This window comes from Brachybacterium atlanticum (assembly GCF_025669985.1).
Lineage (GTDB): Bacteria > Actinomycetota > Actinomycetes > Actinomycetales > Dermabacteraceae > Brachybacterium > Brachybacterium conglomeratum.
In genome coordinates this window covers 1-47,647 of record NZ_JAKJJW010000027.1, presented here as the reverse complement: position 1 = coordinate 47,647, position 47,647 = coordinate 1, and the positions used below count along the sequence as shown (strand labels likewise).

Here is a 47,647-nt window from a genome sequence, read left to right as displayed (position 1 = left end):
GGGCCGCCGGCACCGCACCCCTCGAGGGCACGGTCCATGCCCCGCGCTCCCGCTCGGTCTCGCTGCCCCGCAGGCGCGGGCGCTGGCTGACCGTCGGCGTGCCGGTGGTGCTCGCGGGAGTGCTCGGGATCAGCAGCTTCATGCTCCTCGGCGTGAGCGCCCTGGTGGGCGGGGCCGGTCTGCTCACCCCGTTCCTGGCGAGCCTCGGCATCGCCGCGGTCGCGGGCGGCGGCAGCGCCTTCCTGCTGCGCAATCGTCGACCGAGGCCGACGCGCCTGGGCCGCTCCGCGGAGGAGATCTCCTCCGGCACCCGGGCGATGCTGGAGAAGATCGTCAAGGACTCCACCCAGCAGCGCCGGCGCATCCATCGGATGCGGCGCCGGATCCAGGGGCCGACGGAGAAGCGCCTGCTGGACCGCGCCGAGACCCTCCTGCTGCGGGTCGACGCGCTGCTGGGCTCGGCGGCGCTGCAGTCCCGTCGCGCCTCGGACCCCGACGTGATGCTGCTGGAGGGCATGACCGAGCGCTACGTCCCCGAGCTGGTGGGCGCGCTCGAGGACACGGTCGGCTTCCTGACCCCCGGATCCACGGAGGACACCCGCGCCCGCGCGGCGGGGAACCTGCAGCGCATCGACGAGCAGCTCGCTGTGCTGGACGGGCGCCTGGACCGGCTCGAGCACGAGGTCGTCTCCGGCGTCTCGCGCACCCTCGACGTGCACTCGGAGTTCCTGCGCGCCCGCTTCTCGGAGCCGTCGGCGGATCCGGCCGCCGACCGCTGAGATCGCGGCCCGTTAGCCCTTCGCGGTGCCGCCGGACTCCTCGGCCTCGGCGACGGCGTGGGAGCGCTCGAGAACGGCGGCGAGGTGCTCATCCAGGGCATGCAGGGCCCCGTCGTGGTGGTGGCGGCGCACCTTCTCGAGGATCCTTCCGTGCTCCGTGTAGGCCTCGTGGACGTCGAGCGCGGCGGGGCCGCCCACCCAGGTCTGCCGCATGCGGTGGGTGTGGGCGCGGACCGTCTCGACCATCGTGGAGAGGTAGCGGTTCCCGGAGTGGTCGAAGAGGGCCTGGTGGAAGGACCAGTCGGCGTGGAAGTGCTCCTGGAGCAGCTCGATGCTCACCTCGCCGGCAGCCTCGATCCGGGCGATGACGGCGCCGTGGGCGGCGTGCGCCTCCTCGAGGGCGGCGAGCAGCGCCTCCACGTCCTCGAAGGCCCGGCCGAGCGCGGCGGTCTCGACGACGCGTCGGGCATCGAGCAGCTCTGTCATCTGCTCGGCGTCGAGCATCGGCGCGACGACGTACCCGCGCAGCGCCACGTACTCCACCAGCCCGGAGCGCTCTAGGGACACCATCGCCTCCCGCACCGGGGTCGGGGAGACCTCCAGGTCGCGGGCCAGCCCGTCGATGCTCAGCCGCGCCCCCGGGGGCCAGCGGGCCTCCAGCAGCCGCTGCAGGATCAGCTCCTCGACCTCGGCGCGCAGCACCTGCCGTCGCACAGCCATCACAGCACTCCCCTCTCTTCCCGGGCCCTGCGTCATCGCCTGTCCCGGCGGCGTCGATCGTCGCACGGGCGGGACGCTCCCGGCGACGCACCCGCTCGACCGGCACCCTATAGGAAGTGTGGCTGAGGGGCCGACGGATCGCTGCGGCCCGGCACCTCACGCCCCGGCCCCGTGCGGCCCTCAGCACCGCTGGTCTCGCAGCACCGCACGATCCCCGGCGTCGCTCCCCTCATCCCGCGAGCGCCACCGGCCGCCCGGTGCGCACCGACTCCTGCGCGGCGGCGACGACGCGGACGGTCCGCAGCCCCACCTCGCCCGTCGGCGCGGCGGCCTCGCCGCCGCGGACCGCGTCGAGGAACGCGTCCAGCAGCAGGGCGTCGAGGTCGGTGCCGTAGGGCAGCCACTGGCCGGGCCCGCCCACGTGCTGGGCGAAGGCGTCGATCTGGAGCTGGCCCCCCGTGCCGAGGGCCTGGAGGGTGAGCCCGCCCCAGGTCGGCGCATCGGCCGGCATCGACCAGGAGCAGTCGATCGTGGCGACGACGCCGGAGGCATAGGTCAGGGTGACGAGCCCGCCGGTCTCGGCGCCCTCCCCCGCACGGTCCGCGTACAGGATCCGGTTGGAGACGGCGTGGACGCTCTCGGGCTCCCCGAGCACGGAGTCGAGGATCTCGGCGAGGTGCACGGTGTGGTCCACGAGCGAGCCGCCGCCGGCGAGCTCGACGTCGGTGAACCAGTCGCGGCCCGCGGGGAGCTTGCCGTTGTTCGTGCCGGTGAGGCCGACGATCTCGCCGAGGGCGCCGTCGGCGACCGCGGCGCGCAGCGCCTGGACGGCGGGCGAGAAGTGGACGGGGAAGGCGGTCATCAGCACCACGCCCGCCTCACGGCATTCTGCGAGCATCTCCTCGGCGTCCGCCACGGTGGTCGCGAGCGGCTTCTCGCACAGCACGTGCACGCCGCGGCGAGCGGCCTCGAGCACGAGCTCGCGGTGGTGGGCGTTCGCACTGGTGACGACGATGGCGTCGGGGCCTTCCGGCCAGGCCTCCCAGGCGTCCTGGTAGCTGCCGACGACCCGCACCCCGCGCACGTCCCCGTAGCCGTCGGGGTCGGCGACGACGAGGTCCACGTCGGCTCGGGCCTCGAGCAGCGCCGCGTAGGAGAAGGCGTGGGTGTGGGCGCAGCTCATCAGCGCCACGCGCAGCGGTGCGTCGGCCGATGCGTTCGCGGGGTCCTGACCTGGGGCGTTCAGCATGGGATGCTCCGTCCGGTGCGCAGGGAGTCGAGGGCGGCGCGGGAGACCTCCACGGCGCGGGCGCCGTCGGCCGCCTCGACGCGGGTGGTGCCGCCGACGGTGACCGCGCGGGCGAACTCGGCGATCTCGGCGGCGTAGGGGTCCTCCATGGTGGAGACGTCGGGCAGGAAGCCGTCGCCGCTCGCCTGCCGGGCGGAGGCGACGTCGTCGAAGGTGATGCCGGCGTCGGCGGCGCTGTCGTACCGGAGGCGGCCGCGGTCGCCGGCGAGGTCGAAGGTAAAGCGGAACCGGGTGCCGCCCGGGCCCCAGAAGCCGCGGCAGTGGCTGAGCGCGCCGGAGCGGTGGGTGAGGACCACGTGGGCGGTGCGCACAGTCGGGTCGGAGGCGGCGACCTGCTGGCGGGCGTGGACCGACTCCGCGTCGCCGGCGAGCCAGAGCGCCTGGTCGATGTCGTGGATCATCTGGTCCATCACGATGCCGCCGGAGCGCTCCTCGTCGGCGTACCAGTCCCGGTCCGGCAGGGCGCCGGTGCGCTCGAAGCGCAGCACGGCGGGGGTGCCGATCGCGCCCGTGTCGACGGCGCGCTTCGCGGCGGCGTACTGCGGGAACCAGCGCACGACGTGCGCGGGGAACAGCCGGCGGCCGACGTTCTCGGCGTGCGCGACGAGCTCTCGCGCTTCCTCGCCGGTCAGCGCGAGCGGCTTCTCGCAGAGCACGTCCTTCCCTGCGTCGAGCGCGGCGCGGACGATGCCGGGGTGCGAGGGGGTGGGGGTGCAGACGTCCACCACGTCCACCGCCGCGAGCAGCGCATCGAGGTCCGGCTGCACGCGCGCACCGGCCTCGGCGGCGAACGCCTCGGCGCCCTCGGGGCTGGTGCAGTGCAACTCGGCGCCGAGCGCCTGCCAGCCGGGCAGATGGGCACGGGAGATCCCCCCGGTGCCGACGATGCCGACGCGCAGCGCGGTCGACGGGTCCTGCAGGGACATGGGTGCTCTCCGTCGTCGGAGCGGTCACGGTCGCCGTCGATCCTAGTCACGCGGCCGCGGCGGCGGCCAATGCTCGCCCCGGGGCCCGTAGGATCTGACGGATGACCACCGACCAGGACCCGCGCTGGCTGACGCCCGAGGAGCAGGCCACCTGGCGGGCTCTCACGAGCCTCCTGGTGCGGCTGCCCGCGGCGCTCGACGCCCAGCTGCGTCGCGATGCCGGGATCACCCACTTCGACTACCAGGTGCTCTCGCAGCTCTCCGAGCAGCCGGAGCGCCGTCTGCGCCTCCGCGAGCTCGCGGTGCGCGCGGACTCGAGCCTCCAGCGCCTCTCCCAGGTGGTCACCCGCCTGGAGGCGAAGGGCTGGGTGGAGCGCCTGCCCGACCCGGCCGACGGACGCACCACCCTCGCCGTGCTCACCGACGCGGGCTTCGAGAAGGTCGTGGCGACCGCGCCGGGGCACGCCGCCGAGGTGCTCGACCTCGCGATCGATCCGCTCGATCCCGAGCAGCTCCGCCGACTGCGGGAGATCAGCGAGACGATCGTCGGCACGATCGAGCGGACGCGCTGAGCGTGTCCTGTCGGGCGCTCGGCCGCTCGGCCTACGCTCTGCCGGCCCCCTCGCGCAGCACGTCGGCCGCAGCAGGCCCCGCCCCGGCCGCGTCGGCCAGATCAGTCGCGAACCGCTGCGCCTCGGCGTCGGTGAGGTCGTGGACGGTCAGGCGCAGGTGCCGGGAGGCCTCGACGCCGTGCCCGCCCGGGGCGAGGCGGAACTCGCCCCCGGTGCGCACCCGCCATCCTCGGCGGGCGAGCTCCGCCGCGATCTCTCGGTCGGGGGGCGGGACGGGGAGCCACAGGCTCATCCCGTCGGCCGCCTCGACGGGCAGTCCCTGCGCCGTGAGCAGCGCGGCGACCTGCGCGTTCCGGGCTGCGTAGTGCTCGCCGGCCCGCTCGATCAGGGCGCGGGCGGCGTCGTCGGCGAGCACCCCGTGGGCGAGTCGCTGCAGGAGGTGGCTGACCCAGGTGGTGCCGGGGCTGAGCCGCAGAGCGAGCCTGCCGGCGGTCTGGGGGTCGGTCGCGGTGACCGCGAGGCACAGGTCGGGGCCGAGGAACTTCGAGACCGAGCGCACCAGCGCCCAGCGGCGGTGCCCGGCCGGCAGCGGCGAACGGAAGGGCCGCCGGGACAGGAACGAGAAGTAGTCGTCGACGACGACGAGCACGTACGGGTGGTCGACGAGCACGGCGCGCAGCTCCTCGGCCCGGCGTGGGCTGAGCGAGGCGCCCGTGGGGTTCTGGGCTCGAGGAGTGAGGACCACGGCGCGGGCTCCGACCTCGAGCGCGGCGCGCAGCCCGTCCGGCGTCATGCCCTCGTCGTCGACGGGGACGGACACCGCGCGGTAGCCCGCGTGGCGGACGGTCTGGATGCTCGCCAGGAAGCACGGGTCCTCCAGCGCCACGGCGTCGCCGCGCACGAGCGCCTGGGCCAGAAGACGCTCGATCGCGTCGACGGCACCGCTGGTCAGCGTCAGATCGACATCGGCGCCGCCGGGCACGTCGGGCGCGACCCAGTCCCGCGCCCAGGCCTCGAAGCCTGGATCGATCACCGGCTCGCCGTAGAGCACCGGGCGGCCGACGGCGCCGGCGAGCGCGGGCGCGAGGTCCGGGATGAGGGCGGGGTCGGGGTTGCCGCTGCCCAGGTCGCGGAGCGTTCCCGCAAGAACGCCTCCTGTGCCGCGGCCTGCTCTCGCGGCGTCGCCGGGAGCTTCGAGTCCCCCGGGAGCGTCGGGCCCGCCGAGTCCGCCGGGAGCGTCGGGCCCGCCGAGTCCGCCGGGAACTGCGGAGCCTGCGCGACCGGTGAGGTCCCTGAGCGCATCCGGGGCGGCGAAGCCCTCCTGCGCCACGGCCTGCGGTCCGGCGATGCGGGTCCCGGCCCGGCCCTGTGCGACGACGGCGCCGTCGCGGGCGAGCTTCCGGTACGCGGCGACGGCGGTGTTGCGGTTGACGCCCAGCTGCTCGGCGAGGGCGCGCACCGGCGGGAGCAGGTCGCCGGGGACCAGCTCGCCGCGGTCGACCAGGTCGCGCACGCTGCCGGCGATCTCTGCGGCGGTGGTACCGGTGATCTGCGCGGTCGAGGGGGTCTCCACGCGCCTGAGTCTAGGGCGAGCGTCGGACGGCGGCCGGGGTGGAGACGGGTCCTCTCAGAAGGGCGACTGCGAAGAGTTGCGCTCAGCCCGGTTCCCTCCGCGTAGACGAGCTCCCTCCGCGCTGGGCGCCACTCTTCGCATTGCCAGCCCCGGCCCGAGCCCCGCCCGCCCTGTGGACCCCCGAAGACACCCGCGCGACGCCGTGCTACGTTTTGGCCTAGATCAAAGTGGTGCAGGGAGGGTCGCGGTGTCAGGAGCCGTCGGCCCGCGCCGCGCGAGCTGCGAAGGAGCTCCCATGAGCGCCCCTGCCCCCACTCCGTCCACCAGCGCCGCCCCCTCCACCGGCACCGGCACCGTCAAGCGCGGCCTCGCCGAGATGCTCAAGGGCGGCGTGATCATGGACGTCGTCACCCCCGAGCAGGCAAGGATCGCCGAGGACGCCGGCGCCGTCGCCGTCATGGCGCTCGAGCGGGTCCCCGCCGACATCCGCGCCCAGGGCGGCGTCTCGCGCATGTCCGACCCCGACATGATCGACGGGATCATCGAGGCGGTCTCGATCCCGGTGATGGCCAAGGCCCGGATCGGCCACTTCGTCGAGGCGCAGGTGCTGCAGGAGCTCGGCGTGGACTTCATCGATGAGTCCGAGGTGCTCTCCCCCGCCGACTACGTCCACCACATCGACAAGCACCGCTTCACCGTGCCCTTCGTGTGTGGGGCGACGAACCTCGGGGAGGCGCTGCGTCGCATCACAGAGGGCGCGGCGATGATCCGCTCCAAGGGGGAGGCCGGCACCGGCGACGTCTCCGAGGCGACGAAGCACATCCGCACCATCAACGCCGAGATCCGGGCCCTGTCCGCCCGCTCGGAGGACGAGCTCTACCTCGCCGCGAAGGAGCTCCAGGCTCCGTACGCGCTGGTCAAGGAGGTCGCGGAGGCGGGGGCGCTGCCCGTGCCGATGTTCACCGCGGGTGGGGTCGCGACCCCGGCGGACGCCGCGATGATGATGCAGCTCGGGGCCGACGGGGTGTTCGTCGGCTCCGGGATCTTCAAGTCCGGCGAGCCGGCGAAGCGCGCGGCCGCCGTCGTGCGCGCGACGGTCTCCTACGACGACGCCGCCGTGATCGCGGAGGTCTCGCGGGGCCTCGGCGAGGCGATGGTCGGCATCAACGTCGCCGACCTCCCCGCCCCGCACCGCCTCGCCGAGCGCGGGTGGTGAGCGGGGGCGCGACCTCCGGCCCGCGCATCGGGGTGCTCGCCCTGCAGGGCGACGTGCGCGAGCACGCTCGTATGCTCGAGCAGCTCGGTGCGCACGTCACCGCGGTGCGGCGACCCGCCGAGCTCGCAGTGGTCGACGGCCTGGTGATCCCCGGCGGGGAGTCGACGGTCATCGATCGCCTCGCCCGGATCACCGGGCTGCGCGAGCCGCTGCGGGAGGTGATCGCGGAGGGCCTGCCGGTGCTCGGCACCTGCGCGGGGCTGATCCTGCTGGCCGCGCGGCTGCGGGACGGCGGCCCCGGTCAGGAGACCTTCGGCGGGCTGGACGTGACCGTGCGCCGCAACGCCTTCGGCCGGCAGACGGAGTCCTTCGAGACGGATCTCGTGATCCCCGCGCTCGAGGGGCCGCGGGCCGACGGGGCGCCGGTGCGGGCCGCGTTCATCCGCGCCCCGCTGATCGAGGAGATCGGCCCGGCCGCGGAGCTGCTCGCCGCGCTGCCGGACGGCCGCGCGGTCGCGGCGCGGCAGGGCCGGGTCATGGGTCTCGCCTTCCACCCCGAGTCCACCGGCGAGACACGCTTCCATGAGCTGTTCCTGCGGGTCGTGCGGAAAGGATGAGTAAGACGGAACGGTCGATTCGGCATCATCCGACGCGATCGACAGGGTCCAGGACCTCCAGCCCGAGATGCGCCGCGACGTCTTTCATCGTCCTGTCATGAGTGGCGACGACGACCGGCTCGCCCAGGAGCAGCGCAGTGGCGAGGTGCAGCGCACCGAGAGTCTTCACGTGGCGCTCGATGGACTCGGCCACGGCATGCGTGTCGCGCCCGATCTCGAGCAGTCCCACCCGATCCAGGAGTGGCGTCCCGTCGACGAGGGACCGTCCCTCACGGCGGAGGACGCGCACCACCTCGGTGCGGAGCAGGCGGGAGGAGACGAGAGTCCCGGCCCGGTCCATCCAGGACTGGACGTGCGTGCGCTCCGGAACATCGAGGATCGTGCGGAGGGCGACAGAGGAGTCGAGATAGACGAGGTCACTGCTCATGACTCAGTGATCGCCGCGCATCTCGGCGAGGAACGCATCCGCCTCACTCGTGGTGTACACGGGCCCGCCGACCCGCGACGGCCACGGGGACGGCGTCGACCGCGCAGGGGTGAATCTCCCCTGCCGCTCGAGCCTCGCCAGCACGCCTTCGGGTTCTCGGGCGCTGCTGACTCTCCACCGCGGCACGCCCCGCTCCGTCACGACCACGTCCTCTGTGTCGGTGACACGAGCGAGCACCGCGGCGGTCTGCTGGTTGAGCTCGCGCTTGCTGATCGTCGTCATGACCGCATTGTACTACCGGCGTAGGACATCGTCACTGCAGGTCAGCCCTGCAGCAGCGGCGCTATCTCCCTCCCCCACGCCGCGACGGCGGGCAGGTCGCGGAAGTCCCCGGTGGGGGTGCGCATGGACTTCAGCAGCACGCGCTCGTGCAGCGGGATGCGGTCCATGAGCACCCAGCCGGGGAAGTTCGCGGTCGCGACGGGGGCGTGGTCGAGGGTCGCAAGGAAGGCGTCGGTCGCCTTCTGCTTGCCGCCCTTGGCGGGGTCGGCGGCGGAGCCGGAGCAGGAGAAGAAGGCGAAGGGCCTGGTCGCGAGGGCCGCGGCGTGCTGCTTCGCCCAGTTCGCGGCGCTCTTCTCGATGGACTCGACGCGCACGCCCGAGCCGAGCACCACGGCGTCGTAGCCGGCCGGGTCCGGCGCGTCCTCGATGTCGACGAGCTCGCAGTCGAGACCTGCCCCGCGCAGGGCGTCGGCGAGGGTCTCGGCGAGGGTGCGGGTGGCTCCGGAATGGGTCGCATAGGCGACGAGGGCTGTCATACGGGGCATCGTGCCAGCCCCTCGGCCCCGACATGCGGGACCGAAGTCCGCCGCCTGCAGCCGCTCGTGCCGTCCATCGGGCATCAGGTGTCGATCACCCTCGGCACCGGCCGACGCGATGGCTGCGGATAGTTCCGCTCCCGCAGGTCATCCCTAGATCACGATTCGGTCGTCATGACCTGCCGGTCACTGGAACGCGTCCCCGCGGGAGCGGAGAATCCCGTCATACGGCCCTGGCCGCCGTGGCCTTCGCCGTCGCCTGGAGGAGGCAGCCGTGAAGAAGAGAATCCTGTCCGTCCTCGCCTCGGGCGCGCTGCTGGTGGGACTGGGCGCCGTCGCCCCGGCCACCGCGTCGGCCGCGCCGTACTGCGGGATCCGCTGGGGGTCGCTCCCCGAATCGGTCACCGCCACCACCTCGGCCCAGGTCGAGAACCTCCGCTCCGGCCGCCACGACTGCTTCGACCGGCTCGTCGTGGACCTGGACGGCACCGCCACCGGGTACTCCGTCTCCTACGTGAGCCGTGTGGAGCAGCTCGGCTCCGGGCAGGTCGTCCAGCTCTCGGGCGCGGCGGACCTGCAGGTCCTCGTCGAGGCCGCGGCCTACGACGACCGCGGCGAAGCGACCTACTCGCCGCGCACCCCGTCGCGCGCGGTGGACGTGACCGGCTATCGCACCTTCCGCCAGGTCGCCTTCACCGGCAGCTTCGAGGGGCAGACCCTGATCGGGCTCGGCGTCCGCGCCCGGCTCCCGATGCGGGCCTTCGTGCTCGACGGACCCGGTGACGGCTCGCGCCTGGTCATCGACGTCGCCCATCGGTGGTGAGCCCCGGGTCCTCGTCCGCGCCGCCCACCGGCGCCTCGTCGTCGACAGTCGTCTCGCCGACGGTCATCTCCGCACCGGCGTCCCCGTCCTCGGGGGCGCCGGTGCTGCGCGTCGGGCCGGCGACAGCACCGAGCACGAAGGCGCCGACGAGGAGCGCGGCGCACACGATCGCCGCGACGGTCCCGCCCACCATCAGCGGGAAGTTCGCCAGCGAGATGCCGAGCACGACGAACAGGCCCAGCCCGCCGAGCCCGGTCGCGACGAGGGTGATCGCGCCTGCCCGTCGGCCGCCGAAGCGGAGCACCGCGAGAGCGGTCAGCGCCATCATCGCGATCACCCCGATCGCGCCGAGGCCCGAGTACCAGGTGTAGATCTCGACCACGGGGTCCAGCTGCGCGAGCGCCGAGACCAGCACGATCGCGGCGGTGATGCCGGTGACGGTGAGCGAGGCGCGGGAGGGGGCGCGGTGCACCGGGTGCACCTGCCCGAGCGCGGAGGGCAGCACCCCGCGCCGACCGAGGGTGAACAGGTAGCGGGCGACGATGTTGTGGAACCCCAGCATGCACGCGAACATGCTGGTCACGACCAGGACCTGGGTCACGTCGCGCATGATCGGCGCGACCACGTCACCGGCGAGCGCGACCACGACCGAGTCGGGGCTCGCCGCGGCGGCGGCGAGGGCGTCCTCGGCGCCGAGCCCGGAGATCACCAGCCACGAGGAGACGGTGTAGAGCACGCCGATCAGCAGCACCGCGACGTAGGTGGCGCGCGGGATGGTGCGCAGCGGGTCGCGGGCCTCGTGGCGGAACACGGCGGTCGCCTCGAAGCCGAAGAAGCCCAGGAACGCGAAGAGGAGGCCCAGCCCCGGCGCGCCCGAGAGCGCCTCGGCGGGGCTGAACGGGACCGGGGTGAGCTCGCGGCCGGAGGCGAGCACGCCGAGGTCGATCGCGAGCACCGCGAGGATCTCGAGCACCAGCACCACGCCGAGCACCGCGGCGGAGAGGTCGATGCGGCGATGCGCGAGCACGCCCACCACCGCGATCATCACCGCGGAGATCAGCCACCACGGCAGCTCGATCCCGGTCCACAGGGTGAGCAGGTTCCCGGCCTGCACGCCGAGATAGCAGGTCATCGACACGGTCAGCAGCACGTAGCTGAGCAGGGCGACCGCCGCGGTGCCGAGGCCGGCCCGGCGGCCGAGGCCCTGGTGGACGTAGGCGTAGAAGGCGCCGGCGTCGGGGACGTGCGGGGTCATCCAGGTGAAGCCGACGGCGAAGAGCAGCAGGATGAGCGTGGCCGCGAGGATCATCAGCGGCGCGCCGATGCTCCCGGACTCCAGCAGGATCAGCGGGAAGTTCGCGACCACCACGGTGATCGGGGCCGCGGCGGCGACCACCATCAGCACGATGCCGGCCACTCCCAGCGATCGCGTCATCTCGGTGCGCACGGGGCCACCTCTTTCCGTCCACGGGCGCCCCGGGGCGGGCGCAGCTGCTCAGGATAGGGCGCAGCCCCTGGGGCCGACCCGGGCGTCCACGGCTGCGACCTGCGCAGACGCCACCTCCGACGGTCAGGAGCCGCCGGCACTCCCTGCTTCCGGCGCCCTGCTTCCGGCGTGACCCGCCGTCGTCCGCCCCTCAGCGGATCAGCCGACGCTCCCGCGCCACCCGCAGCGCCGCAGTGCGGCTCTCGACGCCGAGCTTCTCGTAGAGGTGGACGAGGTGGGTCTTCACGGTCGACTCGGAGATGAACAGGCGCTTGGCCGCCTCGCGGTTCGTCGCACCGGTCGCGAGCACCTCGAGGATCTCGGTCTCGCGCGGTGACAGGGCGGTGCGGGGCTCGGCCATGCGCCGCACCAGCAGCTGCTGCACCTCGGGGGAGAGCACGGAGCGTCCGGCAGCGGCCTCGCGCACAGCGTCCAGCAGCGCCTCGGTGGGCGCGTCCTTGAGCACATAGCCGGTCGCGCCGGCCTCGAGCGCACCGACCACGTCGGCCTCCGCGTCGAAGGTGGTCACGGCGAGGACCTGCACGCCCGGGTGCTGCGCACGGAGTCTCCGCGTGGTCTCGATCCCGCCGATCCCGTCGCCGAGGTTCAGGTCCATCAGCACCAGGTCGGGGACGCCCTCGCCGGTGGTCACCAGCCGGTCCAGCGCCTGCAGCGCCTCGTCGCCCGAGCCGACGTCGGCGACGACCTCGACCTCCGCATCGGCCTCGAGCAGGGCGCGCAGCCCGGTGCGGACGACGGGGTGGTCGTCGACCATCATCAGGCGGATGCTCACGGTCGGGCCTCCTGGTCGCGCAGCGGAAGGGTCAGGCCGACGGAGGTGCCCTCCCCCGGGGTCGAGTCGATCGTCACGGTACCCCCGGCCCGGTCCATCCGCGCCCGCAGCAGGCGCAGCCCGTCGCCGCCCTCGGTGCGATCGGGGGCAGGGGTGGCGGAGGCCGGCCCGGCGGCGGGGGCGTCCGCCGAGCGGGCGGCGGGGGCGGTGCGCGCGGCGTCGCCGGTGGCAGCGCCGCCGGCCGCCCGACCCACGGCCGACGGGTCGAAGCCGCGCCCGTCGTCGACCACGTCGAGGCTCACCCGGTCCGGCCACCAGGCCAGCGTGAGCACGCAGCGCTGCGCCTGGGCATGCCGCTGCACGTTCGCGACCAGGGACTGCGCGGCCCGGTGCAGGGTCTCGACCTGCTCGGGCGCGAGCTCCATCGGGGTCCCGTCGATCCGCAGCTCCCAGCGGGTGGGCCCGCCGAGCGCCTCGACACGGGCGATCACCTCGCGCAGCGCCTGCTCGAGGGTGGTGCGCGGGGCGCGGTCCGCGAGATCGCGGACCAGGCCGCGTGCGTCGGCGAGGTTCTCGCGGGCGGTGCCCTCGATGCGGGAGAACTCCTCGGCGGCCGACGGGTGAGCGGCGCCCGCGGCGCGGGAGAGCATCACGATCGAGTTCAGGCCCTGGGCGAGGGAGTCGTGGATGTCGCTGGCCAGGCGCTGCCGCTCCTCGGCCACGCCCTTCCTCCGCTCGGAGTCGGCGAGCTCGGCCTGGGCGGCGCGGAGATGCGCGACCAGCACCCGGCTGCGATCCGTCTCGCGCAGCAGGCGCCGGTAGACGGCGTGCGCGACCAGGGAGAACACGGCGCCGATGAGCGGTCCGAGGATCTCGCCGACGCCCAGCAGGTCCTCGTCCCGCCCGAGCACCGGGGAGACGATCGCCCACAGGGTCACCAGCGCGAGCGCGAGGGGCCCGCCGACGGGTCCCAGCGCGAACAGGACCAGGAAGAACAGCGTGAACGCGATCCACACGAACGACGGGGAGACGAAGGTGGTCGCCATCCAGGCGGCGGTCAGCGCGAGCACCCACGGCGCCGACGGGAGCAGCAGGTCGGTGGTGTCCGCGCGTCCGGCGTCGCCGCGGCGCAGGGCCCGCTGCGAGCCGAGCAGGTAGATCCCGGCGAGCACGGCGGCGCACAGGATCGCGAGCGGCGCGGGGACGCCGTCGGCCGTGATCGCGCGGACCGCGCCCACCACCGGCAGCACCAGGAACGCGATGTGCATCGCGCCGCGCAGGGTGGCGGCGAGGGCGGTGGAGGTGTCGCCCGTCGGCGCGGGATCGTCCGCCGGCCGGTGCGAGGCCCCCGGTGCGGGCTCGACCGCAGGCGCGGACCGGGCCGACGACACGGGCGTGCCGGTCGGCGCCCGGTCCTCCCCGATCCGGGGACGGTCCGACTCCTGCTCCGGGACTGGCTCTGCGTTCACCCTCGACACTCTATGGGCAGGCCCGCCGCGCACCCCCGCTCACGGCATCGTCCGAAAGGACGACTCGGCGCTCGTCCTTCGGGTCAGCGGGGACCATCCCGCACAGGCGATGTCGCGGGGCGGGATCCGCGATGGCATGGAGCCATGTTCGTCGCACTCAAGGACATCGTCCACGCCAAGGGTCGATTCACCCTCATGATCGGGGTGATCGCCCTGCTCACCCTGCTGCTGGTGCTGCTGACCGGCCTCACCCGCGGTCTCGCCCACCAGAACATCTCCGCCATCGAGGACCTGCCGGCCGACGCGGTCGTGCTCACCCCCACCCTCGGCGACGAGATCTCCTGGTCCGACTCGCAGGTCTCGACCGAGCAGGCCTCGACCTGGGAGGCGGCCGACGGGATCACCGCCGAGCCGCTGTCCGTCGGCCAGATGCGCATCGAGGCCGGCGAGGCGGTGACCTCGCTGGCCCTGTTCGGCATCGCCCCCGACGGCGAGGCCGCGCAGGCGCTGCCCTCGGCGCCCGCCCCGGGTGAGGCGCTGCTGCCCGAGGACGTCGCCGCCGACCTCGGCGTCACGGCCGGGGACACCGTGCAGGTCAACGGCCAGGACCTCACCGTCACCGGAACCGCCCCGACCTCCTGGTACTCCCACTCCCCCGTCGGCTACGTCGACGTCACCACCTTCCAGGACCTCGCCCACCAGGCCGAGGACACCGCGGGCTCCGCCCTGCTGGTCCACGGCGCCGGTCCGGACGACGCCGTCGTCGAGCAGGCCGCCTGGGACTCCGGCACCCGCGCCGTGAGCGTCTCCGACTCACTCGCCGCGCTGCCCTCCTACTCCTCGGAGAACGGCTCGCTGACCCTCATCCAGGCCTTCCTCTACGGCATCTCCGCCCTGGTCACGATCGCCTTCCTGTCCGTCTGGACGATCCAGCGCACCCGCGACATCGCCGTGCTGCGCGCCCTCGGCGCGACCGCCCGCTACGTCCTGCGCGACACCGTCGGCCAGGCCGCGATCCTGCTCGCCGTCGGCGCGGCGGTGGGAGGCATCGTCGGCGGGGCCGGCGGTGCGGCGCTCGCGGCCGTCGCCCCGTTCGAGTCCTCGGCGGTGACCGTGCTGCTGCCCGTCGCCGGGGTGCTCGTGATCGGCCTGCTCGGCTCCGTCCTCGCCACCCGGCGCGTCACCCGCGTCGATCCGCTGCTCGCCCTCGGAGGGAACTGAACCCCATGACCACCACCGCCAGGAACGTCGCCCCCGACACCACGACGACCGCCCCCGCGCTCTCGGCCCGGGACGTCACCGTCACCTACCCCGACGGCCGGAACCCCGACGGCAGCGAGCGCCTGAACACCGTGCTGCACCAGGCGAGCCTCGACGTGGCCCGCGGCGAGTTCGCGGTGATCCTCGGCCCCTCCGGCTCGGGAAAGTCCACCCTGCTCAGCGTCGCCGCGGGGCTCGTCGTCCCGGGCTCCGGCAGCGTCCTGATCGAGGGCAGGGACCTCACCGCGCTGGACGAGAAGCGCCGCACCGCGATGCGCCGCGACCGGATCAGCGTGGTCTTCCAGCAGCCGAACCTGCTGCCCGCCCTCACCGTGCGCGACCAGCTGCTGGTCACGAAGCACCTCGCCGGAGTGCGCGGCCGGCGCCTCCGCGCCGAACGAGACCGGGCCGAGGCGATGCTCGAGCGCGTCGGGATGGGCCAGTACGCGGACCGTCGACCGCACGAGCTCTCCGGCGGTCAGCGCCAGCGGGTCAACATCGCCCGCGCTCTGTTCACCGATCCGGCGGTGCTGCTGGTGGACGAGCCGACCAGCGCCCTGGACCACGAGCGCTCCCGCGAGGTCGTGGACCTGCTGGTGGGGATCACCCGCGAGCTGAAGGTCGCGACCGTGATGGTCACCCACGACCGAGAGTTCGCCGAGGACGCGGACCGGGTGATCACCCTGCGCGACGGCCGGGTGGAGGACCCGGCCGCCTGAGCCACGGCGCCGCGCGGGTCCCGCCGCCCCCGGACATGCCGACGCCGCCGCACGACGGGTCCGGGCCGCCGTGCGTCGGCGAGGTGCCGGTGACCCTACTCCAGCGCGTCCCCGACATCAGGAGGGTCCTCGGACGGGTTGCAGGAGGCCTGGTCCGGACGGGGTGTCGGCGGCCTGCCGGATCGGCGCGAGCGAGTTCGCGCGACGCAGGACGCGGCTGTGCGGGGATCCCCGGCATGACGCCGGCCCGCGTCCCCTGCGTCAGGGGACACGGGCCGGAGCCAGCAGTGTTCAGGGCACGACGCCCGAAGGATCAGGCCTGCGGCACGACGAGACCGGACGCCGAGGAGCGCGCGGCCTCGAAGCGGGCCTGGACGTCGGCCCAGTTCACGATGTTCCAGATCGCCTTGACGTAGTCCGCCTTCACGTTCTGGTAATCGAGATAGAAGGCGTGCTCCCACATGTCCAGCTGGAACAGCGGGATCGTCGCCACCGGCACACCGTTCTGCTGATCGTAGAACTGCTCGATCACGAGGTTCCCGCCGATCGGCTCGTAGGCGAGCACCGCCCAGCCCGAGCCCTGGATGCCCAGCGCCGCCGCCGTGAAGTGCGCACGGAAGGAGTCGAACGAGCCGAAGTACTCATCGATCGCCTGCGCGAGCTCGCCGGTCGGCTTGTCGCCGCCCTCCGGCGAGAGGTTCTTCCAGAAGATCGAGTGGTTCGTGTGACCACCGAGGTTGAACGCGAGGTCCTTCGAGAACTGGTTGATCGACCCGAAGTCCCCGGCCTCGCGGGCCGCGGCGAGCTTCTCCAGCGCCGTGTTCGCACCCTTGACGTAGGTCGCGTGGTGCTTGGAGTGGTGCAGCTCCATGATCTTCCCCGAGATCGAGGGATCCAGCGCGCCGTAGTCGTAATCGAGATCGGGAAGCGTGTACTCAGCCATGATCAGTCCTTCCTTTCGTCGAACCCCACCGGTCCGCCCGACGAGCAACAGCTCGACCATAGAACCTCAAGCCCGCTTGAGGGCAAACCGGGGCGTCATACGTCGCCATCAGCGGACGGCTGTGGACCGGCGCGCGGCGGCCCGGCGGCCGACGCCCCGCACTCGGCGGCCGTCTCGCGCGACTGCGCGGCGTCGGCCGCCCGCCCCGCACTCACGTCCGCTCGTCGCCGCCGTCGTCTCCTTCGTCGTCCTCGATGGCGTCCTCGAGCCGGCGGGGCCCGGCGCCGGTCGCGGCGAGCGCGTCGTCGGGGTTCAGCAGCGCGCAGGCCTTCAGCGAGAGGCAGCCGCAGCCGATGCAGCCGGTGAGCTCATGCTCGAGCCGCTCGATCGCACGTCGGCGCTCCTCGAGGGTGCGGCGCCAGCGGCGGGAGGCCCGCTGCCAGTCGGCGTGGGAGGGTGTGCGGTCCATGGGGACGTCGCCGAAGGCGGCGCCGACGTCGGCCAGCGGGATCCCGAGGCGCTTGGCGACCGAGACCAGGGAGACGCGGCGCAGCATGTGCCGGGCGTAGCGTCGCTGGTTCCCGGCGGTGCGCACGGAGGCGATGAGCCCCAGGTCCTCGTAGTAGCGCAGGGCGCTCGCGGCGACGCCGGTGCGTCGGCCCATCTCACCGATGGTCATGAGCTGCTCGGGCTCGTGGGGCGCATTCACGAGCATCCCCCTCCCTCCGCCTTGACCTCAAGTGCACTTGAGATCCTACGGTGCTCGCAGCACCGCGGGAAGAGCCCGCACCGCCCCACCGCTCCTGGGAGGACCGTCTCCGATGACCTACGTGATCGCCCTGCCCTGCGTCGACGTGAAGGACCGCGCCTGCGTCGACGAGTGTCCCGTCGACTGCATCTATGAAGGCAGCCGGATGCTCTACATCCAACCGGACGAGTGCGTGGACTGCGGCGCCTGCGAACCGGTCTGCCCGGTCGAGGCGATCTTCTACGAGGACGACACCCCGGACGAGTGGGCGGAGTACTACAACGCCAACGTCGAGTTCTTCGACGAGCTCGGAGCACCCGGTGGCGCGGCGAAGATGGGCGTCATCGAGAAGGACCACCCGCTGGTCGCGGCGCTGCCTCCGCAGGAGAACCCGCTGGAGTGAGGTCAGGGGGTGCCCGGCGCGGTGCCGCGGAAGCGGTTCGACAGCTGCACGTCGAACGGCCAGCGATCAGCTTCTCGATCGAGCTCGAACCCGAGCCCGCGGATCTCGCGACGGAACCCTCGGTATTCGGACTCCAGCCGCGCCGCGAGCTCCGACGCGACCGGCGGAGGATCCTCGAGGTACAGCTCCCCGTACGCCCCCTCCATCTCCTCGCCCCACGCGTGGATCCGTGAGATGAGGTCGATGGGGAGCACCTCTTCGAGGTCTGGCAGGTCGTCCAGCTCGACATCCGCCCACTCGAAGATCAGGGCGTAGTCCCACATGAGACGGATGCGGTGCGGCTCGTCTCCTTCGACCCTTCGCAGTGCGTTCATCCCGTGCCCCCTCGCCGTCGGCCCTTCCCGCGTCCGGCATGCCGCGGCGTACCTGTTCGTCCCCGCGGAGCGCACTGCTCTCCCCAGGTGCCGCGAGCACGGCCCGCCAGCGCGAGCACCGTCTGACGCACGTCCGGTGGGCCGAGCAACCGCGCAGTGCCCAGCAGGACCGCGAGCAGGTGCGGCACCCGGAGGAGATCGCGCACTCCCCTCTACGATGCAAGCATGGACGATGCCCGTCCGCCCCGACGCGGGCGGCGCTCCCCCGGGGACCTCTCCCTCGCCTTCGGCCTGATCGCGCTGCTCTGCGCCCTGATCCCGATCTTCGGCGACGTGCTCGCCGTGCCGCCGGGCCTCGCCGCCGTCGCCCTCGGATATGTCGGGGTCAGCCGCCACGACCGCGGTCTGGAGCACCGCGCGCTGCCCGCCTGTGCCGGCGCGGGATTCGGCGCGATCGCCCTGTTCCTCGTGGCGGTCTCGCTCATCGCCACGCACGACACCGCCTGAGGTCGACGGGACGGCCTCGACCTGCGGCCATCCCGCGAGTCGCCGGGGCGGGCGGGGTGCGCTCGCGCGGACCGGTTCGGCATGCTCGCGCAGCACTCACCGTCGCCTCGTACGTCTGTGCGATTGGGGGACCCCGGAGACTCGACAGTTTCTCGGGTGACACCATCGTCGATACACGAAAAGCAACCTCCGGGCGCGTGTTCCGGATTCTCTCCGAGCCGACGGCGGTGACCGTTCCTGCTTCGTGAGCAGTGCGACCTCCCTGAACCCCGTTTCTCTCTGCCTCTCGCGGGACGACTCCCCCGCAGCTCAGGCATTCGACATCGGCCCGGGCGAACCGGACGATATGTCCGAAGCATCGCACGTCGCAGCAGCTCGCCGGCCGCGCTCTCCTGACGCGCATCCCGCCGCTGCCGCCACATCCGGACAGGACCACCCTCCCCACTGTTCCTCCACACGCCCCACCTTTTCCACATTCTGTGCACAGCTGTGGAGGGGTTTCCGCCGGCCCCTTCCCTCTATCCAACTGACATGCGATACTGGTCACATGGCAGAGGATCCGCAGCGACACGACGACACTGGGGAGGCCGACGGCGGCCACCGTCCGGTGAACGACGTCCCGCCAGCGGACGGTGCCGCTGAGGGCGCGCCGGTGCCGGTGGACGTACCCGTGCGTGTGGAGGAGAGAGCGGTCCTCGTCGGAGAGGTCGACGTCGCGGCGGCCCGGTCAGCCCTCACGACGCTCGGCGTGCAGGGCTCCCCGTCGCTCGACCGTCTGTCCGTGGCCGAGACCAAGGCGCTGCTGTCGAGCATCGTCGGGATCGAAGCTGCTCTGGATGCGGTACGAGCCCGTGCGCTGGTGCGCCTCGAGGCCGCGGTGAAGGAGGACTGCCTGCAGCGCGAGGAGAGCCCGCGACAGGCGATGCAGGTCGCCCGCTCCGAGGCCTCGCGGATGCTCAAGGAGTCGCGGTCCGTGGCCGGTCGGAGCCTGGCGACCTGCCGGCGACTGGTCCAGAGCATGCCGGGAATGCTCACCGTCCTGGCCGAGGGCACGCTGAACCCCCGCTCGGTGCACACCGTCGGCTCGGCGATGGGGCCGGTCCCGCCGCATGTGCGGGAACTGGTCGACACGATGCTCACCGCACAGCTCCCCGACCTGCAGTACTGCGGCACCCGGGAGATCTCCGACCACGTCGCACGTTTGCTCCATGCGCTGGATCCGGAGGGTGCGGCGGAGCGCCATCGTCGGGCGATGAAGGACCGGCACGTCACGATCACCCGCGAGGACCACGGCATGGCCTCGGTGCGGGCGCTGATCCCGGCGATCGACGCCGCCCGGATCCGGAAGGGACTGTCCGTCGCGGCGGAGGGAGCCCGCGCCGCCGGCGACCGGCGCGGCCACCAGCAGATCATGGCGGACATGTTCGCCGACGCCCTGGTCGGCCGGGGCGACGGCATCGATCCGACCACCCTGGACATCGGGATCATCATCACCGACCGGTCCCTGCTCGCCCCGGCGCACGCCGATGCGGCGACGATCGAGGGATTCGGGCCGGTCCCCTACGACCACGTCCGCGAGGCGATGCTGCGGGCCCTGGACTCCGGGGGCGAGGACACCGACCTCGCGCTGACGATCCGGAACCTCTACGCCGACCTCGACGTGGGCCAGCTCGTCGGTGTCGAGGCGAGGTCCAGAGCCTTCCCCGCCTCCCTGAGGCGCTTCCTCACGCTCGCCCATCAGACCTGTCGGGCACCGTTCTGCAATGCCCCGATCCGCCAGATGGACCACATCGTGCCCTGGTCGCAGGGCGGTGCGACCAGCCTCGACAACGGGAACGGCACCTGCGGCGGGGACAACCAGAAGGAGGAGTCCGGGGAGAGCGTCCGCGTCATCCACGACGAGGACGGGACGCGGCGCACGGTCGAGTGGACCACCCGCTACGGCCAGAAGGCACGGCGGGCCGGCATCAACTTCGACCCGGTCGGCACCTACCGACGGCAGCGCCGTCGTCAGCTGGCGGAGTCCGGCATCGCAGGCCTGCCGGTGCCTCACACCGCAGGATCGCCCATCCTTGCCCCTTCTGCTCTCCCCGCAGCCACCGCCGTCGACGGCGTCCCGCTGTCCGCTGCCGAGACTCCTCCCGTCGTCGAGGGCTTCCTCGAGGCGGCGACCCCGCCCGTCGCATCGGCCCACGGCACCGGAGCGACCGGAGAGGAACCAGCGTTGGACGAGGGCTCGTCGGCGAAGGGATGGTCGACGATCTACCGCGCCTTCGACCGCCTGCAGCTGCGGATCACGGACCTGCCGATCATCCGGCCCCGCCCTGTCAACGACGGCGTCCTCGTCCTGCTGGACGACATGGCCAGGGGCAGTTCTCCGAGACCGTCGCAGCCACCTGGACCGACGGACGTCCCCGAACCCCCAGCGCACTGATCCGGAGACCGCACAGATCAGGCGAGGACGAGTTCGATCCGGGGATGGTCCGCGAACACCTCGAGCACCGTGTCGAAGTACGTCGGCCCGCCCTCCGCCTCCAGCCGATCCAGCTTCCGACGCGCGATCGCCTGATCGAAGCGGGGATCCTCGAGCTTCGCCAGCAGCTGCGCACGCGTGACCTCCACGCCGAGCGCCTCCGCGGACGCGGCGTGCTCCGCCCAGATCACCCGCGCCTCCTCCGTGTCATGCAGGGCGCCGTAGCCGCCGCGGAGCATGTCGTCCAGCGCATCGAGGCTCGGCCCGAGCCGCCAGTCCTCACCGGCCATGAACACCCTGTTGAGCTCGTCGTAGAACGAGGGGATGTCGCGGATGCGGCGGCCGTCGAGGCGCAGGGTCAGCATGGGGACAGTCTCTCCCGACGGCGTCGATGCACCATGCAGCGGAGCAGGGCACCACATCGATGTCATGTATTGCGACACGCCCCTGACCTGCACGATCTGACGGCGACTCGGACATACTGTGGCGCCATGACCGCTGTTGACACCCGTGTGAACCCTGCTGCGAGCACCGGTGCTCCCGCACGCTTCGGCATCGGCGAGCTGTCCGCGCGCACCGGCGTGAGCGCCCGCTCACTGCGCTACTACGAGGAGCAGGGCCTGCTGACCCCGGCCCGCACCGCCGCCGGCCATCGACGCTTCGACGCCGAGGCGGTGGACCGCGTGCTGCTCGTGCAGCGGCTCTTCGCCGCCGGCCTCACGAGCACCGAGATCGCACCGCTGCTGCCGCCGCTGCTGGGGAGGTCCGACGGCGCGGCCGACGGGATCAACTCGCTGCGCGTCCACCGCCGCGAGCTCGAGGGACGGATCGCCCGCCTCCGCGACACGGCGGAGATCCTCGACGAGGTGCTCGAGGAGTTCCCCGGCGCCCGCTGAGCGCGCCCGCCTCCGCCGTCACCCCCGTCGGGCGAGGCCGTACTCCCGGCTGAACCCGCTGTCCAGGTCCGTGATCCGCAGCGTCACCGCTCCGGAGGGGTGCAGCTCGTAGCGCTCCTCGATGCGGGGCCCGCCCTCGCGGCGCGTCACCTCCACCTCGGCGAGCGCCGCCTCGTCGAGCGAACGCAGCGCCGGGGCGAAGGGGAAGAGCACGTCCGCGAACGGGACCAGGTCCCCGCGCGGCTCGCCGCTCGCATCCAGCGCCGCATGCTCCACGACGCGGAACCAGCCCAGGTCGTGCGCGGCGGTGCAGCTCCGGGTCACGGTGGTGGCGCCGCTGGTGGGCAAGGGCGCGTCAGGGGTGAGGACCTGATCGAAGGAGACCCCCTCCCCCGCTCTGACCTCGCGGAACACGCCGATGCCGCGGGAGAGGCGGTCGGCGAGGGTGACGCCGGAGTCCGGGTCCGCGGCGATCGCCAGTCCGATAGCGGTCGAGGCCGCCGGGTACGGGGACCGGTGCACGCGCCTGCCGAAGCGCTCGCGCAGCATCCGCCCCACCAGCGGCAGACCGGACCCGCCGCCGACGAGGTAGATCCCGGCGATGCCGGACTCGGCGTCGAGCTCGCCCACCAGGGGGGCCATGACCTCGAGGGTCCGCTCGATCAGCGGCGCGGCCGCGGCGTAGAAGTCCTCGACCGGGAGGATCACCGGGTCGTGCTCCTCGCCGAGGTCGATCATCATCCGACGGGTCTGCGGCAGCAGGCGCTCCTTCGCGGCCCGGCACTCCTCGCGCAGCGCATCCACGGCAGGCGCCCCGAGCTCCGCCACGGTCAGCCCTGCCCGCTCCAGCACCAGCTCGAGCAGCACCTGGTCCACGTCGTCGCCGCCGAGACGGCTGACGCCGTAGCTGCCGAGCACGGCGTGCCCGCCGCCGTCGGCCTCCACCAGCGAGCTGTCGAAGGTGCCGCCGCCGAGGTCGTAGACCGCGATGCGGGTGCGGCGAGCGGTGAGGCTGCGCGACTGGTGGTGGGTGTACTCGAAGCCGGCCGCGGAGGGCTCGTTGAGCAGGGCGACCACATCGATGCCGGCGCGTCGGAAGGCCTCGAGCGTCATGATCCGCTGGGCGGAGTGGGCGTGGGCGGGGACGGAGGCGGCGACCTGGCCGACCGGGACCGACAGCGCCTCCCGCACCGCGGTGAGAAAGGCGGTCACGAGGTCCAGCAGCAGGTGCTCGTGCCCGCCGAGCCGGACCGTCGTGCCCGGGTGCGTGTCCGGGTCGCCGAGCAGCCGCTTGAAGGAGCGCAGGTGCGGGGCGCCGGCGCGGGCGGCACGCTCCGCCTCGAAGCCGTGGACGAGCCGCCCGTCGACCTCGGCGATCACGGAGGGGAAGTGGGCGTGCTCGTCCCCGTCGGGGTCCGTGAACGGGAGGACGGGATAGTTGCCGCGGTCCACGCCCGCCGCGATGGTGCGGGTGGTGCCCATGTCGATGCCGATGCGCATGCCCTGAACATAGCCGGGTCGGCGCACGGGTGTCCGATCTGTCCGGAACGCTCGACCGAGCGCCCTCCGGACCTCACCCGTGCGCCGACCCGGCGCACCGTCACCTGCCCAACATCACCCCAGGTGGCGCTCGTACGCGCCGTTCGTGAGGAAGGCCGGGAACTCGTCGCCGAGGACGGCCTCCTTGAGCAGCTCGGCCGCCTCGGGGATGCGGCTGCCCTGCTCGGTGTCGAGCTCGAGCACGGCCCGGTCGATGAAGTACTCGACCCGCTCCCGCGTCACCGGCATGCCCTCGTCGGTGAGCATCCCCTGGGTGATCCACTGCCACAGCTGCGAGCGGGAGATCTCCACGGTAGCCGCGTCCTCCATCAGGTGGTCGATCGCGACGGCGCCCGAGCCGCGCAGCCACGCGTCCAGGTAGCGGAGGGACACGCGGATGTTCTGCCGGATCCCCTGGGCGGTGATGGCCCCACCCTCGACCTCGAGGTCGAGCAGGTCCTCGGCGGTCACGTGCACGTCCTCGCGCAGCCGGTCCACCTGGTGCGGGCGCTCGCCCAGGACCGCGTCGAACTCGGCCTGCGCGGCCGGCACCAGGTCCGGATGCGCCACCCAGGTGCCGTCGAAGCCGTCGCTCGCCTCGCGCTGCTTGTCCTCCGCCACCATGACCAGCGCCTGCCGCGTCACCTCCGGGTCCCGGCGGTCGGGGATGAAGGCGCTCATCCCGCCGATCGCATGCGCGCCGCGGCGGTGGCAGGTCGCGACCAGCAGCTCGGTGTACGCCCGCATGAACGGCACCGTCATCGTCAGCTGCGAGCGGTCAGGGAGCACGCGGCGTCGGCCCCGGTCGCGGAACATCTTGATGATCGAGAAGAGATAGTCCCAGCGTCCCGCGTTCAGCCCCGCGCAGTGATCGCGCAGCTCGTAGAGGATCTCCTCCATCTCGAAGGCCGCGGGCAGGGTCTCGATGAGCACGGTCGCGCGGATCGTGCCGTGCTCGATCCCGAGCCGGCGCTCGGCGGTGGCGAACACCTCGTCCCACAGCCGCGCCTCGAGATGGGACTCGAGCTTGGGCAGGTAGAGGTAGGGGCCGGAGCCGCGCTCGATCAGCTCGCGCGCGTTGTGGAAGAGATACAGCCCTGCGTCGACCAGCGAGGCGGAGGCCCGCATCGAGCGGCCGTCGGCCCGCACCCAGCGCAGATGCTGCTCGGGCAGGTGCCAGCCGCGCGGCCGGAACACGATCGTCGCGGTCTCCTCGGCCAGGCGGTACTCCTTGCCGTTCTCGCCGGTGAAGTCGATCTGCCGACGGATCGCGTCGTGCAGGTTCAGCTGACCGTCGATGACCGCGTCCCAGGTGGGGCTCAGCGCGTCCTCGTGGTCGGCGAGCCACACCCTCGCCCCCGAGTTCAGGGCGTTGATCGTCATCTTCCGGTCGGTGGGGCCGGTGATCTCGACGCGCCGGTCCTCGAGGCCCGGCCCGGGGCCGGCGACGCGCCAGCTGCGGTCCTCGCGGATCGCACGGGTGGCGGGGAGGAAGTCGAACATGGCCCCGCCCGCGATGGACTCCCGGCGCAGGGTGCGGGCGGTGAGCAGCTCGGTGCGTCGGCTCGCGAAGCGGTCGTGCAGCAGGGCGAGGAAGTCGAGCGCCTCGGGGGTGAGGATCTCCTCGAAGCGGGGCCCCAGGGGGCCGACGACCTCGAGGCGTCCGCGCGGGGTGCTGCGGTCAGGGGCCGACGGGTCGGTCGAGGTGCCGGCGGCGGGGCGCTGCTCGGAGAGGGGACGGCGGTAGTCGATGAGGGTCATGGCGAGGTCCTTCCGGGACACGTGGCTGGTCAGGAGGGTCGAAGGGGTCCGGCGCGGGGTGGCGGGCCGAGGGGACGGGTCAGGTGGACGCTGGTTCTTCGCCCGGGGGCGGCGGGGTCTCCGCTCGCGGCCCCGGGGACGGGGCCGACGGCGCTCAGTGGAACTGGGCCGTCTCGGTGGAGCCCGCGAGGGCGAGCGTGGAAGAGGTGGGATTCAGGGCGGTGGCGACCCGGTCGAAGTAGCCGGTCCCCACCTCGGCCTGGTGGCGATGGGCGGTGAAGCCGTGCTCGGCGGAGGCGAACTCCGCCTCCTGCAGCTCGACGAAGGCGCTCATCTGCCGGTCGCGGTAGCCGCTGGCCAGCTCGAACATGGCGTGGTTCAGGGAGTGGAAGCCGGCGAGGGTGATGAACTGGAAGGCGTAGCCCATCGCGGCGAGCTCGCGCTGGAAGCGGGCGATCTGTGCATCGTCCAGGTGCCGCTTCCAGTTGAAGCTCGGCGAGCAGTTGTAGGCCAGCTTCTGGTCCGGGAACCGCGCGTGGATCGCCTCGGCGAAGCGGCGGGCGAGCTCGAGGTCCGGGGTGGAGGACTCGACCCACAGCAGATCCGCGTACTCCGCATACGCCAGACCTCGCGCGATGACGGGCTCGATCCCGGGGGTGACCTCGTAGAAGCCCTCCGCGGTGCGCTCCCCGGTGAGGAAGGGGCGGTCGCGCTCGTCGACGTCGCTGGTCAGCAGGGTCGCGGCGAGCGCGTCGGTGCGCGCGATGATCACCGTCGGGGTGCCGGAGACGTCCGCGGCAAGGCGGGCGGCGTTCAGGGTGCGCACGTGCTGGGAGGTCGGGATGAGCACCTTCCCGCCCAGGTGGCCGCACTTCTTCTCGCTCGCCAGCTGGTCCTCCCAGTGCACGCCCGCGGCGCCCGCCTCGATCATCGAGCGCATCAGCTCGTAGGCGTTCAGGGCGCCTCCGAAGCCGGCCTCGGCGTCGGCGACGATCGGCGCCTGCCAGTCGCGGCTGGTGGTGCCGGTCTCGGCGAACTCGATCTGTCCGGCGCGCAGCAGCGCGTTGTTGATCCGGCGCACGACGGAGGGGACGGAGTTGGCGGGGTAGAGCGACTGGTCGGGGTAGGTCTGGCCGGAGAGGTTGGCGTCGGCGGCGACCTGCCAGCCGGAGAGGTAGATCGCCTTCAGCCCGGCGCGGACCTGCTGGACGGCCTGGTTGCCGGTGAGCGCGCCGAGGGCGGAGATCCAGGAGCCGGGGTCCTCGTCGTTCTCGCGGATCAACTCCCAGAGGCGCTCGGCGCCGCGGCGTGCGAGGGTGTGCTCCTCGCGGACGGGGCCGGTGAGGGAGAGGACGTCCTCGGCGCTGTGGTCGCGGCGGACCCCCGCCCAGCGCGGGTCGATCTCCCAGTCGCGGGCGAGCTCCTCGGCGGTCATGGTCGGGTCCCCGGGGCGGGTGGTGCTGCGCGGGGCGGAGGGGGTCGGGGTGGTCATCATCGGCTCCTCGGGCTCGTCCGGCGGCCGGTGGGGCTGCCGTCCTCGACGAACTTCGTCGAGTGGTCACACTCTTGCCGCTCCGCAACCCCCTCAGAAGGTCCGATAGCGAAGAACTTCCGCGATATTTCTGTTCTTCAGAAGTAATCTGTGTCACTGTGGCCCGCATGACCGCTCAGCCCCGCACCTCCGGCCGACGTCCCGACGACGCCGCACGACGGCCCGCTGCCAGCGCCGGCTCCAGCACCGGCGCCCCCGGCGCACCTGCTCCCGGAGCGCTCGCGCCCGATCCCGACGACGAGGTCGACCCGCTGCTCATCGGCCGACGGATCCGTGCCGCGCGCACCGCACGCGGCCTCTCCCTCGCCGAGCTCGCCACGGCCCTGGACCGCGCACCCTCGCAGCTGTCCGTGATCGAGAACGGCAAGCGCGAGCTGCGCCTCGGGGAGCTGCGCCGGATCGCGCGCGTGCTCGAGGTGGGGGTCGAGGACCTGCTGGACCCCGAGCCCCCGTCGCGCCGGGCGGCGCTCGAGATCGCGCTCGAGAAGGCGCAGGCCGGAGCCCTCTACCAGGGGCTCGGCCTACCGGACCTGCCCGTGCGCAAGACCCTCTCCGACGCGGCGATCGAGACGATCCTGACCCTGCACGAGGAGCTGCGGCGCCTGCACGAGCAGCGGGCCGCGACCCCGGAGGAGGCACGGCGCGTCAACGGACAGCTGCGCCAGGAGCAGTCCGAGGCCGGCAACTACTACCCCGCCCTCGAGGAGACGGCGCGGGAGCTGCTGGCCCGGATCGGGCACAGCGGCGGCCCGCTCTCGCACCGCAAGGTCTCGCTGCTGGCCGAGGAGCTCGGCTTCTCCCTCCACTCGGTGCCGGACCTCCCCCACTCGGCCCGCTCGATCACCGATGCGTCCTCGATGCGGATCTACCTGCCGCTCGGGCGCGATGCCGCCGACCCCCGCACCACGGTGCTGCAGGCCCTGGCCGCGCACGTGCTGGGGATGGGCGAGCCGGCCGACTACGGGGAGCTGCTGCGCCAGCGGGTGGAGGTGAACTATCTGGCCGCGGCGATGCTGGTGCCGGAGGCGGGGGCGAGCGAGCTCCTGCAGCGGGCGAAGGCGCAGCGGGAGCTGTCGGTCGAGGATCTGCGCGACGAGTTCGCCGTCACCTACGAGCTGGCCGCGCACCGCTTCACGAACCTCGCCACCCATCACCTCGACATCCCGGTGCACTTCCTCAAGGTGCACTCCTCGGGCGCGATCGTGAAGGCCTACCAGAACGACCACGTCCGCTTCCCCACCGATGCGCTCGGCGCGGTGGAGGGGCAGCTGGTGTGCCGCTGGTGGAGCGCGAGGCGGGTGTTCCGCTCCGAGGACCGGATGCGGCAGTACAGCCAGTACACCGACAAGCCCGGCGGCACCTACTGGTGCACCTCCCGCATCGAGTCCGGCTCCGGCGGGGAGTTCTCCATCTCGGTGGGCACCGACTTCGCGCACACGAAGTGGTTCCGGGGCCGAGAGACGAGCGTGCGCCACTCCTCGAGCTGCCCCGACCCGGACTGCTGCCGGCGCCCCGCGCCCGAGCTGGTCGAGCGCTGGCACGGCTCGGTGTGGCCGGTCGCGCGACTGCACGCCTCGCTGCTCGCCGCGATGCCGACGGGCACCTTCACCGGAGTGGACCGGGTGGCGATGCTCGAGTTCCTCGAGCGGCACGCACCCTCGGAGCCGCAGGGGCCGGCGCAGCCGCAGGCGCAGTCGGCCGACGGGAGCTGAGCAGACGGGGACTGGGCGCAGGGACCGGCTCGGAGACGTCGCCGGACCGGGTCGATCGAACGCGCCGGTCAGGGCGGTCCCGGGATCCCTCGGAGCTCGTCGGGCGCCCAGGCCGGCCAGTCCGGATCCCCGATCCGCACCCCATTCTCGAACCTCGCGCACAGCCGGAACGGCGCCGAGGCCCGGGAGTTGTCACGCACCTCCGCCACGACGCACGACAACCCCGGGACCGCGCGGAGCGCACCGGCCCCGGGGCCGTCGGCCTGCTCACCAGGTCAGCTCGCGGCGGGGTCGGACGTGGATGTCCGTGAGCTGCACGTCCTCGCTCGCGGTGATGGCCATGACCACCGCTCTCGCGACGGAGGAGGGGCGGATCAGCTCGCCCCGGTCGACGTCCCCTCCGAACATCGGGGTGTCCGTGGGGCCGGGGTACACGGTCGAGACCCGCACTCCGTTCCCCTCCTCCTCGGCGCGCAGGCCGTTCGCGAGCGCCCGGAGCGCGTGCTTGCTCGCGGCGTACGGGGCATTGCGGGGACGGGCGGCGGTGCCGGCGCCCGAGTTCACGAGCACCACGGTGCCGCGCGCGTCGCGCAGGGCCGGCAGGGCGTGCCGGACGAGCGCCGCACCGGCGGTGACGTTGAGGGCGAAGACCCGTTCCCAGTCCGCATCGGCCGTGTCCTCGACCCGGGTCGACGGGGAGATCCCGGCGGCGTGGACCAGGGCGTCCACGCGGTCGGGCATGAGCGCGGCGAGGTCGCCCGTGAGCAGGTCCGCGGCGCGCGGGGTGATCAGCGCGGAGGCCTCCTCGAGCTGCCCGAGGGCCTCGCGGTCGCGGCCGACGGCGATCACCCTCCAGCCGAGCTCGGCGAGCTGCAGGGCGACCTCGCGGCCGATCCCGCTGGTCGCGCCGGTGACGAGAGCCGTGCGAGGGGTGGTGCTGTGCTGTTCGGCGGTGGTCATGCGTCCAGTCTGCTGCCGACCGGCGGCGCGGGTCTAGCCGTGCACGACCCCGAGCACGAGCATCACCGCGAGGGCGCCGTAGACGGTGCCGGCCGCGCCGTCGAGCAGGTAGCGCACGCGCGGCCGGCTGAGCACGGCGTCGCGGAAGAGCCCCGCGGCGCTGCCGATCGCGAGATCGGTGAGCAGGCCGGTCAGCTGCAGCAGCAGGCCCAGCATGAGGATCTGCGCGAAGGGGTTCTCCCCGGAGCCGCCCGTCGTGCCCAGGAACTGGGGCAGGAAGGCGACGAAGAACAGCGCGATCTTGGGGTTGGTGATGTTGACGACGAAGCCGCGGCGGAAGACGTTCGGCACGACCGAGGCCTCCGCGAGCGGGGCGCCGGCCCGGCGCCAGGTCGTGACCGCGAGGAAGGCCAGATAGCCGGCGCCGGCTAGCCGGATCGCGTCCAGCGCAGCCGGCAGCTGGGTCAGGGCGACGCCGAGACCCGTCGCCGCGACGAGCACCCAGATCGTCATCGCCGAGGTGACCCCGAAGGCGCCCTGGACGGCGGCGCGCCTGCCCTGGTTGATGCCGGTGGCGACCATGAACGCCATGTCCGGTCCGGGAGTCACGAGGATGACCGTGACGGCCAGCAGGAAAGCGGGCAGGACGGACACGTCGAGCACTTCTCACCACCTTGATCTCACTGCGGGAGGAGCTCCCGGAATCACGCCCTCACCTGGGCCGACAGAGACTCTAGGAGGCGGCGATGCGGCGTCGCAATGATCGAGATGCCGGGCAGAACGGCATCATGAGGAGCAATCTGCTGGGCGGTATTAGGCTGTCTGCGTGCTCGACGATCTCGACTACCGCCTCATCGCCCTCCTCCGCGCGAACAGCCGCACCCCGGTGGCCGTCCTCGCCCGCGAGCTCGGGGTGAACCGCTCCACCGTCACCTCGCGGATCGACCGCCTCGTGGACAACGGCGTGATCGAGGGGTTCACGATCCGGGTCAGCGGCGACATCGAGCACGACTCGGTCCAGGGCGTGATGCTGGTCGCGACCGAGAACAGCCGCAGCCCCGAGATCGTGCGGGAGCTGCGCGGCTATCCCGAGCTCGAGCAGTTACACTCCACCACCGGCACCTGGGACCTGGTGCTGCAGATCCGGGCTCGGAACCTCGCCGAGTTCGACCTCGTGCTGGAGCGGGTCCGGGCGATCCCAGGCGTCCGCACCACGCAGACCAACCTGCTGTTCAGCTCGCTGCGGACGGTGTAGGAAGGGGATCGTGCAGGGCGGCCCTCAGGCCCCCTGCGGCACCTCCGCCGCCTCGACCGTCTCCCGCTCCCGGAAGAGCGCGGCGAAGAACAGCGCGACGCCGACGGCGAGCGCCGCCGGGATGAGCCAGATGGTGCGCCAGTCGTGGGCGCCGTCGGCCGCGAGGAAGGCGTCGACGATGGGGCCGGAGATCAGGGAGCCGATCAGCAGGCCGACGCCGTAGGTCGCGAGCGAGATCAACCCCTGGGCGGCGCTGCGCACGTGCTTCGGGGCGAAGCGGTCGGTAAAGATCTGCCCGGCGACGAAGAAGAAGTCGTAGCAGACCCCGTGCAGCACGAGGCCGATGATCACCAGCCACAGCAGGGAGCCGGCGTCCCCGAACGCGAACAGGGCGTAGCGCAGCGCCCAGGCGAGCATGCCGATCAGCAGCGTCCACTTCACGCCGAGCTTCCTCAGCATCAGCGGCATGACCAGCAGGAACAGCGCCTCGGAGACCTGGCCGAGGGACTGCACGGCCGCGGCTGACTGCACCCCGATCTCGTTGAGGTAGAGGTTGGTGAAGTTGTAGTAGAACGCCAGCGGGATGCAGATCAGGATCGAGGCGAGGAAGAAGACGAGGTAGGAGCGGGACTTCAGCAGCGCGAGGGCGTCGAGACCGAGCACGTCGCGGACGGTGACGCGCTCTCCCGTCGTCTCCGGCGGGGTGTGCGGGAGGGTGAAGGCGTAGACGCCCAGCAGCGCCGAGCCGATCGCGGCCATGACGAAGGTGTTCTCGAGCGCTCCCCCGGCCTCCCAGCCGAGCCAGCCGATGAGGAGTCCCGCCACGATCCAGCCGATGGTGCCGAACACGCGGATCGCCGGGAACTGCCGCTCCGGGCTGGTCAGGCGGCGGAAGGAGATCGAGTTCGCGAGCGCGAGCGTCGGCATGAACGAGATCATCGCCAGCAGCGCGAACACGAAGAACGCCCCGAACTCGCCTTGCCGGCCGGCGAGGAAGAGCATCACGGCGCTGAACAGGTGCAGGACACCGAGGATGCGCTGCGCGGCGAACCAGCGGTCCGCGATCAGGCCCACGATGAAGGGGGCGAGGATCGCGCCGAGGGACTGGGTGAGGAAGGCCAGGGCGATCTGGCTGCCGCTCGCCCCGAGATCCGCGGCGAGGTACGTGCCGAGCGTGACGAACCAGGCGCCCCACACGAAGAACTCCAGGAACATCATCGTCGAGAGTCGCAGGCGGATGACGGGGTCAAGTGTCATGAACGGAGAATCTAGCCGACCGTCCACCGGAACGGGAGTGGGCGCGGCCACGAACTCCGCACGACCGGATCGCGGTCCGGCGGCGTCTCGGCGGGGCAGCCGACGGGCCGGGCCCGCCGGTCGGTCCACTCCCCCCTCGCGCGTCGCGCCCGTACCCTGGCCCGTATGCGCATCCCCCGCACCCTCGCGATCGTGCTCGCCGGCGGACAGGGCTCCCGGATGGGAGCGCTCACCGACGAGCAGGCCAAGCCCGCCCTCCGCGTGGGCGGCTCCTACCGGCTGATCGACATCGCCCTGTCCAATCTCGCCAACAGCCACCTCAGGGCGGTCTGGGTGGTCGAGCAGTATCTCCCGCACTCGTTGAACGAGCACCTGTCGGCCGGCCGGCCCTGGGACCTCGACCGCACCCACGACGGGCTGCGCACCCTCACCCCCTTCGAGGGCGCCGAGGGCGAAGGCTTCGCCACCGGCAACAGCGACACCCTGTGGAGGCAGAAGGAGCTCATCGCCGAGTTCGCCCCGGAGATCGTGCTGGTGCTCAGCGCCGATCACCTCTACACGATCGATCTGCTGGACGTGCTGGACACGCACGCGGCCGCCGACGCCGAGCTCACCATGGTCACCACCCGCCTGCCGCAGGACGCCTCCCGCCACGGCGTGGTGCGCACCGGGGAGGGCGGCATCGTCGAGGAGTTCTGGTACAAGCCGGAGGACCCGCCCACAGATCTCGTCGCCACCGAGATCTTCTGCTTCGACGCCCCCGCACTGCTCGAGGCCCTGCAGACCCTGCCGGAGCAGGTCGGCGAGCTGCAGGACTGGGGCGACGACCTCATCCCCCACTTCGTCGGGCGGCAACGGACCGTCGAGCACCGCCTCGAGGGGTACTGGAGGGACATCGGCACCCTCGCCTCGTACTGGGCGGCGCACATGCACCTGCTCGACGGCGACGGCGTGACCCTCGACGATCCCGACTGGCCGATCTTCTCCGCCCAGCCTCAGCTGCTGCCCGCCCGCGTCCGGGACGGCGCCGCGGTGAGCACCTCCCTGCTCGCCCAGGGCAGCGACGTGGCCGGCAGCGTGACCCGCAGCGTGATCAGTCCCGGCGCGGTCGTCGAGGCCGGTGCCGAGCTGGTGGAGTGCGTCGTCCTCGACGGTGCGCACGTGGGCGCCGGAGCCCGTCTGCGCGGCTGTCTCGTGCAGGACGACGCGCAGGTCCCGCCCGGGGCCCGTCTCGGCGCCGACGACGTCGTCACGCTCGTGGGCGTCGACGGTACGGTCGCGGAGACGACGGCGCGGGAGTGAGGCCGGCCCGAGTCGACGGCGGTGCGCACACGACCGGACACGCAGAAGGCCCCTCCCGAGGGAGGGGCCTTCGTCTGTCCTGCCTGGTGGAGACTAGGGGGGTCGAACCCCTGACCTGAAGCTTGCAAAGCTACCGCTCTACCAACTGAGCTAAGTCCCCGTGGCTGGTGCCGATCGTACTCGCTGCGGCACCGGTGCGGATCAGGAGTGCTGCGCCTGCTTCTGCGCCGCTATGTCCTGCTCGACGGAGACGCGCTCCGCCTCGTTCCACAGATCGTTGCGGATCCGGTCGGACTCGACCTTCCGCCAGGTGAGGATCCCCGCGACTGCCGTGGTGAGCACGACAGCGGTGGTCGTGATGAACTTCTTCATGAGTTCCTCCGATCCTCGAAGTGGGCCTAGCTGGACTTGAACCAGCGACCTCTGTCTTATCAGGACAGCGCTCTAACCGACTGAGCTATAGGCCCGTGCAGGGTGATCTCGGGACGAATCCCGGGGATCTCCGCCGACGCATAACGCTACCCCGAACAGCCCCACCCCGTCCAACCGACCCGGACCGCTGTTCGCGAGGTCACACCCCGTCCGGCGAGCCCCTGACCTCCTCGTAGGCGGCCAGTGCGTCTCGCCGCGAGGCGCGCAGGTCCACGATCGGGTCGTCCCGACGCTCGGTGCCGATCTCGGGCACCCACCGTCGCACGTAGTCGCCGTCGGGGTCGAAGCGCTCCTGCTGCCGGGCGGGGTTGAACACGCGGAAGTACGGCGCGGCGTCGTCCCCGCTCCCCGCCACCAACTGCCAGTTGAACGGGTTCGAGGCCTCGTCGGCGTCCACCAGCGTGTCCCAGAACCACTCCTCGCCGCGCCGCCAGTGCTGCCGGAGATTCTTGGTGAGGAAGGAGCCGGTCACGAGCCGCACCCGGTTGTGCATCCACCCGGTCTCCCAGAGCTGTCGCATCCCGGCGTCGACGAGGTCGATGCCGGTGCGTCCCCGCTGCCAGGCGCCAAGATCCTTCGAGTCCTCCCGCCAGTCGAAGCGGTCGAACTGAGGGCGGACGTTGCGGGTCGCGAGGTCCGGCAGGTGGAACAGCCGGTGCCAGGCGAACTCTCGCCACAGCAGCTCCCTGCGGAAGGACTCCGGGCCCGTGCCGCGGCCGCACTCCACGCTCCGATGCCACACCTCGTGGGGCGAGACCTCGCCGAAGCGCAGATGCGGGGACAGGCGGGTGGTCCCCTCCGTGGCGGGCCGTTCCCGGTCCTCCGCGTACGCGCCCAGCACCCCGTCGAGGTCCTCGAGGCGCTGCCGGGCGCCCTGCTCCCCCGGGGACCAGGCCTCGCGCAGCCCGCCCGCCCAGTCCGGTGACGTCGGGATCCAGCCCCGACGGTCGAGGACCCGCTCGAGGTGCTCCTCGCGGAGCCAGGTGCGCATCTCGTGCCCGCCGGCGCGCACTCCGTCGGGCGGTCCGCCCAGACGCGGCGGGAGGCCGGCGGCGGCGCGGGGCGGGCCCGCTTCACCGCAGGCGCGGGCGAAGGCCGAGTACACCTTGTACGGATCACCGGACTGCGTGGTGATCGTCCAGGGCTCGTGCAGCAGATAGCCGTCGAAGCTCTCCGCCCGCAGGCCCTGCTCGCGCAGCGCGCTCTTCAGCCGAGCATCCACAGCCCTGCGGGGGGCGTGGTACCGGCGGTTCCACAGCACGGAATCGGCGCCGCTGTCGCGCACCAGCTGGCGGATCAGCTCCTCGGGGTCCCCGCTGACGAGCACCAGCGGGACGCCCCGTGCGCGCAGCGCGGCGCCGAGGCGCGCCAGCGAGTGGTGCAGCCACCACAGGGTCGCCCCGCCCAGTTCCCGCACGCCCTCGATGCGCTCGTCGACGTGCACGGCGATGAGGTCGCCGTCCTCCGCGGCGGCGGCGAGCGCGGGATTGTCGTGCAGGCGCAGGTCGTCGCGCACCCACCAGAGAGCGGTCATCGGAGGTGCTCCTGTCCTCGACGGATCACGGGTGGGCGAGGGGCCCGTCATTGCGTAGCCTAGCTAGCGAATGATCGCCGTGATGCATCCCCCGCCCCCTGTCTCCTGACTGCCCGGGCTCGTGCGGAGCTCAGGGCCTCGGCAGCCCGTCGGCGACCACGAGGCGGTGCTCGCGGGCGAGGTCGTGCACCAGGTCGGGCTGCGCGGCGAGCCGGCCGCAGACCTCCGCCGCGTCGCCGATCAGCCGGGTCTCGCCGGTGAGCCCCTGGAGCTCGTCGAACAGCTCCTGCTGCCGGTGCCGCAGTGGGATCGGCACCCCGTCGCGGGCCAGCACGCCCCATCGCGAGGCGTAGACGTCCACGTGCTCCGGCCGCTCTCCCGTCGCGAGCACGAGGGGGACGTCCGCCGCGCCGAGCCGCAGCCGGTCGTAGTTCGGCTCGGTCGCATCGACCACCGCCAGCTGCTCCTCGTCGAACCAGGTCGCGACCAGCTCCATCCGCTCCCCCTCGGCGCGGTACGGGGCGGCCGGCACATAGCCGGGGGCGGCGGCCCGGGACACGTGCCCGACGGCGAGGCCGTGCACGGTGCAGCGCACGAAGGGCGTGGTCACGTCGAGCTCGCGCACCGCACGTCGGTACTTCCGCGCGATGGTCCGGGGAGTCTGGTTGGAGCCGACGGCGAGGACCAGGGTCCGTTCGGCCAGCGGCGCGGCGCCCGCGGCGGCGAGGGCCCGCTCGATCTCCCGGCGGTCCACGAACGGGCGGTCCTGGTCCTCGGCCGGACGCGCCCGGGCGACGCGGTCGGCCTCCCGACCGGCGTGGTGCAGGCCGTCCCCGGCCGATCCGCCGTCGTACGCAGCGTCGTCGTGCCGCCCGCCGCCGTCCGCGCCCGGTTCGAGACCCACCACCCCGTCGGCCAGCAGGAGAGCGGAGGTCGCCGACGGCCCGAGCCACGGGTACTCCTCGGGGGCGACAGCGGCAGGCAGGGAATCGGGACACGCGACGGACATCCCTCGACCGTAGCGCGGCGCCCGCAAGCTCCCCAGGTCAGCGCGACCGCGCTCACGTCCGCCGCCGACGGCGTCACTTTGGCCCGGCTCGCCGAGTCGATCGTGGCTCCCGCGCACAGGGGACGACGACTGGGTGTCGCTCTGGTCGACCACGTCCGGGAGGACCTGGAGCCGATGAGGCCGAAGCGGATCGTGCTGCAGGCGTGTCCGAGGCGGTCCGGCCGCTGTACGAGAGGGCGGGCTGGACGCCGCTCGAGGGTCCCGACGGCCGGATGGAGCTGCGCTCCCGGAGACTGCGTGCCCGGTCACTGCACTCCCGGGGTCGGGGCCTACGCTGGCTTCATGAGCGAGCAGCGCGCGACCGACGCCCTGGAGGCCCTGGGCCTGCCCCACGAGATCACCCGGCACGGGAGGGTCGGCTCCCTCGCCGAGGCGGCCGCGGCCCGTGGCGTCGAACCCCGCGACATCGTCAAGACCCTCGTGGTGCGACGTGGCGAGGGCGACTTCCTCTTCGTGCTGGTGCCCGGCGACCGGGAGATCTCCTGGCCGAAGCTGCGCGCGCTGCTGGGCGTGAACCGCCTGTCGATGCCGGACAAGGAGGTCGCCAAGGAGGTCACCGGCTACGAGCGCGGCACGATCACGCCCTTCGGCGCGACCACGGCCTGGCCCGTGGTGGCCGACGCGTCCCTGGCCGGAGATCCCGAGCGGCGGATCTCGATGGGCGCCGGCGCGCACGGCGTCGCCGCGACCGTCCCCGCCGAGGAGACTCTCGCCCGCCTCGACGCCCTGGTCGCCGACGTCACCGAGCTCCAGCAGCCCTGACCCCGGGCTGACGGCAGGTATCCGGCACCCCGCCCTGGACCACCGACACCCGACACTCGACGCTCGACACTGGCCGGCGGATCCCCCGTCCCTAGCGAACCAGGGCCTTTGGGACCGCCATTCGCCAATGTTTGCTGCGCTGGCGACTCATGGCGACCCCCGCATGAGTCCTCCGGGCCACAAAATGTGCTCACCAGGAGGCCGCGCCGACCCGAGGCGTGGCTCTGTGCCGGAATGAGGGGGCGGTTTCAAGGGGCTATTCCGCCACAAAGCCACGTCTCGCCGGCCGGCCCCTCGGGGCACGGGGCGAGGGCCGGATGGTCCCGGACACGACGACGCCGCCGGCCTCGGGGAGGCGCGGCGGCGTCGATGGAGTCGTCGGTGCCCTGCGGGCGAGCCAGTCACCTGCGGCCGGGCGGGTCAGTGCCCGGCAGGGCGAGCAGGGCGGGCGGGCATCGCGGAGGACGTGCCCGCCGGCCCGGGGCTCACTCGTCGGTGAAGGTCATCTTCAGCCCGCCCAGCAGCGCGGCGACGAGGTTGTAGAGGAAGGCGCCCAGCGTGCCGAGCGCGGTGATGATCACGACGTTCACCACCGCGACGATGGTGCCGTAGCTGGTCATCTTCGAGAAGCTGAAGAACTCCATGAAGGGCAGCGGGTTGCCGCCGTTCAGGTCGCGGCCCAGCTGGTCGATCTTTCCCCACAGGCCGATCGCCTCGACGAGGTTCCACAGCAGCACGACCGCGATCACGGTCGCGATGCCGACGGCGATCGCGACGAGGAAGGACAGCTTCATCACCGAGAACGGGTCCAGGCGGGCCAGGGTCAGGCGCACCCGGCGCGGGCCGCGGCGCTCCTTCTCCGCCCCTCCGGCCGGTGCCGACTTCTTCGGGCTGCGGCTCGCGCCGCGGGCCGCGGAGCCCTTGCCGGAGCCGAGCCCCTGCTCCGACGGCGAGGAGGCGCTGTCGAAGGCCGGGAGCTTCGAGGTGGACTCGGCGGCGTCGGTCTTCCCGGTGCCGGTCCTGGAGTCACTGGTGCTCACGGGTCACTCCTCGTTCTGGTCTGCGTCGTCGGGCGAGGTCTCGGACTCGTCAGAGCCTAGAGCATCGCCCTGCCCGTCCTCGGTCGCGGAGGCGGCGGTGTCGGAGATCTCCGCATCCTCCTCGCCTCCGGCCTCGTCGGCCGAGGCGGGGCTCGCCGCGCTGTCCGCGGAGCCCTCACCGTCGTCGCCGGCGTCCTCGAGGACCGGCTTCTCGGCCTCGTCCTCGTCGAGCTCGCTCTCCGGGCCGGTGGTGACCAGCAGGATGCGGTCGCCCTTGTCGGGCTTGGCGAAGGTGACGCCCATGGTGGTGCGGCCCTTCGGCGGCACCTCGGAGACCTTCGAGCGGACCACGCGGCCGCGCTCCATCACGACCAGCAGCTCGTCGGTCTCCTCGACGACGGCGGCGCCGGCGAGGTGGCCGCGGTCGTCGGGCAGCTTCGCGACCCGGATGCCGAGGCCGCCGCGGCCCTGGAGGCGGTACTCGTCGATGCTGGTGCGCTTGGCGAAGCCGCCGTCGGTCACGGTGACCACGAAGGTGCCGGGGCGCACCACGTCCATCGCCAGCAGCTGGTCGTCGTGGCGGAACTTCATGCCGGTGACGCCGCTGGTGGCGCGGCCCGTCGGACGCAGCACGTCGTCCGCGGCGGGCATGCGCACGCTCTGGCCGTTGCGGGAGACGAGCAGCAGCTCGTCGTCGCCGTTCACGGCGCGGGCGGCGATGACGCGGTCGGGGCGGGTGCCGTCGATGCCGTCGACGTCGCGCAGGTTGATCGCGATGATGCCGCCGGTGCGGTTGGAGTCGAAGGCGGTCATCGCCGTCTTCTTGACCAGGCCGGACTCGGTGGCGAGCACCAGGTACTCGGCGTCCTCGTAGGAGTCGATCGCGAGGACGGAGGCGATGTGCTCGTCGGGCTGGAAGGCCATCAGGTTCGCGACGTGCTGGCCCTTCGCGTCCCGCGGCGCCTCGGGCAGCTCGTAGCCCTTGGCACGGTAGACCCGGCCCTGGTTGGTGAAGAACAGCAGCCAGCGGTGGGTGGTCGTGGTGAAGAAGTGCTCGACCACGTCGTCCTCGCGCAGGGACGCGCCGCGCACGCCCTTGCCGCCGCGCTTCTGGGCCCGGTACTGGTCCTCACGGGTGCGCTTGACGTAGCCGCCGCGCGTGATCGTGACGACCACGTCCTCCTCGGGGATGAGGTCCTCCATCGACATGTCGCCGTGGAAGGGGAGGATCTGGGTCCGACGGTCGTCGCCGTACTTGTCGACCAGCTCGCCGAGCTCCTCGGAGACGATCTGCCGCTGCCGCGCCGGGTCGGCGAGGATCGCGGTGTACTCCTCGATGAGGGCCTGGAGCCGGTCGTGCTCCTCGACGATCTTCTGGCGCTCCAGGGCGGCCAGGCGGCGCAGCTGCATCGCGAGGATGGCGTTGGCCTGGATCTCGTCGATCTCGAGCAGGTCGATCAGCCCGGTGCGGGCCTCGTCGACGTCCGGGGAGCGGCGGATCAGCGCGATGACCTCGTCCAGCGCGTCCAGTGCCTTGAGGTAGCCGCGGTAGATGTGGATCTGCTCCTCGGCCTTCCTCAGGCGGAACTCCGTGCGGCGCACGATGACGTCGATCTGGTGCTTCGTCCACTCGCGCACGAAGGAGTCGATCGAGAGGGTGCGGGGCACGCCGCCGGAGAGGGCGAGCATGTTCGCGGAGAAGTTCTCCTGCAGCTGGGTGTGCTTGTAGAGGTTGTTCAGCACCACCTTCGCCACGGCGTCGCGCTTGAGGGTGATGACCAGGCGCTGGCCGGTGCGGCCGGAGGTCTCGTCGGTGATGTCGGCGATGCCCTGGATCTTGCCGAGCTTGACCATCTCCGCGATCTTGCGGGCGAGGTTGTCGGGATTGACCTGGTAGGGCAGCTCGGTGACGACGAGCGCCATGCGGCCGCCGATCTCCTCGGTGGAGACGACGGCGCGCTGGGTGATGGAGCCGCGGCCGGTGCGATAGGCGTCCTCGATCCCGTCGGTGCCGACGATCGTCGCGCCGGAGGGGAAGTCGGGGCCCTTGATGAACTTCATGCACGCTTCGAGCAGCTCGGGCTTGGTCGCCTCGTGGTTCGTCAGCAGCCACTGGACGGCGTCGGCCACCTCGCGCAGGTTGTGCGGCGGGATGTTCGTGGCCATGCCGACGGCGATGCCGGCGGAGCCGTTGACCAGCAGGTTCGGGAAGCGCGCGGGGAGGACGGAGGGCTCGTCGACGGTGTTGTCGTAGTTGCCCTGCATGTCCACGGTGTCCTGCTCGATGTCGCGGACCAGCTCGAGGGCCAGCGGCGCCATCTTGCACTCGGTGTACCGGGGGGCGGCCGCGCCGTCGTCGCCGGCGGAGCCGAAGTTGCCCTGGCCCAGGATCAGCGGGTAGCGCATGTTCCAGGGCTGGACCAGGCGGACCATCGCGTCGTAGATCGCGGAGTCGCCGTGGGGGTGGTAGTTGCCCATGACCTCGCCGACGACCTTCGCGCACTTGGAGAAGGAGCGGTCGGGGCGGTAGCCGCCGTCGTACATGGCGTAGACGATGCGGCGGTGGACGGGCTTGAGGCCGTCGCGCACGTCCGGGAGGGCGCGCGAGACGATGACGCTCATCGCGTAGTCGAGATAGGAGCGCTGCATCTCCTGATTGAGGTCGACCTGGGTGATGCGGTCGACCTCGCCCTCGTCGAGGGGGTCGACGAGCGTGACGGTGCGGGAGGCGGCCTCGTCGGCCGAGAGCTCGCTGGAGCCCTCGGGCATCTCCTGACCGCCGATCCCGGCGCTCTCGGCGGGGGTCGGGGTCTCGGCCGACGGCTGGTCGTCCTCGGGGCCGGTGGGGTCGTTCGGGGTGTCGCTCATGGCGGGGAGGGCCTTTCGGGTGGGGCCGGTGGGTCGTGGGGGTCCCGGGGGCGCGCGAGAGGGGTCGGCGCCGCCCCGGGGCCCGCTCAGATGTCGAGGAAGCGGACGTCCTTGGCGTTCTCCTGGATGAAGCGGCGCCGGGACTCGACGTCGTCGCCCATCAGGACGGAGAAGATGGTGTCGGCGTCAGCGGCCTCGTCGACCGTGACCTGCTTGAGGGTGCGGGAGGCGGGGTCCATGGTGGTGGACTGCAGCTCCTTCCAGTCCATCTCGCCGAGGCCCTTGTAGCGCTGGATGCCGTTGTCCTTGGGGATGCGGCGTCCGGCGGACTGCCCGGCGGCGAGGCGCTCGTCGCGCTCCTCGTCGCTGAAGACGTACTCGTGAGGGGCGTTGGACCACTTCAGGCGGTACAGCGGCGGCATCGCGATGAACACGTGGCCCAGCTCGATCAGCGGCCGCATGTAGCGGAACAGCAGCGTCAGCAGCAGGGTGCAGATGTGCTGGCCGTCGACGTCCGCGTCGGCCATCAGGATGATCTTGTGGTACCGCAGCTTGGTCGCGTCGAAGTCCTCGCCGATGCCGGTGCCGAAGGCGGTGATCAGCGAGCGGACCTCCTGGTTGTCCAGCGCCCGGTCCAGCCGCGCCTTCTCCACGTTCAGGATCTTGCCGCGGATGGGGAGGATCGCCTGGGTGCGCGGGTCGCGGCCCTGCACGGCGGAGCCGCCGGCGGAGTCGCCCTCGACGATGAAGATCTCGGACTCGGCGGGGTTGCGGGAGGAGCAGTCGCGCAGCTTGCCGGGCATGCCGCCGGTCTCCAGCGGGGACTTCCGACGGGTCGCGTCGCGGGCCTTCCGGGCCGCCTCGCGGGCCATCGCCGCGGCCTGGCCCTTCAGCACGATCGCCTTGGCCTCGTTCGGGTGGGACCCGAACCAGTCGGTGAGCTGGTCGGTCATCACCTTGACCATGAAGGTGCGGGCGATGGTGTTGCCGAGCTTGGTCTTGGTCTGGCCCTCGAACTGCGGCTCGCCGAGCTTCACGGAGATCACCGCGGTGAGGCCCTCGCGGATGTCCTCGCCGGTGAGGTTGGCGTCCTTCTCCTTGAGCAGGCCCTGGGCGCGGCCGTAGCGGTTCACGATCGAGGTGAGCGAGGAGCGGAAGCCCTCCTCGTGGGTGCCGCCCTCGTGGGTGTTGATCGTGTTGGCGTAGGTGTGGACGGAGTCGGTGTAGGCGCCGGTCCACTGCATCGCGACCTCGACGGAGATCTTCGCGTCGGTGTCCTCGGACTCGAAGGAGATGATGTCGGGGTGGATCACCTCGGCGCGCTTGGCCGAGTTGATGAACTCGACGAAGTCCTGCAGACCGCGCTCGTAGAGGTAGGAGACCGTGCGGGGGCCGCCGGAGGACTCGCCCTGCTCGGCCTTCTCGGCCTCGAGCTCGACGTCGACCTCCTGGTCCTCCTCGGCCTCGTCGGCGCGCTCGTCGGTCAGCGTGATGCGCAGGCCCTTGTTGAGGAAGGCCATCTGCTGGAACCGCTTGCGCAGCGTCTCGAAGTCGTAGACGGTCGTGTCGAAGATCTCGCCGTCGGCCCAGAAGGTGATGGTGGTGCCGGTCTCGTCGGTCTCCTCGCCCTTCTCCAGCGGTGCCTCGGGGACGCCGCGGGAGTAGGCCTGGCGCCAGACGTGGCCCTGGCGGCGGATCTCGACCTCCATGCGGATGGAGAGGGCGTTGACCACGGAGGAGCCGACGCCGTGCAGGCCGCCGGAGACGGCGTAGCCGCCGCCGCCGAACTTGCCGCCGGCGTGCAGCACGGTGAGCACCAGCTCCACGGCGGGCTTGTTCTCGGTGGGGTGCATGTCCACGGGGATGCCGCGGGCGTGGTCGACGACGCGCACGCCGCCGTCGGCGAGGAGGGTGACCTCGATGGTGTCGCCGTGGCCGGCCATCGCCTCGTCCACGGAGTTGTCGACGATCTCCTGGACCATGTGGTGCAGGCCGCGCTCACCGGTGGAGCCGATGTACATGCCGGGGCGCTTGCGGACCGCCTCGAGGCCCTCGAGGACGGTGATGTCCGAGGCCTCGTAGTGCTCGGGCGCACGGGCCGCCTTCTCGCCCGCAGTGGTCGGCGCCGGGGCCGCGGGGGCCGTCGCCGCCTCGGGGGCCGGTGCTGCGCCGTCCGCTCCCGGTGACGGGTCCGAGGTGCCCTCGGGCAGGTCCTGGTCGGGCATGGGGCGGTCGCTGTCGCTCACCTGATGTGGCTCCTCGCAGTCCGGTCGTCCCTCGGTCGGAAGGACCGAGGGTGGTCCGGCGGCACCGTGCGGCGGTGTCCCTGCGGCCCGACGCGTGCGGGATCCGCAGGAGCTTCTCGCGCACGCGCGCGAGCGGCACCCACAGGCCTCGGCGATCGGGCCGACGGCATCGAGGTGACCGGGCTGCTTCGACCCCGGTCGACGTCGGCCGAACCGCCGTCATCCTATCGGAGAACGGGTGCTGGGCCTATTCGACGCCCCGTTCCTGTGGACGACGCGACGCTGACCCCGTCCCAGACGCTCCGTGACGGCCTCTTCAACGCGCTCCGGGAGCCTCGGATGGGGGCGGGTACGCCCGAGGGGGTCCGGAGGCGGCACGGGCGCGCCTGGGATGTCCGCTCTCGGGAGTCCCGCGACGGGGCTCAGCGGGCGGCGTCCGGGAGCCCCGCGAGCACCTCGGCGGTGGCGAGCGCCGCCGCGGCCGCCTCGTGCCCCTTGTCCTCCACGGAGCCGGGCAGGCCGGCCCGATCCCGCGCCTGCTCGTCGGTGTCGCAGGTCAGGAGCCCGAAGCCGACGGGGACGCCGTGGTCGAGGGACACCCGGTTCAGCCCGTCGGTCGCCGCGGAGCAGACGTAGTCGAAGTGCGGGGTGCCGCCGCGGATGACGACGCCGAGGGCGATCACTGCCTCGTGGCCGCGGGCGAGGCGGTCCGCGACCACGGGCAGCTCGAAGGAGCCGGGCACGCGCACCAGGGTGGGCCTGTCGATGCCGGCCTCGGCGCAGGCGCGCAGGGCGCCGGCGACCAGGCCGTCCATCACCTCCTCGTGCCAGGACGCGGCGACGATCGCGACGCGGGCGTCGGGGCGGGCGGTGATCTGCGGGGTGGGGGCGCCGTGGCCGCTCATCGGGTTCCTCCGTGGGTGGGTGAGGGGGTGGGGGCAGGGGTGGGCTCGGTGATGGATTCGGCGGTGGTGGCAGTGGCGAGCACGGGAAGCCCGGTCAGGTGGTGGCCCAGCCGGTCCCGCTTGGTGGTGAGATACGCGAGGTTCTCGGGAGTGGGGTGGGCCTCGAGGTCGAGGACCCGGTGCACGCGCGTGCCGCCGGCGCGCAGGGCGTCGGCCTTCTCGGGGTTGTGGGTGAGCAGGTCGATCGCGGTGACGCCGAGGTGCTCGAGGATCCGCGGAACCGCGGCGAAGCTGCGCTCGTCCACGGGCAGTCCGAGGTCGAGGTTCGCCTCGACGGTGTCGCGGCCCGCGTCCTGCAGGGCGTAGGCGCGCAGCTTCTGGACCAGGCCGATGCCGCGGCCCTCGTGCCCGCGCAGCAGCACCAGCACGCCGCGGCCGGCGGTGGAGATCCGGGTGAGGGACTCCTGCAGCTGGGGCCCGCAGTCGCAGCGCAGCGAGCCGATCACGTCACCGGTCACGCACTCGGAGTGGACGCGCGTGAGCACGGGCTCCTCCCCGGTGACGTCCCCGGCCACGAGCACCAGGTGCTCCGCCGTCCCCTCCCGCACGGCGAGGGCGCGGAAGGCGCCGTGGGCCGAGGGCAGCGGCACCGCCTCGGTGAACTCGAGCGGGGTCGGATCCGGCGCGGCCATGGGACCGGCCGACGGAGCCGACGGGCTGGTCGACGTGACCGACGGGCTGGCGGCCGGCGCCGCGGCGGCCTCGTCGGACTCCGTTGCGGTCACCGGCTCCTGCGCCGCTCCCGCCGCCTCACCGATCTTTCGCCGGTGCGCGGCGAGCTCCTCGATGGAGATCATCGCCAAGCCGTGCCGATCGGCGAAGGCGCGCAGCGCTGGCCCGCGCTGCATGGTCCCGTCGTCGTGGACGAGCTCGACGATCATCCCGACCGCGGGCAGACCTGCCATCCGTGTGAGGTCCACGGCGGCCTCGGTGTGGCCGCGCCGCTCGAGCACCCCGCCGGCCTTCGCCCGCAGCGGCAGCACGTGCCCCGGCCGGATCAGGTCGCTCGGGACTGCGGCGGGATCGGCGAGGACGGTGAGGGTGCGGGCCCGGTCCGCGGCGGAGATGCCGGTGGTGACCCCTTCGGCCGCGTCAACGGTCAGGGTGTACGCCGTGCGGAAGGGGTCCGCATTCTCGGCGACCATCAGCGGAAGCTCGAGGGCGTCGGCCCGCTCGGCGCTCATCGGTGCGCACAGCAGCCCGCTCGAGTGCCGGACCGCGAAGGCGACCTGCTCGGGGGTGGCGGCCGCGGCGGCGAGGATCAGGTCGCCCTCGTTCTCGCGGTCCTCGTCGTCCACCACCACGACGGGCCGGCCGGCGGCGATCTCCGCGATCGCGGCGGGCACGGGATCCAGGCGCAGGCCGGTCATCGTCCCTGCTCCGTCCCGGTCACGGCCGCCGGGGCGCCCGCGGGCAACAGACCGGCGGTGAGCTTCTCGACGTACTTCGCGAGCACGTCGACCTCGAGGTCCACTCCCTCGCCGACAGCGCGGGTGCCCAGCGTGGTGCGCTCGAGGGTCTCGGGGATCAGGCCGATCGTGACCACGTCGCCGTCGATCGCGGCGACGGTGAGGCTGACCCCGTCCACGGCGAGGGAGCCCTTGGGCACGACGTAGCGGGCGAGCCCCTCCGGCAGGCGCAGGCGCAGCAGGGTGGTGCCGGACTGCTCGTCGCGGGAGAGGATCTCGCCGACACCGTCGACGTGGCCCTGCACGATGTGCCCGTCCAGGCGGCCGCCGGCCCGCACGCAGCGCTCGAGGTTCACGCGGTCGCCGGGGCGCAGCGTGCCGAGCGTGGTGGCGGCGAGGGTGGTGGCGATGACGTCGGCGGTCCACGTCTCCCCGACGACGGCGGTGACGGTGAGGCAGCAGCCGTTGACGGCGATCGAGTCGCCGAGCGCGATGCCCTCGAGCACGCGCGGGGAGCGGATCCGCAGGGCGGCGGGGTCGGCGCCGAGGTCGAGGGCTTCGACGGCGCCGAGCTCCTCGATGATTCCGGTGAACATGGCGGTGTCCTTCCTGGTCAGGCCGGGGTGGGAGTGGTGAGGGGGCGGAGGGTGAGGCGGAGGTCCCTCGCGCCGCCCGGCGTGGGCAGCGGGGCGACGTCGACCAGTTCGAGGTCGAGCCGCTGGGCGAGGGTGGTGATCCCGAGGTCGGCGACGCCGGGGCGGCCGGCGCCGAGCAGGGTGGGGGCGAGGTGCACGATCAGCTCGTCGACGAGCCCGGCGCGGAGGAAGGCGGCGGCGAGGGTGGGTCCTCCCTCGAGCAGCACGTGCCGGATCCCGCGGTCGAAGAGCGTCGCGAGCGCGGCCGACGGGTCGCGGGTGGGCAGGTGCAGCGCCTCCCCGGCGCCCTCTATCGCGGGGAGGTCCTCCACCTCGGAGGTGCCCATCACGACGCGCAGCGGCTGGCGGGCGTGGAGGGTGCCGTCCGGCCGACGGGCCGTCAGCGTCGGGCGGTCGCTGCGGGCGGTGCCGGTGCCGACGAGGACGGCGTCGCAGGTGGTGCGCAGCCGGTGGACCTCCTCGCGGGCGGCGGGGCCGGTGATCCACTGGCTGGTGCCGTCGGCGGCGGCGGCGCACCCGTCGAGGGTGAGCGCGGTCTTCGCCGTGACCAGCGGCCGGGACGCGCCGAGGCCCTGCTCCCAGCCGCGGTTCAGGGCCGCGGCGGCCGCGGAGAGCTCGGCGGGGACGTCGCCGACGACCTCGACCCCGGCCGCGCGCAGGCGGTCGATGCCGCCCGCGGCCTGCGGGTTCGGGTCCTGCCTCGCGACGACGACGCGGGAGATCCCGGCCTCGAGGAGCGCCTGGGTGCAGGGACCGGTGCGGCCGGTGTGGTCGCAGGGCTCGAGGGTGACCACTGCCGTCGCGCCGCGCAGAGTCGCGGCGGCTCCCGGCAGCTGCCGGGCGCGGGCGAGGGCGTCGGCCTCGGCGTGGGCGGTGCCGGCCCCGCGGTGACGGCCCTCGGCGAGGACGGTCCCGTCGGCGGCGAGGAGCACGCAACCGACGCGGGGATTCGGGCCGAACGGCACGGCGGGGTCCGCGGCGATCTCGAGCGCGCGGCGCAGCGCGGCGGTCTCCGCGGGGGTGATCCCTGGCCGGTCTCTCCGCGGGGCATCCTGCGTGGTGCCGGGATCCATGGCCTCTCCTCCGTCCGCTGCTCGCGATCCCGGAGGGAGAGGAAGAGACGGGACGACGTCACCGGTGGCGCCGGCCGGGCCCAGAGGGTCGGCAGGTACGCCAGGCGACGTCGACCGCGTGCGCTTCCCATCCGGACTCTCACCGTCGGTCCAGGAGTCCCACCTGGTCAGCCTCGGGCCATGGGCCCTCGGGTCGCGGACTGTCACCGCCGGCTCGGAATTTCACCGACCCCAGTGCACGCGAGCATCATCAGCTCGTCGAGAGCACACCGTAGCAGGGGCGGCCGGGAGGATGACGGCGGATGAACGCCCGATCAGGCTCCATCAACCCGCTGACCTCCTACCGCTCGTCCCTCGCAGCACGTCGATCAGGCTCCACCCACCCGCTGACCTCCTACCGCTCG

Annotated in this window: 45 protein-coding genes, 2 tRNA genes and 1 riboswitch; of the genes, 15 read left to right on the top strand and 32 right to left on the bottom strand. The window is 72.6% G+C overall.

From position 1 onward, the window contains the following. Window positions 1-779, top strand: a 779-nt coding sequence (locus L3K22_RS12720; protein WP_263311690.1) for a hypothetical protein, incomplete at its 5' end; no start/stop codon positions are given. Window positions 780-791: 12 nt separating this feature from the next. Here the strand turns inward: L3K22_RS12720 and L3K22_RS12715 are convergent. The 3 genes from L3K22_RS12715 to L3K22_RS12705 form a co-directional block, all read right to left on the bottom strand. Then, the gene (locus tag L3K22_RS12715; protein ID WP_263311689.1) at window positions 792-1,499 is read right to left on the bottom strand and encodes a GntR family transcriptional regulator; all 708 of its coding nucleotides are present in this window, start codon (window positions 1,497-1,499) and stop codon (window positions 792-794) included. Between the two features lie 229 nt (window positions 1,500-1,728). Beyond that, the gene (locus tag L3K22_RS12710) at window positions 1,729-2,748 is read right to left on the bottom strand and encodes a Gfo/Idh/MocA family protein (protein WP_263311688.1); all 1,020 of its coding nucleotides are present in this window, start codon (window positions 2,746-2,748) and stop codon (window positions 1,729-1,731) included. After that, window positions 2,742-3,734, bottom strand: coding sequence for a Gfo/Idh/MocA family protein (locus L3K22_RS12705; protein ID WP_263311687.1), 993 nt, complete (start codon window positions 3,732-3,734; stop codon window positions 2,742-2,744). Before L3K22_RS12705 ends, L3K22_RS12710 begins: the two co-directional genes overlap by 7 nt. A gap of 101 nt (window positions 3,735-3,835) precedes the next feature. On the opposite strand from L3K22_RS12705, the gene L3K22_RS12700 reads away from it, so the two are divergent. Then, window positions 3,836-4,306 (top strand): MarR family winged helix-turn-helix transcriptional regulator, encoded by a 471-nt coding sequence (locus tag L3K22_RS12700; RefSeq protein WP_263311686.1) that lies wholly within the window; start codon window positions 3,836-3,838, stop codon window positions 4,304-4,306. A gap of 31 nt (window positions 4,307-4,337) precedes the next feature. Here L3K22_RS12700 and L3K22_RS12695 read toward each other — a convergent pair whose 3' ends face one another. Continuing rightward, window positions 4,338-5,879 (bottom strand): aminotransferase class I/II-fold pyridoxal phosphate-dependent enzyme, encoded by a 1,542-nt coding sequence (locus tag L3K22_RS12695; protein ID WP_263311685.1) that lies wholly within the window; start codon window positions 5,877-5,879, stop codon window positions 4,338-4,340. Window positions 5,880-6,174: 295 nt separating this feature from the next. Here L3K22_RS12695 and pdxS point away from each other — a divergent pair, with 295 nt between their 5' ends. Together pdxS and pdxT are read left to right on the top strand one after the other, a co-directional pair. Beyond that, window positions 6,175-7,095 carry a pyridoxal 5'-phosphate synthase lyase subunit PdxS gene (gene pdxS / locus L3K22_RS12690; protein WP_263311684.1) on the top strand — a complete coding sequence of 307 codons (921 nt, stop codon included), beginning with the start codon at window positions 6,175-6,177 and terminating at the stop codon, window positions 7,093-7,095. Then, window positions 7,092-7,712 carry a pyridoxal 5'-phosphate synthase glutaminase subunit PdxT gene (gene pdxT / locus L3K22_RS12685; RefSeq protein ID WP_263311683.1) on the top strand — a complete coding sequence of 207 codons (621 nt, stop codon included), beginning with the start codon at window positions 7,092-7,094 and terminating at the stop codon, window positions 7,710-7,712. Before pdxS ends, pdxT begins: the two co-directional genes overlap by 4 nt. Window positions 7,713-7,737: 25 nt before the next feature. Here pdxT and L3K22_RS12680 read toward each other — a convergent pair whose 3' ends face one another. From L3K22_RS12680 to L3K22_RS12670, 3 genes are read right to left on the bottom strand one after another with little or no spacing between them, the layout of a single operon-like run. Then, window positions 7,738-8,139 (bottom strand): PIN domain-containing protein, encoded by a 402-nt coding sequence (locus L3K22_RS12680; RefSeq protein WP_263311682.1) that lies wholly within the window; start codon window positions 8,137-8,139, stop codon window positions 7,738-7,740. Between the two features lie 3 nt (window positions 8,140-8,142). Then, complete coding sequence (locus tag L3K22_RS12675) at window positions 8,143-8,421, bottom strand: type II toxin-antitoxin system Phd/YefM family antitoxin (protein WP_263311681.1); 279 nt, start codon at window positions 8,419-8,421, stop codon at window positions 8,143-8,145. Between the two features lie 41 nt (window positions 8,422-8,462). Next, window positions 8,463-8,957, bottom strand: a complete 495-nt coding sequence (locus L3K22_RS12670) for a flavodoxin domain-containing protein (protein ID WP_263311680.1) — start codon at window positions 8,955-8,957, stop codon at window positions 8,463-8,465. 274 nt (window positions 8,958-9,231) lie between these two features. Between L3K22_RS12670 and L3K22_RS12665 the strand changes: the two genes are divergently transcribed. Then, on the top strand, window positions 9,232-9,780 hold the full coding sequence (locus tag L3K22_RS12665; protein WP_263311679.1) for an AMIN-like domain-containing (lipo)protein: 549 nt from the start codon (window positions 9,232-9,234) through the stop codon (window positions 9,778-9,780). Here L3K22_RS12665 and L3K22_RS12660 read toward each other — a convergent pair. The 3 genes from L3K22_RS12660 to L3K22_RS12650 all read right to left on the bottom strand — a co-directional run bounded on the left by L3K22_RS12660 (window position 9,755) and on the right by L3K22_RS12650 (window position 13,528). Next, the gene (locus L3K22_RS12660) at window positions 9,755-11,227 is read right to left on the bottom strand and encodes an APC family permease (protein ID WP_263311678.1); all 1,473 of its coding nucleotides are present in this window, start codon (window positions 11,225-11,227) and stop codon (window positions 9,755-9,757) included. The two genes, L3K22_RS12665 and L3K22_RS12660, sit on opposite strands and share 26 nt — an antisense overlap. Window positions 11,228-11,417: 190 nt before the next feature. Beyond that, window positions 11,418-12,059, bottom strand: coding sequence for a response regulator (locus L3K22_RS12655; RefSeq protein WP_308445941.1), 642 nt, complete (start codon window positions 12,057-12,059; stop codon window positions 11,418-11,420). Next, on the bottom strand, window positions 12,056-13,528 hold the full coding sequence (locus tag L3K22_RS12650; RefSeq protein ID WP_263311677.1) for a sensor histidine kinase: 1,473 nt from the start codon (window positions 13,526-13,528) through the stop codon (window positions 12,056-12,058). Before L3K22_RS12650 ends, L3K22_RS12655 begins: the two co-directional genes overlap by 4 nt. Before the next feature lie 144 nt (window positions 13,529-13,672). On the opposite strand from L3K22_RS12650, the gene L3K22_RS12645 reads away from it, so the two are divergent. Together L3K22_RS12645 and L3K22_RS12640 are read left to right on the top strand one after the other, a co-directional pair. Further along, window positions 13,673-14,749 (top strand): ABC transporter permease, encoded by a 1,077-nt coding sequence (locus L3K22_RS12645; RefSeq protein ID WP_263311676.1) that lies wholly within the window; start codon window positions 13,673-13,675, stop codon window positions 14,747-14,749. Window positions 14,750-14,754: 5 nt separating this feature from the next. Then, a complete protein-coding gene (locus L3K22_RS12640; protein ID WP_263311675.1) occupies window positions 14,755-15,507 on the top strand; it encodes an ABC transporter ATP-binding protein in 753 nt (250 codons plus the stop codon). 313 nt (window positions 15,508-15,820) lie between these two features. Here L3K22_RS12640 and L3K22_RS12635 read toward each other — a convergent pair whose 3' ends face one another. Together L3K22_RS12635 and soxR are read right to left on the bottom strand one after the other, a co-directional pair. After that, complete coding sequence (locus L3K22_RS12635; protein ID WP_010551987.1) at window positions 15,821-16,450, bottom strand: superoxide dismutase; 630 nt, start codon at window positions 16,448-16,450, stop codon at window positions 15,821-15,823. A gap of 211 nt (window positions 16,451-16,661) precedes the next feature. Continuing rightward, on the bottom strand, window positions 16,662-17,165 hold the full coding sequence (gene soxR / locus L3K22_RS12630; protein WP_263311674.1) for a redox-sensitive transcriptional activator SoxR: 504 nt from the start codon (window positions 17,163-17,165) through the stop codon (window positions 16,662-16,664). 106 nt (window positions 17,166-17,271) lie between these two features. Between soxR and fdxA the strand changes: the two genes are divergently transcribed. Beyond that, on the top strand, window positions 17,272-17,601 hold the full coding sequence (gene fdxA, locus L3K22_RS12625) for a ferredoxin (protein ID WP_010551989.1): 330 nt from the start codon (window positions 17,272-17,274) through the stop codon (window positions 17,599-17,601). A 2-nt stretch (window positions 17,602-17,603) separates the two neighbouring features. Here the strand turns inward: fdxA and L3K22_RS12620 are convergent, their stop codons facing one another. Beyond that, window positions 17,604-17,975: a hypothetical protein gene (locus L3K22_RS12620; protein WP_263311673.1), complete on the bottom strand. Its 372-nt coding sequence runs from the start codon at window positions 17,973-17,975 to the stop codon at window positions 17,604-17,606. A gap of 225 nt (window positions 17,976-18,200) precedes the next feature. Here L3K22_RS12620 and L3K22_RS12615 point away from each other — a divergent pair, with 225 nt between their 5' ends. Both L3K22_RS12615 and L3K22_RS12610 read left to right on the top strand, forming a co-directional pair. Then, the gene (locus L3K22_RS12615) at window positions 18,201-18,482 is read left to right on the top strand and encodes a hypothetical protein (protein ID WP_263311672.1); all 282 of its coding nucleotides are present in this window, start codon (window positions 18,201-18,203) and stop codon (window positions 18,480-18,482) included. Window positions 18,483-19,029: 547 nt separating this feature from the next. Beyond that, window positions 19,030-20,916: an HNH endonuclease signature motif containing protein gene (locus tag L3K22_RS12610; RefSeq protein WP_263311671.1), complete on the top strand. Its 1,887-nt coding sequence runs from the start codon at window positions 19,030-19,032 to the stop codon at window positions 20,914-20,916. Window positions 20,917-20,933: 17 nt separating this feature from the next. On the opposite strand, the gene L3K22_RS12605 is transcribed toward L3K22_RS12610, so the two are convergent. Next, the gene (locus tag L3K22_RS12605; protein WP_263311670.1) at window positions 20,934-21,320 is read right to left on the bottom strand and encodes a barstar family protein; all 387 of its coding nucleotides are present in this window, start codon (window positions 21,318-21,320) and stop codon (window positions 20,934-20,936) included. 126 nt (window positions 21,321-21,446) lie between these two features. Between L3K22_RS12605 and L3K22_RS12600 the strand changes: the two genes are divergently transcribed. Beyond that, on the top strand, window positions 21,447-21,851 hold the full coding sequence (locus L3K22_RS12600; protein WP_263311669.1) for a MerR family transcriptional regulator: 405 nt from the start codon (window positions 21,447-21,449) through the stop codon (window positions 21,849-21,851). 18 nt (window positions 21,852-21,869) lie between these two features. Here the strand turns inward: L3K22_RS12600 and L3K22_RS12595 are convergent, their stop codons facing one another. From L3K22_RS12595 to aceA, 3 genes are all read right to left on the bottom strand, one after another. Continuing rightward, the gene (locus tag L3K22_RS12595; RefSeq protein ID WP_263311668.1) at window positions 21,870-23,351 is read right to left on the bottom strand and encodes an Hsp70 family protein; all 1,482 of its coding nucleotides are present in this window, start codon (window positions 23,349-23,351) and stop codon (window positions 21,870-21,872) included. A gap of 114 nt (window positions 23,352-23,465) precedes the next feature. After that, window positions 23,466-25,151 (bottom strand): malate synthase A, encoded by a 1,686-nt coding sequence (gene aceB, locus L3K22_RS12590; protein WP_263311667.1) that lies wholly within the window; start codon window positions 25,149-25,151, stop codon window positions 23,466-23,468. Window positions 25,152-25,305: 154 nt separating this feature from the next. Next, on the bottom strand, window positions 25,306-26,643 hold the full coding sequence (gene aceA / locus L3K22_RS12585; RefSeq protein ID WP_263311666.1) for an isocitrate lyase: 1,338 nt from the start codon (window positions 26,641-26,643) through the stop codon (window positions 25,306-25,308). Window positions 26,644-26,810: 167 nt separating this feature from the next. On the opposite strand from aceA, the gene L3K22_RS12580 reads away from it, so the two are divergent. Then, a complete protein-coding gene (locus L3K22_RS12580; RefSeq protein ID WP_263311665.1) occupies window positions 26,811-28,415 on the top strand; it encodes a helix-turn-helix domain-containing protein in 1,605 nt (534 codons plus the stop codon). A 267-nt stretch (window positions 28,416-28,682) separates the two neighbouring features. Here L3K22_RS12580 and L3K22_RS12575 read toward each other — a convergent pair whose 3' ends face one another. Next, a complete protein-coding gene (locus tag L3K22_RS12575; RefSeq protein WP_263311664.1) occupies window positions 28,683-29,375 on the bottom strand; it encodes an SDR family NAD(P)-dependent oxidoreductase in 693 nt (230 codons plus the stop codon). A gap of 33 nt (window positions 29,376-29,408) precedes the next feature. Beyond that, complete coding sequence (locus L3K22_RS12570) at window positions 29,409-30,038, bottom strand: LysE family translocator (protein ID WP_263311663.1); 630 nt, start codon at window positions 30,036-30,038, stop codon at window positions 29,409-29,411. Between the two features lie 163 nt (window positions 30,039-30,201). On the opposite strand from L3K22_RS12570, the gene L3K22_RS12565 reads away from it, so the two are divergent. Beyond that, window positions 30,202-30,630 (top strand): Lrp/AsnC family transcriptional regulator, encoded by a 429-nt coding sequence (locus L3K22_RS12565; RefSeq protein ID WP_263311662.1) that lies wholly within the window; start codon window positions 30,202-30,204, stop codon window positions 30,628-30,630. A 24-nt stretch (window positions 30,631-30,654) separates the two neighbouring features. Here L3K22_RS12565 and L3K22_RS12560 read toward each other — a convergent pair whose 3' ends face one another. Then, window positions 30,655-31,887 carry a nucleoside permease gene (locus L3K22_RS12560; RefSeq protein WP_263311661.1) on the bottom strand — a complete coding sequence of 411 codons (1,233 nt, stop codon included), beginning with the start codon at window positions 31,885-31,887 and terminating at the stop codon, window positions 30,655-30,657. A 165-nt stretch (window positions 31,888-32,052) separates the two neighbouring features. Between L3K22_RS12560 and L3K22_RS12555 the strand changes: the two genes are divergently transcribed. Next, window positions 32,053-33,189 carry a glucose-1-phosphate adenylyltransferase family protein gene (locus tag L3K22_RS12555; RefSeq protein ID WP_263311660.1) on the top strand — a complete coding sequence of 379 codons (1,137 nt, stop codon included), beginning with the start codon at window positions 32,053-32,055 and terminating at the stop codon, window positions 33,187-33,189. Window positions 33,190-33,273: 84 nt separating this feature from the next. Here the strand turns inward: L3K22_RS12555 and L3K22_RS12550 are convergent. From L3K22_RS12550 to L3K22_RS12530, 5 genes are all read right to left on the bottom strand, one after another. Next, a tRNA-Ala gene (locus L3K22_RS12550) sits at window positions 33,274-33,349 on the bottom strand. Between the two features lie 41 nt (window positions 33,350-33,390). Next, window positions 33,391-33,561, bottom strand: coding sequence for a DLW-39 family protein (locus L3K22_RS12545; RefSeq protein ID WP_263311659.1), 171 nt, complete (start codon window positions 33,559-33,561; stop codon window positions 33,391-33,393). Window positions 33,562-33,582: 21 nt separating this feature from the next. Beyond that, window positions 33,583-33,656: transfer RNA gene (locus tag L3K22_RS12540), tRNA-Ile, on the bottom strand. 104 nt (window positions 33,657-33,760) lie between these two features. Next, window positions 33,761-35,155: a cryptochrome/photolyase family protein gene (locus L3K22_RS12535; RefSeq protein ID WP_263311658.1), complete on the bottom strand. Its 1,395-nt coding sequence runs from the start codon at window positions 35,153-35,155 to the stop codon at window positions 33,761-33,763. 130 nt (window positions 35,156-35,285) lie between these two features. After that, entirely contained in the window at window positions 35,286-36,164 is an 879-nt protein-coding gene (locus L3K22_RS12530) for a hypothetical protein (RefSeq protein ID WP_263311657.1), read from the bottom strand. 342 nt (window positions 36,165-36,506) lie between these two features. Here L3K22_RS12530 and L3K22_RS12525 point away from each other — a divergent pair, with 342 nt between their 5' ends. Then, window positions 36,507-36,986 (top strand): aminoacyl-tRNA deacylase, encoded by a 480-nt coding sequence (locus tag L3K22_RS12525; RefSeq protein ID WP_263311656.1) that lies wholly within the window; start codon window positions 36,507-36,509, stop codon window positions 36,984-36,986. Window positions 36,987-37,471: 485 nt separating this feature from the next. Here L3K22_RS12525 and L3K22_RS12520 read toward each other — a convergent pair whose 3' ends face one another. From L3K22_RS12520 to ribD, 7 genes are all read right to left on the bottom strand, one after another. Beyond that, window positions 37,472-38,026: a DUF3566 domain-containing protein gene (locus L3K22_RS12520; RefSeq protein WP_062946907.1), complete on the bottom strand. Its 555-nt coding sequence runs from the start codon at window positions 38,024-38,026 to the stop codon at window positions 37,472-37,474. Between the two features lie 3 nt (window positions 38,027-38,029). Continuing rightward, entirely contained in the window at window positions 38,030-40,894 is a 2,865-nt protein-coding gene (gene gyrA, locus L3K22_RS12515; RefSeq protein ID WP_263311655.1) for a DNA gyrase subunit A, read from the bottom strand. 86 nt (window positions 40,895-40,980) lie between these two features. Next, on the bottom strand, window positions 40,981-43,140 hold the full coding sequence (gyrB, locus tag L3K22_RS12510; RefSeq protein ID WP_373318055.1) for a DNA topoisomerase (ATP-hydrolyzing) subunit B: 2,160 nt from the start codon (window positions 43,138-43,140) through the stop codon (window positions 40,981-40,983). Window positions 43,141-43,562: 422 nt separating this feature from the next. Continuing rightward, the gene (ribH, locus tag L3K22_RS12505) at window positions 43,563-44,045 is read right to left on the bottom strand and encodes a 6,7-dimethyl-8-ribityllumazine synthase (protein WP_263311654.1); all 483 of its coding nucleotides are present in this window, start codon (window positions 44,043-44,045) and stop codon (window positions 43,563-43,565) included. After that, the gene (ribB, locus tag L3K22_RS12500) at window positions 44,042-45,475 is read right to left on the bottom strand and encodes a 3,4-dihydroxy-2-butanone-4-phosphate synthase (RefSeq protein ID WP_263311653.1); all 1,434 of its coding nucleotides are present in this window, start codon (window positions 45,473-45,475) and stop codon (window positions 44,042-44,044) included. Before ribB ends, ribH begins: the two co-directional genes overlap by 4 nt. After that, on the bottom strand, window positions 45,472-46,110 hold the full coding sequence (locus tag L3K22_RS12495) for a riboflavin synthase (RefSeq protein ID WP_263311652.1): 639 nt from the start codon (window positions 46,108-46,110) through the stop codon (window positions 45,472-45,474). Before L3K22_RS12495 ends, ribB begins: the two co-directional genes overlap by 4 nt. A gap of 17 nt (window positions 46,111-46,127) precedes the next feature. Beyond that, window positions 46,128-47,243, bottom strand: coding sequence for a bifunctional diaminohydroxyphosphoribosylaminopyrimidine deaminase/5-amino-6-(5-phosphoribosylamino)uracil reductase RibD (ribD, locus tag L3K22_RS12490; protein ID WP_263311651.1), 1,116 nt, complete (start codon window positions 47,241-47,243; stop codon window positions 46,128-46,130). 114 nt (window positions 47,244-47,357) lie between these two features. After that, window positions 47,358-47,487: riboswitch (FMN riboswitch) on the bottom strand. Window positions 47,488-47,647 lie beyond the last annotated feature (160 nt).

Excerpts from the sequence above, each read along its gene's own strand:
- L3K22_RS12715 (WP_263311689.1), bottom strand. The coding sequence starts at position 1,499 with ATGGCTGTGCGACGGCAGGTGCTGCGCGCCGAGGTCGAGGAGCTGATC.
- L3K22_RS12710 (WP_263311688.1), bottom strand. The coding sequence starts at position 2,748 with ATGCTGAACGCCCCAGGTCAGGACCCCGCGAACGCATCGGCCGACGCA.
- L3K22_RS12705 (WP_263311687.1), bottom strand. The coding sequence starts at position 3,734 with ATGTCCCTGCAGGACCCGTCGACCGCGCTGCGCGTCGGCATCGTCGGC.
- L3K22_RS12700 (WP_263311686.1), top strand. The coding sequence starts at position 3,836 with ATGACCACCGACCAGGACCCGCGCTGGCTGACGCCCGAGGAGCAGGCC.
- pdxS (WP_263311684.1), top strand. The coding sequence starts at position 6,175 with ATGAGCGCCCCTGCCCCCACTCCGTCCACCAGCGCCGCCCCCTCCACC.
- L3K22_RS12680 (WP_263311682.1), bottom strand. The coding sequence starts at position 8,139 with ATGAGCAGTGACCTCGTCTATCTCGACTCCTCTGTCGCCCTCCGCACG.
- L3K22_RS12675 (WP_263311681.1), bottom strand. The coding sequence starts at position 8,421 with ATGACGACGATCAGCAAGCGCGAGCTCAACCAGCAGACCGCCGCGGTG.
- L3K22_RS12670 (WP_263311680.1), bottom strand. The coding sequence starts at position 8,957 with ATGACAGCCCTCGTCGCCTATGCGACCCATTCCGGAGCCACCCGCACC.
- L3K22_RS12645 (WP_263311676.1), top strand. The coding sequence starts at position 13,673 with ATGTTCGTCGCACTCAAGGACATCGTCCACGCCAAGGGTCGATTCACC.
- L3K22_RS12640 (WP_263311675.1), top strand. The coding sequence starts at position 14,755 with ATGACCACCACCGCCAGGAACGTCGCCCCCGACACCACGACGACCGCC.
- L3K22_RS12635 (WP_010551987.1), bottom strand. The coding sequence starts at position 16,450 with ATGGCTGAGTACACGCTTCCCGATCTCGATTACGACTACGGCGCGCTG.
- soxR (WP_263311674.1), bottom strand. The coding sequence starts at position 17,165 with ATGCTCGTGAATGCGCCCCACGAGCCCGAGCAGCTCATGACCATCGGT.
- fdxA (WP_010551989.1), top strand. The coding sequence starts at position 17,272 with ATGACCTACGTGATCGCCCTGCCCTGCGTCGACGTGAAGGACCGCGCC.
- L3K22_RS12620 (WP_263311673.1), bottom strand. The coding sequence starts at position 17,975 with ATGAACGCACTGCGAAGGGTCGAAGGAGACGAGCCGCACCGCATCCGT.
- L3K22_RS12615 (WP_263311672.1), top strand. The coding sequence starts at position 18,201 with ATGGACGATGCCCGTCCGCCCCGACGCGGGCGGCGCTCCCCCGGGGAC.
- L3K22_RS12610 (WP_263311671.1), top strand. The coding sequence starts at position 19,030 with ATGGCAGAGGATCCGCAGCGACACGACGACACTGGGGAGGCCGACGGC.
- L3K22_RS12605 (WP_263311670.1), bottom strand. The coding sequence starts at position 21,320 with ATGCTGACCCTGCGCCTCGACGGCCGCCGCATCCGCGACATCCCCTCG.
- L3K22_RS12600 (WP_263311669.1), top strand. The coding sequence starts at position 21,447 with ATGACCGCTGTTGACACCCGTGTGAACCCTGCTGCGAGCACCGGTGCT.
- L3K22_RS12595 (WP_263311668.1), bottom strand. The coding sequence starts at position 23,351 with ATGCGCATCGGCATCGACATGGGCACCACCCGCACCATCGCGGCGGGC.
- aceB (WP_263311667.1), bottom strand. The coding sequence starts at position 25,151 with ATGACCCTCATCGACTACCGCCGTCCCCTCTCCGAGCAGCGCCCCGCC.
- aceA (WP_263311666.1), bottom strand. The coding sequence starts at position 26,643 with ATGACCACCCCGACCCCCTCCGCCCCGCGCAGCACCACCCGCCCCGGG.
- L3K22_RS12580 (WP_263311665.1), top strand. The coding sequence starts at position 26,811 with ATGACCGCTCAGCCCCGCACCTCCGGCCGACGTCCCGACGACGCCGCA.
- L3K22_RS12575 (WP_263311664.1), bottom strand. The coding sequence starts at position 29,375 with ATGACCACCGCCGAACAGCACAGCACCACCCCTCGCACGGCTCTCGTC.
- L3K22_RS12560 (WP_263311661.1), bottom strand. The coding sequence starts at position 31,887 with ATGACACTTGACCCCGTCATCCGCCTGCGACTCTCGACGATGATGTTC.
- L3K22_RS12555 (WP_263311660.1), top strand. The coding sequence starts at position 32,053 with ATGCGCATCCCCCGCACCCTCGCGATCGTGCTCGCCGGCGGACAGGGC.
- L3K22_RS12545 (WP_263311659.1), bottom strand. The coding sequence starts at position 33,561 with ATGAAGAAGTTCATCACGACCACCGCTGTCGTGCTCACCACGGCAGTC.
- L3K22_RS12535 (WP_263311658.1), bottom strand. The coding sequence starts at position 35,155 with ATGACCGCTCTCTGGTGGGTGCGCGACGACCTGCGCCTGCACGACAAT.
- L3K22_RS12530 (WP_263311657.1), bottom strand. The coding sequence starts at position 36,164 with ATGTCCGTCGCGTGTCCCGATTCCCTGCCTGCCGCTGTCGCCCCCGAG.
- L3K22_RS12525 (WP_263311656.1), top strand. The coding sequence starts at position 36,507 with ATGAGCGAGCAGCGCGCGACCGACGCCCTGGAGGCCCTGGGCCTGCCC.
- gyrA (WP_263311655.1), bottom strand. The coding sequence starts at position 40,894 with ATGAGCGACACCCCGAACGACCCCACCGGCCCCGAGGACGACCAGCCG.
- ribH (WP_263311654.1), bottom strand. The coding sequence starts at position 44,045 with ATGAGCGGCCACGGCGCCCCCACCCCGCAGATCACCGCCCGCCCCGAC.
- ribB (WP_263311653.1), bottom strand. The coding sequence starts at position 45,475 with ATGACCGGCCTGCGCCTGGATCCCGTGCCCGCCGCGATCGCGGAGATC.
- L3K22_RS12495 (WP_263311652.1), bottom strand. The coding sequence starts at position 46,110 with ATGTTCACCGGAATCATCGAGGAGCTCGGCGCCGTCGAAGCCCTCGAC.
- ribD (WP_263311651.1), bottom strand. The coding sequence starts at position 47,243 with ATGGATCCCGGCACCACGCAGGATGCCCCGCGGAGAGACCGGCCAGGG.